We start from the raw sequence: 57,671 nt of genomic DNA, 5'->3' as shown, positions 1-57,671 counted from the left end.
GTATCAGTATTAAAAGACAAAGATAAAAAATTTCCGAAAAGTCCAGAAATAATATATAAAATCAACATTTTCATTGGGCCTATAATCGCTTCAACAATTTTACCAAATATAAAAAGCGATAGCATATTCATCAATATATGTTCAAAATTAAAGTGTAAGAACATCGAAGTAATAAGTCTATACCATTCTCCATGAACAACGTTAAAGTGGACTAAACCACCCATGTCTAAGAGCTTTATATTTGAAAAGCGATTTAATAGTAATATCATGCTAAGCCAAATTACAATATTTATAGTAATTAAACTATAGGTAGCAGGAGAAAATTTTGCCATATATTTGTCTAGAGGATTTTGATTTAGCACTCTTTTTTTGTAATAAGCTGTTGTTTTACTATCTTTTTTATTAAAAAGACGACGTAAAAATTTATTCGGTATACATTGTTGCGCATCAGCTTCAGACGCTATTATTTTAACACTTATTTTTAATGGCTGTAATTCTTGTAAATCTTCAATGGGGACAGGTTTGTCCGAAAAGTAGTAAAAATCACAGGTTTTTGGTTGGAAGTTAAATTTTAGCGCAATATCATTGATGTTTTCTTTAATCTTTGATTTATCAAATCTAATTTCTTGTGATGAGTTAACGGTATCTTTAATAATAATGAGAGACTGTTTTTTTCTATTGCATAACCATAGTTCATGCTGTTCGCTATTTTGATATATATAGTCATAGTTTAAATATCTAATCCAGTAATAACTTGATTTCCAATAAAGTTTTTCTAATTTCATGGCGTCCTCCATAGCGCTATGTTGTATAAATAATTAATTGATCCACAGCCTGATCATAATAATCAGTTGCAAAGTTCACGATTTGGAAATCATAAACTAGACTAATCGTATGAGAAGGATGTTCACTTAAAAAGCGGTCATAATATCCGCCCCCGTAGCCTATTCTATATCCGTCTTTATTAAAGGCTACACCAGGGACAATAATTAAATCTAACTCATTGGTTGTAGCCGTGTTTGAAGTAGAATAATTAATTCCTTTTGCATCTTTACTTATATCATTTAATGATAATAATTGCTTAAATGTCATATGATTTTCATTATAATCAGTGTGAGGGACATATATTTGTTTTCCCATTTTAATTGCCGTTTCTATAATGTCATATGTATTCACTTCATGGGGCATAGAAAGTACGATAGAAATTTTTTGAGCTTTTTGAAATACTTCTTGCTGGAATAATTGACCCTTTAGCCATAGGTCTGCAGTTTTTTTAGAAGAAGCATCAAAAGATTTCATCTTTGAAATCATATTTTGACGAATTTGTTTTTTAGTCAATCTATCACCCTCTTATCCACTTATTATAACGTTTATAAAATATATTGTCATTTATACAAAACGATAATTTGTAATAATTAAAACGGTTTGAACATAAATAAAACGGATTAAAATTGTAACACCTAAATCTTTTTATCTGTATGATTTCTATTCAAAGCCAATAAAAAAGCCAGTAAATGAATTTACAAAACTCACTTACTGGCTAATTTATCTAGGAATAATGTCCTAGCTTGTCAAACCATTACCAAATTATTTAGTTTCACGGTGTAAAGTATGTTTATTATCACGTGAACAATATTTTTTCATTTCAACACGTTCAGGATTATTTCTTTTGTTTTTAGTTGAGATGTAGTTTCTGTCACCACATTCTGTACAAGCTAATGTAACGTTTACGCGCATGATTATACCTCCTTACCTTATCTAAATACGACTTATTAATCATACCACTATCATACTTAATTGAAAAGTACTATTTTTAATTAGCTGTGTTAATAGCTGCTAAATGAACACCTATACTTCTGCAATGAATATTAAGTCTTAAGTGGATTGTTGATGTATTAGACGGCTATTATTGTTAGCTTAAACCTATATACATTTTGATGTTAATCTGTTTCATTATTACCATCGTTATCCTTTTTATCGGCATGATCTTTAAAATAGTAATTAATAATATCTCTTCCTAAATCGCCACCGTTTAACCATGGTGGTGGCACCGGTTGATTTGTATAAACGATAGAAAATGCTAATTGTGGATTATCTATCGGTGCATATCCAATATATGTTGAATTAACACGTGATTCGCCATTTTGGAAGACTTCAGCTGTACCTGTTTTTCCTGCAGAAGGCACAGTGGTTTTATGGAAACTTGCATATCCAGTACCGTCTTGTTTATTAAAGGCCATTTTAAAGCCTGCTTTAACTTCATCAAGTTGATCTTGTGTATTATTGACTCTATTTAATACGTTACCCTTAATTTTTTTCTTAAGTGGTCCTAACTCATCGGTATTTGTAGAATCATGTATTGCAAGACCGATATGAGGTTGTATGCGATATCCGTTATTAGCAATTGTAGACACGTATTGCGACAATTGTATTGGCGTATAGGTATCGTATTGTCCTATCGCTAAGTCTAAATAATTACCAGGATTATTTGTCAATGGTGCCGTTTGACCTGCAGTTTCGTTTGGTAAATCAATGCCAGTTTTTACTCCTAAGCCTACTTGATTAAGGCCTTTACGAAGTTTTTGCCCCGCTGCTGAGATATCGGTTGGTAATGTCATGCCAGATGAATATGGATCTCCAGCTAATTTTAATGCAGTTTTAAACATATATACGTTCGATGAATGCATTAAGGCTTCTTTGTCATTGATTGTAATACGATTATTTTTATTAAAATAAGAGCGTTTAGTGAGTCCGCCTCTGAAATGTAGTGGTTCGTCTACCATTTCTTCACCAACTTTTATGGCGTTATTTTGATATCCAGCAAGTAGTGTGCCACCCTTCACTGATGACCCAACTGCAAACTGTGCTGTGAAGTTACCAATGTCATAGTCAGTTAGCTTACCATTTTTATCAATTTGTTTACCAGCCATTGCTAAGATATCACCGTTTTTAGGGTTTTGAACAACAATCATAGCGTTATCCATATCTTTTGCACCCTGACTTCTTAATTTATTAATTTGCTTTTCTAATAATTCCTCAGCTTTTTTCTGTAAATCGATGTCTATAGTTAGTTGTAAATCATGACCACGTGCACCTGGATTGATTACTTCAGAATTAATAACACGTCCTGATTTATCGGTCGTATATTTCATTTCTTTTTTCTTACCACGTAACACATCTTCATATTGATATTCCAAATATGACTTGCCCACACGATCATTTCTAGAATAGCCTTTAGCAAGATATTGTTCCGTTAATTCTTTAGGTACACCTTCAGCAGGTGTAGAAACATTACCAAAAATACCTCTTAGGCTATCACCATAAGGATATTTACGATCCCAATCCATAGTAGTATTAATGCCAGGTAATTTATTTAACTGTTGAGATACGGCTGCATATTCTTTTTCTGAAACATCTTTATTTTTAATCATTTGTGGGTCTAAAGTTGAACCAGCTGACATTTCTCTATAGATTGCTAGTACTTGCAAATCATCTTTAGAGAATGAATTTAATTGCTTTTTACTTATTTTATTATGAAGTGCTTCATCGTATTGATCTTGAGTAATACTACCATCATCAATTAAGTTTTGTTCTTTTGTCATCATTTGCTGGGCTTGTTTCGGATGAAGTTGTATCCAAAAGTCTTGTTTGTCTCTAGTTGTTATTTTATCTGTATCCATATGAATTAATTTGGCTAACTTTTTAGCCGTGTCTAACATTTCTTGTTGGGATGTTTTCTTAGATCTCGTATATGTAATAGCCATTTTTGAAGCATTATCTACAAGCACTTTGCCGTTTCGATCTAATATACGTCCCCGTGGTACAGATTCATTTACAGTGATATTTTCGTTATCTTTGATTTCTTGTTTGTAATGTGAGCCTTGTGCGATTTGCAAGTATCCTAATCTGAGTACAATTATTACAAAAATAAAGACAATGAGTCCGAATATAAAATTAATGCGGTGATTCATTGTATTTCTTATTTTTTCATCGTTTGATTTTTCCTTTAACCTTTTAAGCAAAATAACCTACCTCTATTCAACTTCTCTACTATCAAATGATATATGAAATCGCGAGATATTTCTATTATTTTGTTAAAAAAATAACGGTCTCGATAGCGAGACCGTGATATGTGACTAATTATTTTTGAGCTTCATTATATAATTCGTCAACTTTTTCCCAATTTATCACATTCCAAAATGCACTAATATAATCAGGACGTTTATTTTGATATTTTAAGTAGTATGCGTGTTCCCATACATCTATACATAAGATAGGTGTTTTTCCTTCAGTTAATGGGTTGTCTTGGTTAGGCGTTGTAACAATTTCTAATTTACCGTTATTTACAACTAACCATGCCCAACCTGAACCAAAACGACCTGCAGCTTTGTCAGCGAATTCTTTCTTGAATTCATCTAAAGAACCCCATTGTTCTTTAATTTTATCAACTACAGTACCTTTTTCTTCAGAATTAGGAGTTAAAAATTCCCAGAATAGTGAATGGTTTAAGTGTCCACCACCATTATTACGTACAGCTGTTTGAATGTTTTCAGGAACGCTATCTAAATTGGCAATAATTTCCTCAATAGATTTAGACTCTAAGTCTGTACCTTCAACTGCAGAATTTAATTTAGTCACATACGTATTATGATGTTTATCATGATGGATTTCCATTGTTTCTTTATCAATATGTGGTTCTAATGCATCTGCTTCATATGGTAATTTTGGTAATTCAAAAGCCATTATTAATCATCCTCCTAAATATGTTCTAACTCATAATAACAAGTAATCTGGGATACAACAAAGTATTTGCTTATCCATATACTATATTATTATTCTTACTATATTACTATAGCGCATTTGAAATTATTTTAAACATAAAACTAATATAAATACTTAAATGGAAGGAAATTCAGACTATTGACCTATATTTAAACATTTATTGGTATAAATATGATTGATGAAAAGTTAATGTGATTTATGTTGACAAGACTCACATGTACCATATATTTCAAGTTTATGCATGTGGATATCAACGTTTGGTAAAAATTGTTTAACTTCATCAATTGGGCAATATTCAATGATTTTAGTATCACCACATTGTTCACAAATAAAATGGTGATGGTGGTGATTTGTACATGCAATTCTAAATTTCATTTCTCCGTCTAGTTCTGTACTTTCAATGATTCCTAAATCTTTAAATAAATGTAAGTTTCTATAGACAGTATCAAAAGAAATTCCAGGATAATGTTGATCTAATTGTTGTTGGATATGCTTTGCGTTAATATATTTATCTTTTTCAACAAAAATATCAAGCATGTGTTTTCTCTTATCTGTATATTTTAAACCATTATCTTTAAGGATTTTAATAGCATCATTTGTATTCATAATTAAACACCCTTTTTAAAATTTACTTTTTGTAGTAGCATAGTTAATCCTAGCATTATCACTAATAAAGCAACGATAACACCGCCAGGAGAAATGTTCATATAAAATGCTAATACTAAACCTAATACAACTGATAATTCCCCTAGTATAATACTACTGATGATAAGTTGTTTAAAGCCATTTGTAATTCTCATAGAAATTGCAATAGGCAAAGTGATTAATGCACTTACTAATAAAATACCAACTACGCGCATGGATGCTGAAATTACCATAGCCACAATAATAATAAATAAGAATTGTATCCATTTTGGAATGCCGATAACGGTAGCATATTCTTCATCAAATGATAGGATAAACATTTCTTTGTAAAATAGCATGACAAAGCTTAATACAATTATAGTAATAATAATAATTGTCACTAAATCACTTAAACTTACTGCGCTAATCGACCCAAAGAGTAATCCAACTATTTCTTGATTAAAACCATCTGCCAAAGATATAAATATGGCACTTAAAGCGATACCTGCACTCATAATTATTGGGATAGCTATTTCTTGATAATTTGTATAAGAAGTACGTAATTTTTCAATAAGTAAGGCACCTATGATTGCAAAAAGTATGCCAAACCACATAGGATTTATGATAATGAGCGCAGGAAAAACGGTTAGTATAAACATGCCAAAAGATATTCCGCCTAAAGTGACATGACTTAAAGCATCAGCAATAAGGGATAATCTACGAACCACAATAAATGAGCCGATCAATGGGGCAATAAAACCTATTAAAAGTCCGCTAATCAATGAGTATCTCATAAAATCAAAGTTTAATAATGCATCGATCAAAAGTAAACACCTCTAATCAAACTTGTGTGATAACGATATACATTTAATAACATAATCTGACTCCTAGTGATATTAGTATTATGATTTTTGACAACATTGTCGGTTATGTTGATGGTCAACAAATTGTATTGGGTGACCATAAATTTTAGAAATTTCGACTTCATCCAAAGATTTAAACGCTTCTGTTGTACCATGAAAATGAAGATGTTTATTTAAACAAGCCACTGTTGTTGCAGTATCTGCTACAACACCTATATCATGTGTAACTAAAATGATAGTGATGCCTTCTCTCTTTAATGTTTCTAATGTTTCATAAAATTCACTAACATGTTTAGCATCAATGCCATTAGTGGGCTCATCCAATACAAGTACACTAGGGTTAGATATTAGTGCACGTGCAATAAGGACGCGTTGTTGTTGACCACCAGAAAGTTTGGCAATATTTTTATGCATTAAATGACTAATATTCAATTTGTTTAAGACATGTTCTACTTGTTGATAATCGTTTTTATTAAAGTGTTGAAAAAGTCGCTTTGTTTTTGTTAAGCCACTCATAACGACTTCTCTTACACTTGCAGGAAATCCTGCATTAAAAGCAATTGCTTTTTGTGATACATAGCTTATTTTTAATGATGACTTTTTCTTTTTATATTGTTGTCCATCTACATAAATGTCGCCAGTTTGCAACGGCAATAATCCGAGGATAATCTTTAACAACGTTGACTTCCCGGCACCATTTGGACCGACAATTGCTAAAAAGTCACCTTTATTTATTTTAATATTAATATTTTCAAGAACTTGCTTATGATCAAAATAATAATTAATATTTCTCAATTCAAATACTGGTGTTGACATCTTTTCACCCCGCAATTTACTATACATATATTTATAAAATTTGTAAATAGTAACCTTTACGATAGAATTGCAAAAACTGAGACTTTATCAAAATCTCAGTTTTTAAATAGTTATTGCGTTAGCAATTTATCTTTGAGTTGTGGATCAAATTGTTGTGCTTTTAGCATCTCAATTTCAAGCTTGTAAGGTGCTTTTTTATTTTTCTTATCTTCACCTACAAAAGGTGTTTCAAGAATTTTAGGTATATCTTTAAAAGCATCATGATGGACAATATAATTTAATGCATCAAAGCCAATGTATCCAAATCCAATATTTTCATGACGATCCTTATGTGCACCACGTTCATTTTTACTATCATTGACGTGAACAACCTTGATGCGATCAACACCAATTATTTTGTCAAATTCATTTAAAACACCGTCAAAATCTTCTTTAACATTATATCCAGCATCATGAGTATGACATGTATCAAAACAAATAGATAAACGTTCATTGTTGTTTACACCATCAATAATGCGTGCAATCTCTTCAAAAGAGCGTCCAACTTCAGAGCCTTTTCCTGCCATTGTTTCAAGTGCGATACGAACGTCATTATCATTCGTTAGTACTTCATTCAAACCTTCAATAATACGTTTAATACCGGCATCTGCACCAGCACCAACATGTGAACCAGGGTGTAAGACGATATCTTTAGCTCCTATCGCTTGAGTACGTTCAATTTCATTTTGTAAAAAATTGACGCCTAATTCGAAAACTTCTGGTTTTGTAGTATTAGCGATATTAATAATGTAAGGCGCATGTACTACAATATTTGATAGGCCATAGGATTTCATTGCTTCATGACCTTTTGCGATATTTAAATCTTCTATCTTTTTTCTACGTGTATTTTGTGGCGCACCGGTATAAATCATGAATGTTGATTCTCCGTAACTATGCGCATCCTCAGCAGCACCTTGTAACATTTTTTTACCACTCATTGACACATGAGATCCTAATAGCATAACTATCACCTAACCTTTTTTGTTTTTTCTATTCTGTCTATTTTGTCGTTTGCTATATTGTTTTCTTTCTTGACGCTTCATTTGTTCAACCTGTTGTTTAAATTTCTTTTTATAGCCAGGCTTCACTTTATTTTTAGATTTAGTACGTACTTTTTGCTTTACTTCATTAGTTAAGTGGTCGTCTTTACGTTCGCGCTTTTTCCGTGTATTGAATGATTTCACTGGTTGTAATTCATTGTTTTTGATATCGACCGTTTCAAATTGATAACCTTTGTCCTCAATTAATGAAATATTATGTTCATCATCAGGACTATATAGTGTAATAGCTACGCCTCTATAATTACCTCGTCCTGTTCTTCCAACTCGATGTGTGAAGAAATCGATATCATTTGGTACATCAAAATTGATAACATGGCTCACACCTTCAATATCGATTCCACGAGAAGCTAAATCACTTGCAATAACAAATTGGAAGTCTAAATTGCGAATGCGTTTCATTTGCTGTTTACGTTCACGCGGTGTTAAACCTCCATGTATCATGCCGACTTTGATGCCAGATGCATTTAGAGAGTCTGCTAATTCATTAGCATTTTCACGACTATTGCAGAAAATAATACATAAATAAGGATTTAAAATATCAATTAATTGTAATGTTTTTTCAACTTTAGCTGTACCTTTTGTTGGAATAAGATAAAATTCGATATTTTTCTTATTTTGAGATTGATTATCGACAACTATGAACTCTGGTTGATTTAGATATTTGTTTAAAAATGGATGCAGTGATTTAGGTATAGTTGCGCTAAAGACTGCAATATTTGACGTATCATTTAGACGCGCTGCAATTTGATCTACTTGATCTATTAATCCTAAATCAATCATTAAATCTGCTTCATCGATAATTAAGTACGAAGCTAAATGACCACTCATTGCTAAATCATTAATCCGTGTAGGTGTACCAATGATGAATTGTGGTTGTATATGCGTACGTTGTTTGTCTTTTTCAATGTCAGTTCCCCCGATAAACAATGAAACCTTAACGTTTGATTTGAATTGTGCCAAATGCTGAGTAGCCTGATAAAGTTGTTGAGCTAGTTCTCTGGTTGGTGCAACCACTATCACTTGAGGCTCTTGAAGATCTATGTCAATTAAATGCATGAGTGGCAATAAAAAAGCGTGTGATTTACCTGTACCAGTTTGAGATTGTCCGATTAAATTTGTTCTTTTTAATATTTTAGGAATAATACGATTTTGTATTTCCGTAGGCTTTTCAAAATTTAAATCTTTAATCGCATCTAGCATGGTTGATTCTAAATTAAATGTTTCAAATGGATGCTTGGACATGAAAATGCCTCCTAATTTATGTTTATTTTACTATAATTAATAGTATTGAAATGGATCAGTATTGATAGAAGAAGATGCTATTGTTATATCAGCTTCATGATCAGTTAACCAATCAGATAATAGCTGTTTCAAACCATCTTTCATGACGTATTCACTATAATGGTTGATATCTAAAATATTCATGCCTTCTGTTTTTGCATCGAGCGCATCATGATGTTTAACATCTCCAGTTACAAAAATATCTGCTCCTCTTTGAAATGCTACGTGCTCAAAGCCGATACCTGAGCCGCCAATGATTGCAACTCGACTAATTGTTATATCAGGTTTTCCAGCATAACGCAAGCTTGGAATAGCTAGAGTGGATTTTGTTTCTTGAATAAAATCTTTAACATTTTGAGGTGTTGCTAAATTTCCAATCATTCCTAAACCGCTATCAGCTTCTTTTGATAGTTCAATAAAATCATAAACTGGTGTTTCATAAGGATGATACTGTTGAATTAAATGTTCTGCAAGTTTACGTTGTTGTGATTGAATCATAAATTCAAGCTTAACTTCATTCACATATTCAATGTGATCTATTTTACCGATAAAAGGATTAGCTTCACCTACTGGTTTAAACTGTCCAGTACCTTTACTTTCAAAAAAACAATATTCATAGTTGCCTTCTTGTGCTAATCCAGCTTTACTAATTTGGCGTTTAAATTGTTCCAAATGTTCTTCGGGAATAAATGTTTGAACTTTGTAATATGTTGTAGTTTGAGGCACTAATATTTCGGTATCTTGCAATTTTAATTTGGTAGCTAGCATAGCGTTGACACCTTTGTAATAGTGATCTAAATTAGTGTGTAACGCGATAACTTGGATATCGTGTTGAATTATTTTACGTATCAACCGTCCATAACCGTCATCTGTAATGGATGTCAGTCCTTTAAAGATTAAAGGATGATGACATATAATAGTGTTGATTTCTTTTGTTAATGCTTCTTCAACCACTTCATTTGTGCAATCTAACGCAGTTAAAATTCCAGTCATCTTTGTATGTTTGTCACCAATTAATAAGCCAACATTATCCCATGATTCGGCAGTTTTTAAAGGGACATGTTTTTCAATTATTTGCATTAATTCATCAATTTTCATTGGCTAACACCTCTTCAATCAACTCGACTTCAAGAGAGACCTCTTGAAGTCTCTCCTGATGTGTCGTTGGATTTAACTGTTTTTTTATATGTTTTAGTACAGTAAGTTCATGATGCCACTTCGAAAAGAAAATATCATTTTTATTGCGCAATAAGATGGGACCAAATTTAAGTTCGTATTTAGTATATTGTGGTTTCTCTTCGCTATACTTTGCGACAACAATTTCGTAAATATGACCTTTTTCTTTCAAAATTTCTTCCGCAATAATAGTAAAGTTTAAATTTACTAGCGTTTTACGCAACGTCTCAGTTTGAATATTACTTTGTAGGATAAGTCGTGTTTGTTTTGATAATTTAGCCTGACCTTCAGTTAATATTTTAGCAATGAGCGGTCCACCCATGCCACAAATTGATATTGAATCAATTACGTCATTATCATAAATAACTGCTAAGCCGTCGCCTAATCGAACATCTATTTGTTGTGTTAAGTGATGTGCATGGACATTTTGTTTAGCTGCCTTAAACGGTCCTTCGATAACTTCTCCTGCTATTGCGTTATTACATAAATGATGTTGAACTGCATAGATGGGTAAATAAGCATGATCTGAACCAATGTCAGCCAAAACGCCTGGTTGAATATATTTGCTAACAGTTTGCAATCTTTTATTTAGTGATATCATTGATTTCTCCTTTATGTAAAAGAGGCTGAGACATCTTATATTGTCTCAGCCGAATAAAGCGATATGATTTAGTCCATAAAGTCTTTTAAGCGTTTGCTTCGACTTGGATGTCTAAGTTTTCTCAAAGCTTTTGCCTCTATTTGACGAATACGTTCTCTTGTTACACCAAATACTTTACCAACTTCTTCTAAAGTGCGTGTTCGTCCATCGTCTAAACCGAATCTTAAGCGCAGTACATTTTCTTCTCTATCAGTTAATGTATCCAACACATCTTCGAGCTGTTCCTTAAGCAATTCATAAGCTGCATGGTCAGAAGGACTTTGAGCTTCTTGGTCTTCAATAAAATCACCAAGATGACTATCATCTTCTTCACCGATTGGCGTTTCTAAAGACACTGGTTCTTGAGCAATTTTTAGTATTTCTCGAACTTTTTCAGGAGGTAGGTCCATTTCTTCACCAATTTCTTCAGGTGCAGGATCTCGTCCTAAATCTTGAAGTAATTGACGTTGAACGCGGATTAATTTATTAATCGTTTCTACCATATGCACTGGGATACGAATTGTACGTGCTTGGTCAGCAATTGCACGAGTAATTGCTTGTCTAATCCACCACGTTGCATAAGTTGAGAATTTAAACCCTTTATTGAAGTCAAACTTCTCCACAGCTTTAATTAGTCCCATGTTGCCTTCTTGAATTAAGTCAAGGAATAACATGCCTCGTCCTACATATCTTTTAGCTATGCTTACCACAAGTCTTAAGTTTGCTTCAGCTAAACGTGATTTAGCAATTTCATCGCCTTGTTCAATACGTTTTGCTAATTCAATTTCTTCTTGTGCATTAAGAAGGTTAACACGTCCAATTTCTTTTAAGTACATGCGGACAGGATCATTTATTTTAACGCCTGGAGGTGCACTTAAATCATTTGGATTAAGTTTTTCATCGGTATCTGAACTATCTTTTTCGTTTACTAGTGAAATGTCATTATCATTCAATTGATCAAAAAATTCATCCATTTGATCGGTGTCCATATCGAAGTTTTGCATTTTTTCTGCAATTTCTTCATGGCTCAAATGGCCTTCTTTTTTACCTTTTTCAAGCAATTGTTTTTTTACATCTTCTAAAGTTAAAGTAGGATCAATTGTTTGCTTTTTAATTTTTACTTTGTTATCAGACATGAAAAGGCCTCCCGAAAATAATATAAGCTTTCAAAAGCGATATTTAATTATATAACAAACTTATATAATGTCGATAGTATAATTAAAAATTCATAACAATTACGCACAAGTATTGTCGTTATTTTTATTTACTACGTTATAATCATTTTGAATTAATAGACAAATATCAATCACAGACTATATTTACCCATTAAAAGCGCATAATAACCATTATACAATATAAACCTTAAAATAGAAACAGTCTGTGCACTAATATTATTATGTTTTGAAATACTTATCATTTGTTACATCATCTGTTACATCATCACATTCGTTGTTGATTTTTTTGAACAATCATTTGTAAATAGTATTTAACCATATCAATATCGCCTGTACGCTGCGCTTCGTTTAACTTGTGATTTAAGACTTCAATTGAATCTTCATCATTATTTTCCATTAAGGTCGCAATATAGTCTTCAATTTCATGGTCAAAAGGCTCTAAATTTAAATCATAATTATCTAGTGAAATCATCATTTCTCTCAAATCACTAGAATCTGTATATTGAATGAAATCGCTGATATGATAATTGTCATTTTCAGCATAAAAATCTTTTAATATCTCAAATATTTGTTTGAAAGAGGGATTAGAAAAAAGTTGACTATTGATATTTGCTGCATAATTTAAAAATGTATCTTTATCATTCATAAAATGTTTTAGTAAGCCACGTTCTGCTTTTTCACGTTTATTTAAATGATTAAAATTGTCTATTTGAGCCGCATGCATAGGCTGATTATCATGAAAATATGCACCAGAATAATAGTTATCGTAATCATATTCAGTAATTAAATGAGATTGTTGAGCTATTTCATTATTTAAACGATTTGCCTCAATATTAAACACACCAGCTACATCTTGAACAATTTTGTTTTTTAGAATATTTGATTGTACAAATGCGACATCTTGTATAGCTTCCTTCAAATATCGTTCGTAGGCTAAATCATTATGTTGTATTTCGTCTTGTTTCGTCTTGTATTTAAAGACAATAAAAGATTTCTTTTCAGTAGCTACAAAATTTAAAAATTCCTCTTTACCATATTTCACTATATATTCATCTGGATCCATATCATTTGGTAACTGTATAATATAAACATTAAGTCCTTGTTGTAATAATACTTGGCCTGTTTTAAGTGCAGCTTCTCTACCAGCAAAGTCGCCATCAAACATAAGGGTAACATTGCTGGTTAATTTTTTTAAAAATGTTATATGTTCTTGTGATAGAGCTGTTCCCATGCTGGCAACTACGTGTTTTAATCCTGCGGCGTCTGACTTAATGACATCCATAAATCCTTCTAAGAGAATAACTTCATCATTTTTACGTATACGTTTTCTAGCATAATCAAGATTATATAATAACCTTCTCTTTTGGAATATAGGTGTTTCAGGACTGTTTAAATATTTGGGCTCTTGATTACGATAGGTTCTGCCTGAATAGCCTACAATACGCCCTTGTGCATTGTTTAATGGAAACATGATGCGGTCTCTAAAGCGATCATAGTAGCTAAAGTTTTCTTCATTTCTGGACAGTAGCCCTGCTTCGTATGCAAGTTCAATATCATAGTCATTCTTTGTTAAAAAATCTAAACAGAAGTGTGCATTATCTGGGGCATATCCTATGCCGCGTTGTTGAATTAACTCGTCGGTAAAACCGCGTTGTTTTAAATAGTTTAATGCTTCTTCCCCTTCAACTGTTTTTAATAAAGCATATTGATAATATGTTTGCATCAATTCGTGCATCTCTATCATTTTTAAGTCATCAGATGCGATTTGTGGTGTTTCTGAAGGTGTACCAATATCAACGTTTATATTGACACGTGCACCTAATTCTTTCACTGCTTCAACAAAAGAGATATCTTTTATATCTTGTGTAAATTGAAAGACATTTCCACCCTTTTTACAACCAAAACAATGACAAATTTGCTTATCTTCAGAAACTGTAAATGAAGGTGTTTTTTCATCATGAAAAGGACACAAACCTATATAATTGCGCCCTCTTTTTTCTAATTTAACGTATTCACTTACCAAATCTAAGATATCAGTTTTTTCTTTTATTTCATTAATCACGGATTGTTCTATTCGCAATTTTGATCACCTATTACTTGTTAGTCGTCAAATTATAACGCTTTTTTGTTTCAAAAGATATTATTTTGATTGACGCTGTTCTATAAGTGCAATAACATCATTTGCAGTTTCCTCAATCGCCTTGTCAGAAACATCGATAACAGGACATCCTACCCGTGCAACAATGTCTTCGAAGTATTTAATTTCTTCTTTAATTCTAGCGTCGGTTGCATAACGTGCAGAATCTCCTAAGCCAAGTTGTTTTAAACGTTGCTTTCGAATACGATTTAATTTATCTTCACTAATTTTAAGTGCAATACATTTTGCAGGATCTATTTCAAATAGGGCATCAGGCGGTGTAACCTCTGGTACAATTGGCACATTCATTACTTTATAACTACGATGAGCAAGATATTGAGATAGCGGTGTTTTCGATGTTCTTGAAATACCTATGAGCACGATATCTGCTTTTGGCAAACCTTTTGGATCTTTACCATCATCATATTTTACAGCAAATTCAATCGCATCTATTTTTTTAAAATAAGCATCGTCCAATCGATGAACCATTCCAGGCTCATAATAAGGTGTTTGTTCAACTGACTCTGATAATATACTCATCAATGGACCCATAATATCAACAGACTGAATCTGTTTATCTTTAAGTTCTGCTTCCATATATTTGCGCATTTCAGGTTTAACTAATGTATAAACAATGATAGCTTTTGTGTCATGCGCAACTTGAATGACTTCATCAATATTTTCAAACGATTCGATATAAGGATATCTTAAAAATTCATTTTTGCATTGTTTAGGATTAAACTGAGACACACAAGCCCGTGCCACGAGTTCAGCTGTCTCTCCAATTGAATCTGAGGCAATAATAATCTTTATATTTTCCATTAATGTATACCACCTATTCTTTAAATAAAGATACAAAAAGTTTTGTTATTGTTGTTTTTGAAATACGACCCACAACTTCGTATTTATTATTGTCTTTTTTTCTAACTACAGGTAAAGCATCAATTTCTTTTTCTATCATTTGATTTGCAGCATATACGACTAATTCCGATTCCTCTAAATATGTGACGTTTGGCATTCTTGTCATATTGATACTAATCGGCATAGTATGTATATCCTCACCAATCATAGAAGCGCGTAATAAATCTTTGCGAGAACAAATGCCTATAAAATCATTATTGTTATTCACAATGAACAATGTGCTCGCATCTTCTAAGAAAATCGTGCAAATGGCATCGTAAACAGTCATATCTCCCTTTACTACAACTGGATGTGACATGTAATCTTTGACATTATATTGGCGCAATTGATCTTTAAATATTTTATTTTTAGATTTACCAGAATAAAAATAGCCAACGCGAGGTCGTGCTTCTAAAAAACCAGACATAGTTAAAATAGCTAAATCAGGTCTTAAAGTTGCTCGTGTAAGATTTAGGTGTTCAGCAATATGCTCACCAGTGATAGGTCCTTCATGCTTAACAATATCAATTATTTGCTCTTGCCTTTTACTAAGTTCTATAGGTCTTCACCCCTCTTAATTTCTATTATATTATAACTGTAAATGGTTGTTGCTACAAATACATATAAATACTTGCTTAAAAAAATACTTTCAATTAGAATGAACTTAAGCGAGTTAAGGACGGTGCAAGCTTAACGATGACATTGGCATAACAATTTGATAAGTAAAGAGAGTGGCTACACTAATTTGGGTGGAACCGCGGGTTAATATGTTAATAAACGAATATTTATTATTCGGTTAAAAATAATGACTCGTCCCAAAGATGGAGATATATTATATCAACGTCTTTGGGACGTTTTTGTGTACAAGGAGAGGATAAGCATATGGTAAAAGATATGGATACGATTGTTTCGTTAGCAAAGCACAGAGGGTTTGTATTCCCTGGAAGTGATATATACGGAGGGCTTTCAAATACATGGGATTATGGGCCTCTTGGTGTAGAATTAAAAAATAACGTTAAAAAAGCATGGTGGCAAAAATTTATTACACAATCACCTTATAACGTCGGGATTGATGCAGCGATTTTAATGAATCCTAAAACTTGGGAAGCTTCTGGACATTTAGGTAATTTTAATGACCCTATGATTGATAATAAAGATAGTAAAATTCGTTATCGTGCAGACAAACTAATTGAAGATTATATGCAACAACAAAAAGGAGACGAAAACTTTATTGCTGATGGCTTGAGTTTTGATGAAATGAAGCGCATTATCGATGAAGAAGGCATTGTTTGTCCTGTAAGTGGTACTGCAAATTGGACAGATATTCGTCAATTTAACCTTATGTTTAAAACTTTCCAAGGTGTAACAGAAGATTCAACAAATGAAATTTTCTTACGTCCAGAGACTGCGCAAGGTATTTTTGTTAATTACAAAAATGTGCAACGCTCTATGCGTAAAAAGTTGCCATTTGGTATTGGTCAAATAGGTAAATCATTCCGCAATGAAATTACACCAGGTAACTTTATTTTTAGAACAAGAGAATTTGAACAAATGGAATTAGAATTTTTCTGTAAGCCTGGCGAAGAAATCGAATGGCAGAACTATTGGAAAACTTTTGCTAGTCAGTGGTTAAAAGACTTAAATATTAGTGAAGAAAATATGCGTTTAAGAGACCATGATGAAGATGAGTTATCTCACTATTCTAACGCTACGACTGATATAGAATATAAATTCCCATTTGGTTGGGGTGAATTATGGGGTATTGCAAGCCGTACTGACTTCGACTTAAAACAACATAGTGAGCATTCAGGAGAAGATTTTAAATATCATGATCCTGAAACAAATGAGAAATATATTCCTTATTGTATCGAACCGTCTCTTGGTGCTGACCGTGTAACATTAGCGTTCTTGTGTGATGCCTATGATCAAGAAGGTGTTGAAGGCAGTAAAGACGCTCGTACGGTTCTTCATTTCCACCCTGCTTTAGCGCCGTATAAAGCAGCAGTGTTGCCATTGAGTAAAAAGCTTTCAGGAGAAGCGATTAAGATTTTTGAAGATTTAAGTTCAAAATTTGCTATTGATTTTGATGAATCCCAATCAATTGGTAAGCGATATCGTCGACAAGATGAAATTGGAACACCTTATTGTATTACATTTGACTTTGATTCATTAGAAGACAATCAAGTAACTGTTCGTGATCGTGATTCTATGGATCAAGTACGTATGCCGATTGCTGAATTAGAAGCATTTTTAACAGAAAAAGTTAAATTTTAAGATATACGTAAAGGTTAATACTTGCTAATTCTGTGCGCAATAGATTATCAATAGCTAAATAAAACCTCCCGTAAAAAGATTGTCTAGAAATGGACAACAGTTATGGGAGGTTTTAATAGTTATTTGGGTTCTAATCTATTGAGTTGATTAATTAATTTTTGACTTTTAAAAAATACACCAGCATATTCTCTATATAACATAATCATAAAGTCAGACATTTCGTTTATAATCTCTTGATGGATGCTAAGTTGATTCATTTTTTCAATGGGTAATTGTTGTAATATATTTAATAGGTACAAGGTTTTATTTGATATTAATAAGGCATGTGGATCTCGATAAGCTGCTTCTTGTGAAATAGCACCATGAAATTTAAAACTGTACCCTATTAAGTTAGACGGATTAGTTGAACCAGTTATGACACAATGGTTAAAGTTTGCGGAAAAGCCATATTTATGCATACATTTCAACATCGTAATTATCGACATTAGCTGTGCAGAAGTACCTGCAGTAATTTTTGTTAAAACAAAATGCAATAATTCATAATAATATTTTGAAATTTCTTGATCGTCCATGGCTTTGTCTATAATTTCAGCACTAAGTGATGCGTAGCTATGTGTGTATAAATCAAGCCTTAACTCGTAATGCTGATTTATAACATCAATAGAATTAAGGGTTCCCATTCCACGCCATTGGTTATAAATAAATAAGCCATACACAAATAATTGTGTATGAGCTTGAAAACCACTTTTGGCTTTTTTTGCACGACGTACCATTAAGGGTACTTTAGCGCCATGTTCATTAAGGATAGTAATTACTTTATCTGATTCACCATAATCCACAGACTTAATAATAATCCCTTTTTGTTTCATGAGCATAAATAACACCCACTCTCTGTTTAATCTTGGTCTTCAATATATCCAATTTGACGTATAAAATTCACTTTATTTCTCCAATCCTTTTGAACTTTTACCCACAATTCTAAATATACTTTGGAACCAAGTAACATTTCAATATCATGACGTGCACGTTTACCTACTTCTTTTAATTTTTTTCCACCTTTACCAATAACGATTCCTTTTTGAGAATCACGTTCAACATATATCGTTGCTTCAATGCGAACACGATCTTCATTTTCTTTAATCATTCTATCGACATTCACGCCAATAGCATGAGGGATTTCTTCGCTAGTTAAGTGTAATATTTTTTCACGAATGATTTCACTAACAACAAATTGTTCGGGATGGTCTGAAATTTGATCGTCAGGATAATACTTTGGTCCTTCTGGTAAATGGCTTTTAAGCACATCTATAAAATGGTCAACATTAAGTCCTTCTAATGCTGAAATAGGTACTATCTCAGTGAAGTTCATATATTTTTGATAAGCTTCGATACGTGGCATCAAAGAATCTGGATGTACTAAATCAATTTTATTTAATACTAAAAATACGGGTGTCTTCACATTACGTAGCATGTCCATGATATATTCATTACCACGTCCGATATCTTCGTTTACATTGACCATAAACATGATAGCATCAATTTCAGACAATGTATTTTTAGCCACGCGCATCATATAATCACCAAGCTTATGCTTTGGCTTATGAATACCTGGTGTATCGATAAAAATAATTTGCGCATCATCTCGCGTCATTACGCCTTGAATTTTATTACGCGTTGTTTGAGCTTTATCTGACATTATTGCTATTTTATGGCCAATCACTCTATTAACAAATGTTGATTTACCAACATTTGGTCGACCTATAATTGAAACAAAACCTGATTTATGTACTGTCATTAATTTTCTAAATCCTTTCCGGAAAATCCAAATGGTAACAATTCTGAAACTGAGGAAGCACGCATTTCACCTGTATTATTAGTCATATATATGGGCATATCATCATCACATAATTCTTTTAAAACTTGTCTACAAATACCACATGGCGATGTTGGTTTTATACTATTAACTGTCACAGTTATTGATTCAAAATCCCCAGGCTGATATCCAAGAGCGATTGCTGCGGCAAGACTGGATTGTTCTGCACAAATTGTTGCAGGATAAGATGCATTTTCAACATTGGCACCATAAAACCCTCTGCCATCCTTAGTTTTCAAATAAGCGCCTACTTTAAATTGACTATAAGGCGTGTAAGCGTTACTTTGAGCTTTTTGAGCTTCTTCAAAATAATGTTGTTGATAACTCATTGTAACAAACTCCTTTACGAAAATATATGAGGAATAAAAATAATTAGTCCAGTAATAATAGCAAAGATAGATACTAGCATGACACTAAAAGCCGCGATATCTTTGGCGTACTTTGCAAACTCATGATAATCCAAAGTTACTAAATCAACAACAAATTCTATAGCCGTATTCAGTGCTTCTAATGTTAAGACAAGAAATATGGATAATAGGATAAAAAGCCACTCATATCTGTTAAGTTGAAAGACAAATCCTAAAACAATAACAAGTATTGAAATGATAAGATGAAGTAAGAAATTATGGTCTTTAACAAGCAGTGCTTTAAAACCATTAAAGGCGTATCTAAAACGTTTAAACTCTTTAATCTCTCGTCAGTCCATATGCAGTTAATATTGTTTCTTGCCGACCAAACATTTTCTTTTCATCTTCTTCATTCATATGATCATAGCCTAATAAATGTAAAAATCCATGAAGAGCAAGAAAGCCTAACTCTCGTTCAAATGAATGACCATATGTCGTAGCTTGTTCTTGTGCTACATCTGTACATATAATAATATCACCTAGTACGCGAGGTATCTCCAAGCCTGTTATTTCAGGTTCATCCTCTTCCAAAGCAAAGGATATAACATCGGTTACTTTATCTTTATCTCGATATATTTTATTAATTTGTTGAATTTCTTCTTTATCTACAAATGTCACGGATAATTCTGCATCTTGTGTAATACCTTCTTGTTCTTTTGCAAAGTTAAGTAAATCGTCAATTTGTTGAAACCATGCTTCATCAACCATTTGCGTGTGGTCACTAAAATCTATGGTAAACATGTTTATTTTACCTCCCCATCATATCTTGCGATAATTTTACCTACTAAAGGATGTCTAACAACATCGGATTGATCCAAATTCATAATATGAATACCATTTACCCCTTGCAATTTGCTTATAGCTTCTTTCAAACCACTTTTAACGCCTTTAGGTAAATCAATTTGGGTTTGATCTCCAGTAACAACCATTTTTGAATCGAAGCCCAACCTTGTTAAAAACATTTTCATTTGAGCATGTGTTGTGTTTTGTGCTTCATCTAAAATCACAAAGGCATCATCTAATGTACGACCTCTCATATAAGCAAGTGGTGCAATTTCGATAATTCCTCTTTCAATAAAACGTGCTGTTTGTTCACGACCTAATACCGTATTTAAGCCATCATATAATGGTCTTAAGTAAGGATCTACTTTTTCTTTTAAATCACCTGGTAAAAATCCTAAAGATTCACCAGCTTCAACAGCAGGGCGTGTTAGCACAATGCGTTTGACTTTCCCTTTTCGTAATTGTTTAGCTGCATAAACAACAGCTAAAAATGTTTTTCCAGTGCCAGCAGGACCCACGCCAAAAACTAAATCATTTCGTTGCATTGCATTGACATACATACGTTGTCCCATAGTTTTTGCACGAATGGTTTTACCATATGCATCTTTTGTAATTTCATCCTCATATAAATCTAATAAAAATTGCAAAGTATTATTATCAGCCATTTTAATAGCAGCTTCTACGTCTTTAAGTGTAATAACATGGCCGAGTTCTATAACTTTTAATAAATTTTTAAGAATTTGTTCTGCCTTTTCAACATGCTCCAGACGTTCGCCTTTAACAGCAATTTCTTGACCTCTGGCATGTATGACAACATCATATGCATCCTCTAGCGCTTTTAAATGCTCATCATTATTTCCGATTAAAGCTTGAGATTGATTAATGTTGTCGATTTGAATTATTTCTGGCATAAACGGGCTCCTTTACAAGTAACATTATTTATCAAATTTTTACTGCATGATATAAATAGGTCAATTTATCATTATTATATCATGATAACTAGATAACCTTGGATGTGAAAATTATTAAAATTCACTTTCAATAAAAGTTTACTAAACAATCCATATTGATACAAATTAATGTGTTTGTAAATTTAAAAAAGATTGGCTAATGGGCTCAAAATATAAAAAATAACATATCCCACTACATACAATTTAATTAGTGGAATATGTTATATATTATAATTGCTTTGGTTTATTCAATATTTCTTGCCAAATTAAACCATTAACTACAGGATTGTTATCAAATTGTAGCGCTTGATGGGTCATATTTTGTTCGATTGATTTGGTGTTTAGCAATTGCTTTAAGCGATATTGTTTAGCTCTAGGTGATAAATATTTATCGCTAATAATTTCTTTTGCTTTTTGCTCAATCATTGCGAGTTGCTTTTCTTTTTCATTATCAATATCTAAACGAACACGTTTTAAATCATCCATAAGTGTATGTTCTAAATCTTGATTTGAAGGCTGCTTATTCACAACATCTCTTGATGATGGCTGTGTTTGTAAGGTATCATTATTGCTATTTTGAGATTGTGTTAGTTGCCTTGAAGATCTTTGAACTGTAGGACGTGCTTTATCTTGTGTTTCCACCTTAATCTCTCGTTCTAATTTACGATCTTTATACACAGGTTGAGAGGTATTTTTATCGTGTTGTACTTTTTTATGTTTCGTATGTTCACCTGAAATTTCTTCATTCATTTCATTTAGCTTATCTCCAACTTTATCTAAGAACGAACCTTTTTGTGGTTGACGTGATGTTGGTTTAGACTGAGCTTTCTTTTTAGGTGGTTTTTGATTCTGACGTTGTTTATGACTCTTATCCCCCATCGCACTGATAATTGAAATGATGACCGAAATAGCAAATATGAGAATACCAATGTTCATGACATCACCCCTTTAATTATTTTGGTGATTCTGGGTCTTCTTTGTCTGTATGTTTATTGATAGCATTTCTCATTCCTGTATCAGCTTCTATATTTTTTAAATTATAATAGTCTTTGACACCTAAATTACCGTTGCGTAGTGCTTCTGCCATAGCAAGAGGTACTTCAGATTCTGCCTCAACAACTTTTGCACGCATTTCTTGTACACTTGCTTTCATTTCTTGTTCTTTAGCTACTGCCATCGCGCGACGTTCTTCGGCTTTAGCTTGAGCAATGTTTTTATCTGCTAGTGCCTGCTCAGTTTGTAAATCAGCACCAATATTTTTACCGATATCTACGTCAGCAATGTCAATGGATAAAATTTCAAAGGCTGTACCTGAATCTAAACCTTTACTTAATACAGTTTTAGAAATATTATCTGGATTTTCAAGAACTTGTGTATGATGTTCACTTGAACCGATAGTTGAAACAATACCTTCACCTACACGAGCAATAATTGTTTCTTCACCAGCACCACCGACTAATCGAGAAATATTAGCTCGAACCGTAATACGTGCTTTAGCTCTAACTTCGATACCATTCATAGCCACACCAGTAATAAAAGGTGTTTCTATAACTTTAGGATTAACAGACATTTGAACAGCTTGTAATACATCACGACCGGCTAAGTCAATCGCAGCACCGCGTTCAAACGGTAGATTTATATCTGCACGTTGCGCAGCGATGTTTGCATCAACAACTCTATCAACGTTACCACCAGCTAAGTAGTGAGATTCTAACTGATTAGTTGTTAAGTTTAAACCAGCTTTATGTGCTTTTATTAATGGCGCAATTACTTTTCTAGGCGAAACGCGACGTAAACGCATACCAATGAGTGTTTCGATTCCAACCTTAACGCCTGCTGCAATTGCTGAAATCCACAGTCCAACTGGAACAAATGAAAATAAAATAAGAATTGCTACAAGAATTATAATAGCAATTACAATAAATCCAATACTAAACATTAAATCACTCCTATAAATTAATCTATCTCTCTTACTACAACTCGAGTGCCTTCTACTTCTAATATTTTGACATCTTTATTTCTTAAAATAAATGAACCATCTGACACAGCATCTATTCTTTCATCATTTATTAAAATAATGCCTGCTGGACGTAAGTCTGTAGAAGTACGAGCTATTTTGCCAACTAAGTGAGAACGGTCATCGTGAGATCTATAACCAGCTTCAGCATTTGTCGAATCTTTAAGTACAACTTTTTCAAAAAAAGGTATTTTTCGATTTAAAAGTTTTACTAAAATGACCCATTCAACAATACTAAGAATAACTGCAATAATGACATTGAATAACATAATAAACAAGTTATCACCAAGCATTATTAAGCTTAATGAGATTAGAACTATGCCAAAAAAGCCTATTACTGCACCTACAATAAAGAGCTCTATAATAACAAAAATTACCCCTATGCCAAATAAAATTACCGATATCAAATTGACGTCGCCATTGATGAGAAATCCTAAAAATAATAGTAATAAACATAATGCTGCAACTACACCTATTAAATTAATTTTAGGAGAGTATAATTGATATAAAAATCCTAAAAATATAGCGACTGTCAGAATAAGTGTCATCAATGGATGTGTAAGAATTTGAGCTACATCAAATATCCAAGAGACATCAGAAGAAAAGTTCAGCAAGAAAAAGGTATGTATTCCATTTATAACTGTCATAAATTCACCTCGCTCCCATTTTGATTATACATGAATCATGACTAAGATTATAGGGATATAAAAGAGAATCTATAAGATTTCCAACAACAATATATTAAATAAATGAATAATAGCTGGTATTTATTTTTAACGATATAATGAGTCTGATAAAATCAACAACCTAAATAATAAAGTTTAATGATTTTTGAAATGCATTTAGAATTTTTAATTATATTTTTTATATTGTAATATCACTTGTATAATATGTTGTTATCACTTAACCCCTGCTTGGTACTACTTTCTCTACAGTTCCATGAAACGATAATTCATATTCAAATATACTTTTGCAATACATCATTAAAATATATGAAAAGATAATAACTTTGCAAACTAAAAAACAAAAGTATAACAAAATGGCAATTTCTACGTTATTTCAATAGAAATTGCCATTTTTCGTTGGTTGGAACCTATTTATAGTCCTAACCTTATATATAATTAACATTCGTGTTGAGGGAGTCAACAGAGCTATTAATTATTTGAATTTACGTTTACGCGCAGCTTCAGATTTCTTTTTACGTTTAACACTAGGTTTTTCGTAAAATTCACGTTTACGTACTTCTTGAATTGTACCGCTTTTTGATACTGAACGTTTAAATCTACGTAACGCATCTTCAAGTGATTCGTTTTTACGTACTACTGTTTTAGACATCTGTATTTCCCTCCCTCCAAATATCAACGGAACTTTAATAATTATGTGCATAGTACAATAGACTATGCTTTATTTAGTATAATATATCTCCATTGTGCGGTCAATTAGTAAAGCGCGGAAAGTTTACACTAGTACTTCTTGCTCAGATAAATTAGAAGCATGTTCAACTACTCTTAATGCTTCACCTTTATTTAGCGGATAATCAGCATGTACAATCTTTACTTTGACAATTTGACCTATCAATGATTCATCACCATCAAATTGTACTTTCATGTAGTTATCTGCATAACCAACCAGTGAACCATGGAAACTACCTTTTTCTTCAGGAATAACTTCCAATACGTCATCTTCAAACTTAGAAGCATATTCTTTAGCTAATTGATCACTTAAAGCAATTAATTTGTGAACACGTTCATTTTTAACATCTTCATCAATCTGATTATCCATACGAGCAGCAGGTGTACCGATTCGTGAAGAATATGGAAATACATGTAATTCAGAAAACTTATGTTTTGCTATAAAATCAAAGGTTTCTTGAAACTCTTCATCAGTTTCTCCAGGAAAACCTACTATAACATCACTTGTCACTGCCAAATCTGGCAACGCTTTATGAAGTTTTGATAGACGTTCTGAAAAATGTTCCATCGTGTATTTACGTCGCATACGTTTAAGCACGCTATCTGAACCTGATTGTAACGGAATATGCAAATGACGGACAACTTTATTAGATTTTTCAATGACATCAATCACTTCATCTGTTAGTTGACTGGCTTCAATTGAAGAAATACGAATTCTTTCTAGACCATCAATCGTTTCTAAATCGCGTAACAGTTGTGCTAGATTATAGTTTTTCAAGTCTTGACCGTAACCACCAGTGTGAATACCAGTGAGCACAATCTCTTTATAACCTGCATTGACAAGCGTTGTGGCTTGTTCAACAACCTTTTTCGGATCTCTAGAACGCATTAAACCTCGAGCCCATGGTATGATGCAAAATGTACAGAAATTATTACAGCCTTCTTGTATTTTTAATGAAGCACGTGTACGATCTGTAAAATACGGTACATCTAATTCCTCATAGGTGCGATTTTTCATAATGTTTCCTACACCATTAATACGTTGGCGCTCTTTTTGAAACTCATCTATATATGATAGTAATTTATGACGGTCTTGCGTACCAACTACAACATCAACGCCTGGAATTTCCATAATTTCTGCTGATGATGTTTGTGCATAACAACCAGTGACGCATATAACTGCATCAGGATTTTTTCTAATAGCACGACGTATGACTTGTCGACTTTTTTTATCTCCAGTATTTGTAACCGTACATGTGTTAATAACATACACATCTGCATTGGTTTCAAAATCTACTCTTTCATAATTTGCTTCTTTAAATAATTGCCAAATTGCTTCTGTTTCATAATGGTTTACTTTACAACCTAATGTATGAAAAGCTACCGTTGACATGTCATTCACCCCAATAATTCATTTTCATAGCTCATTGCACTTAGTGCATACAATGGTGCTGTTTCTGCCCTTAAAATTCTAGGTCCTAAACCTACTGTGTGACTATTATCCTTAAACATCTCGATTTCTGACTCTGTTAACCCACCTTCGGGACCAAATATCATTAAAACGTGATCGTTTGGCTTAAAACATTGTAATAATTGTCTGAAATGGCTTCTTTCATTTTGCTTTGCTTGTTCTTCATATGCAATCAGAATATAGTCATAATGACTTATTTTATCATAAACGGCTTTCAAATTCGACATGTACTTTACTGAAGGTATAGTAAGTCGATAACTTTGCTCGGCAGCTTCTTTGACAATTTTTTGCCATCTATCAATTTTCTTCATAGCTTTTGTTTGATTTAGTTTCACAACCGAGCGCGCCATATCTACTGCCCAAAACTCATTGGCACCTAGCTCTGTAGCTTTTTGAAGCATCCACTCATACTTATCTGCCTTAATGAGCCCACTACAAATTGTTACATACAGAGGTAATTCAGTATGTATGTCTAATTTGACTTTCGGCATTATTTGAATATATTCATCATTAATATCTGTAATTTCACACTCGAATACGCTTTGATTTTGGAATGTAATAATGATATGATCTCCAACACAATTGCGCATAACATTAATAATATGATGACGGTCATTTTTATCTCGAATAAAAAAACGCTGACCGTCATCAGCGTTTTCGTTAATAAAGTATCGTTGCAACTTATTCACTCGCTTTCTGACCAACAAGGCATACCCATCCATTATTTTGTTCAATTGAAATGATATCAAAGCCAACCTGTTTCATGTGTGCTTCTATTTCTAAATGTTTTTCAGTGATAATACCAGACGTTATAAAATAACCATCTTCATTTAATGTATTATAAGCATCTTCTATCATTTCATCAATAATATGAGCTAAAATATTTGCAATGACTACATCGTATTTTTTAGTTTCATCTTTGAGTAAATTACCAGTGTTAGCTTCAATAACAGCATCACAGTGATTCTTTTTAAAGTTCTCTATTGCTACTTTAATTGCCATATCATCAATATCTATCGCTTTGATGTGCCGTACACCTAATAAATGGCATGCAATACTCAAGATTCCAGATCCAGTTCCGACATCAATGACATTTTTGTCAGAGGAAACGTATTTCTCTATAGCGTGTAAGCACATACTTGTCGTTGGGTGATCACCCGTACCAAAAGCCATACCAGGATCTAATTCAATACAGAGTTCCTCGTTACTATCTTTGGTATAGGTTTCCCAACTGGGTACAATTGTAAATCGTTTCGAAGCTCTAAAAGGATGGAAATAGTTTTTCCATTCATTCTCCCAATCTTCTTCAGCCACAGGTTGCGTATTATAAGTAAAAACTGTGGTATCTAATTCGGTTAAATTTAAAATTTCTTTTTTTATTTGTGTTGCTAAAGACTTTGTAAATTTAATTTCGTTAAAATAGGCCTTCAAACGGACGCCAAATTCAGGATAATCTTCAGATTTTAATTCATAAATTTCACCGTATTTATCTGCAGGTGGTTGTATCAAGTCATGAGAATCTTCAATAACAACACCATTTGAACCGAAATTTTCTAAAATGTTAGTGACTAAAGGTTCTACTTCATGGTTAACTACGATTGAGAGCTCTACCCAATTCATTGCTTATTCACCTCTGAAAAATTTACGTGCTTTATCTTTAAAATTAGAATGTTGTTCTTTAATTTCTTCTCCACTAACTTCAGCAAATTCTCGCATTAATTCTTTTTGTTTTTCATTTAATTTTGTTGGTGTTACAACTTTAATATTAACGAATAAGTCGCCATAACCGTAGCCATGAACATTTTTAATACCTTTATCTTTAAGTCTAAATTGTTTACCCGTTTGTGTACCTGAAGGAATAGTTAACATGACATTGCCTTTTAACGTTGGTACTTTTATTTCATCTCCAAGGGCAGCTTGTGGGAAACTAATGTTCAAGTTGTAATAAATGTCGTCGCCATCACGTTCAAATTTCTTAGAAGGACGAACACGGAAAACAACATATAAATCACCGTTAGGGCCACCGTTCTCACCTGGAGAACCTTCACCACCTAAGCGAATTTGTTGTTCGTTGTCAACGCCTTCAGGCACGTTAACTTCTAGTTTAACTACTTTGTTTTCAGTACCTTTACCATGACATGTTGGACATGGTTCTTCAAATTCTTGACCAGTACCTTGACATTTAGGGCAAGTTTGTTCAGTTCTTACACGACCAAGTATAGTATTTTGTTCAACAGAAGTACGGCCTGATCCCTTACAGTAACTACATGTTTTTTTGCTGGTTCCTGGTTTAGCACCTTCACCATTACATGTATGACATTTTACATCTTTTCTAATAGATATCTCTTTTGTTGCACCAAATACTGCTTCTTCAAAATCAATAGTCATTGTATATTGTAAATCATCGCCTTTACGTGGGGCGTTAGGATCTCGTTGTCTAGATCCTCCAAAGAAAGAACTGAAGATATCCTCGAAACCACCGCCGAAGCCACTGAAATCTTGACCACCAAATCCTTGGTTGCCGAAACCTCCTTGAGGACCACTATGGCCAAATTGATCATAATTAGCTCGTTTATTATCATCACTTAAAATTTCATAGGCCTCAGAAATTTCTTTGAATTTTTCATCTGCACCTTCTTCTTTGTTGATATCAGGATGATATTTTTTTGATAATTTTCGGTATGCTTTTTTTATTTCATCTTTTGAGGCATCTTTGCTGACACCTAATACTTCATAGTAATCTCTTTTATTGGCCAATTCATCTCGCTCCTTTTAATTGATAAATTTTTAAGCACTTACTACTGTTTAATGCTGTTTGAGAGGCGAATGTCATTTAAACTAACATGTTAAATAAAAAGTCAAAGCCAATGCTCAATTGACTTTGACTTTTTGGCTGTCAGTTTATATATAGTCTTACTATTTAAAATGGTATATGACTTATTTATAAACGATTAGCTATTATTTTTTATCTTCGTCATCTTTAACTTCTTTAAATTCAGCATCTTCAACAGTGCTATCGTTTTGTTGGTTACCTTCAGCACCTTGAGCTTGTTGCGCTTGTTGTTGTGCTTGTTGATAAACTTTAGCAGATAATTCTTGAACTACTTTTTCAAGTTCTTCTTTTTTAGCTTTAATGTCATCAATGTCTTGACCTTCTAATGCAGATTTAAGAGCATCTTTTTTCTCTTCTGCATTTTTCTTATCATCTTCGCTAATATTGTCGCCTAAGTCTTTAATTGTTTTTTCAACTTGGAATACTAAACTATCAGCTTCATTTCTTAAGTCAACTTCTTCACGACGTTTTTTATCTGCTTCAGCATTTTCTTCAGCATCTTTTACCATACGATCAATTTCTTCATCAGATAAAGAAGAGCTAGATTGGATTGTAATATTTTGTTCTTTATTAGTACCTAAGTCTTTAGCAGTTACGTTAACAATACCATTTTTATCGATATCAAATGTAACTTCGATTTGAGGTATGCCACGTGGAGCTGGTGGAATATCAGTTAATTGGAATCTGCCAAGTGTTTTGTTGTCAGAAGCCATAGGACGTTCACCTTGTAACACATGAATATCAACTGATGGTTGGTTATCAGCAGCAGTTGAATAAACTTGTGATTTAGATGTTGGGATTGTAGTATTACGTTCAATTAACGTATTCATACGACCGCCCATGATTTCGATACCTAATGATAATGGCGTTACATCTAATAATACAACGTCTTTAACATCACCAGTGATAACACCACCTTGAATAGCAGCACCCATCGCTACGACTTCGTCAGGATTTACACCTTTATGTGGTTCTTTACCGATTTCTTTTTTAACTGCTTCTTGTACAGCTGGAATACGTGTTGAGCCACCTACTAAGATAACTTCATCAATTTCTGATGTTGATAAGCCAGCATCTTTTAACGCTTGACGTGTTGGTTCCATAGTACGTTTAATTAATGAATCAGCTAATTCTTCAAATTTAGAACGAGTTAAGCTAATTTCTAAGTGTAATGGACCATTTGCTCCAGCAGAGATGAATGGTAATGAAATTTGGGTTTGTGATACACCTGATAAATCTTTTTTAGCTTTTTCAGCTGCATCTTTAAGACGTTGTAATGCCATTTTATCTTGAGACAAATCGACACCGTTTTCTTTTTTAAATTCAGATACTAAATAATCGATAATGACTTGGTCAAAGTCGTCACCACCAAGTTTATTGTCACCAGCAGTTGAAAGTACTTCGAATACACCGTCACCTAATTCAAGAATAGAAACGTCAAATGTACCGCCACCTAAGTCGAATACTAATACTTTTTGATCTTTTTCAGTTTTATCTAAGCCATAAGCTAATGCTGCAGCTGTAGGTTCATTGATGATACGTTCTACTTCTAAGCCAGCGATTTTACCAGCATCTTTAGTAGCTTGACGTTCACTATCATTGAAGTATGCTGGAACAGTAATTACTGCTTTATCAACTTTTTCTCCTAAATAACTTTCAGCCGTATTTTTTAAGTTTTGTAAAATCATAGCTGAAATTTCTTGAGGTGTGTATGATTTTCCTTCAATATCTACTTTATAATCTGAACCCATGTGACGTTTAATTGATTGAACAGTGTTTGGGTTAGTGATTGCTTGACGTTTTGCAACTTCACCAACTTGTGTTTCACCGTTTTTAAATGCAACAACAGATGGTGTTGTGCGGGCACCTTCAGGATTTTGAATTACTTTAGGCTCGTCACCTTCTAAAATAGCGACACATGAATTTGTTGTACCTAAGTCGATTCCAATTACTTTACTCATAATAAAATTCCTCCAATGTTCGTTTTGTAATATATTTGGTTATTTTCGTCAACGTTTTATTGATTTACTTTAACCATTGATGGTCTTAATACGCGGTCTTTCAATTTGTACCCCTTTTGCAGTTCTTGAGTAATTTCACCAGATTCATAATCTGGATTATCATCTTGAACTACAGCTTGGTGCACATTAGGATCAAATGTTTGACCTTCAGTTTCAATCACTTCAAGACCATTGTCTTTTAAAGCTCTTAATAAGCTTTCATGAACCATTTGAACACCTTTTTGCAGCGATTTAAATGATTCATCATTACCTTCAATTTGTAATGCACGTTCAATGTTGTCAATCGTAGGTAAAATATCGGTTAACACGCTTTGAGCTTTGTATGCACGATTTGTTTCATTTTCTTTTTGAATACGACGTTTATAATTTTCAAACTCTGCATATAATCTCAAATATTTTTCTTCATTATCATTAGCTAATTGTTCTAGCTCGTTAATTTTTTCTTCTTGTGGATCAATTTTTTCAGATTCATTGTTTGCTTCTTCTTGTTGATTCTGTTCTGAACTTTGATCAGCTTGACTTGCTTCATCGTCAGTTTCCGTAGCATTAACAGTGTGATCTGTTTGTTCTACTTCTTCAGCATTATTTTGTTTCACTGATTCTTTTTCTTCTGCCATTTTCTGCCCTCCGAAATAATCCAAATTACTACCAAATTCTACTGAGTAATTGAATTACATTTTGATAATGCATTGCTGTTGGTCCAATAACAGCAATCTGACCTTTGAGCGAATCATCGAAGTGATAGTCACTTGCAATAATTGAAATATCGCTCAGATTTGCGTCAATCTCCTTGCCAATTTTGACATCTACTTGAGAGTTTGCAAAATCATCTAAAAGTTCCATAATTCGATTTGATTCAATATATTGTAGAATAGGTTGAATTGATGAAACATTCGTTTCATTTAACGTATTGATTAGTTTAACCTTTCCACCCATGTAAATGCTATTACTTTGTTTATGAATATGTTGCCTCATCATTGTTATGACTTTAATAATAAAGTTCTTTTCGCTATCTGACTGCGAAAATCGGTTTAACTCGGCCATTAAATTAAAAGTGCGCTGGCGATTAAAATAATCACTAATAAAACTTGAAATTTGAACCAATCGAGCACTAGATAATTTATCTTTAGTTGCAATATGAACATTTTCTACATGACCTGATGAAAAAATCATAATAAGAATAACAAGTAATGGGTTAGCTTGAATCAAATGAACTTTATTTAGTACATCCAGTTTGTGATTTGGACGAATAACCAAAGTTGCGTATTGAGATTCAGTTGACAACTCATTTGCAAAATAACTCAATGCCGATGAAATATCGTAGTGATTTTCAATCAACAATTGATGAAAACGTTGTTCTTTTTTAAACGTTTGATGAGATGTATCTTCTAATAATTGATTAACATAAAATCTAAAACCTTCTTCAGATGGAATACGTCCAGATGAGGTATGTGTCTTCTCAATGAAGTTTAAATCCTCTAAAAATTTCATTTCATTTCTAATGGTTGCTGGACTAACATCAAGATGATGATTTTCAATTAAGGTTTTAGAACCAATTGGTTGTCCAAAATCAACATAATCTTCAACAATCGCATTTAAAATGCTTAATTGTCTATCAGTAATCATGTTTCCACCTCATTAGCACTCTTTTCTTCCAAGTGCTAATTATAATTTATCAAATTGGTCAAAGTAAGTCAATGTTAAAGGCTTGGATTTGTAAAAAAATTTTTAGCTTAATAAAAATGCTTCAAATACCTCATTACCAATGACTTTTCCGCGTTCAGTTAATGCGAGATAGTTACTATTTTGTTTAATTAATTCCTTTTGACTTAAATCATGAATTGTTTGACCAAATACTTGATAAATGGATTGGTCAAATTTTTGTTTGAAACGGATAATATTAACGCCCCTATTCATTCTTAAACCTAAAAACATTTCTTCTTCCATTTGTTCTTTGATTGTAGGTATTGTGGAAGATAATATTGGAGGTTTATCAGCTTGTACTGCTTTGATATAGTGATTTACTGGATTAACATTGGTATATCTTTTGCCATTTACATAGCCACTTGCACCGGCGCCAAAACCATAGTATTCCTCGTTTTTCCAATAGGTCATATTGTGCGTAGAAGCATGACCTTTTTCAGCAAAGTTCGATATTTCATATTGCTGAAACTTTGAGTGATTTAAACGATGCATTAAATACTGATACATATCAGCGCCTAAATCTTCATTTGGTAATTTTAGTTTTCCCTTACGATATAAGTTATAAAATTGAGTTTTTGGTTCTAAAATCAAACCATAACTCGAGATATGATTTATATCCATACTAAGCGCTCGTTCTATACTATCTTTAAAGTCGTCTAAAGTTTGTTGTGGCAGATGATACATTAAGTCTAAACTTATGGAAGAAATGTCCACCTTGTTTGCATAGTCAACAGCTTGATAGATGTCTTGTGTATTATGTGTACGTCCTAAAATTGTTAATAGTTCAGGTTTAAATGTTTGTACGCCCATTGAAATGCGATTTACACCGTAATCTTTTAGTAATTTAACTTTTTGAAAGGTTAATTCATCGGGATTAGCTTCGAACGTATATTCACCTGAAATTGTAAATAACTTATTAATCGCTTTTAATAACTTTTCTAACTGTTTAATATTTAAGGCAGTTGGAGTTCCGCCACCAACATACATTGTTTCAATATTTGGATTAAGTCTTGTATGCATTTCCTTTATTAAAGCATCTAAATAGTCATCAACTGGCTGTTTTGCTATAAAATATTTATTAAAATCACAGTAGGTGCAAATTCTTACGCAAAATGGGATATGGATATAAGCACTATTTATTGTCATTTTGCCACCTTCTCTACTTTATCATAGTAATCAAACGAAATAGAGGCTAAGACAAAAAACATCTATTGCTAAAGCTAATAACGTTATTACTTCAGTTCAATTGAAGACCACGTTAGCGTCGAATGTGGAAACGTTATTTAACTTTAAACGTATGTGTTCTTGTATCTTGACCTCTATTTTCATTATTCATCATCCATTTTTAAGACGGCTAGGAAAGCATCTTGTGGTATTTCAACATTACCCACTGCTTTCATTTTAGCTTTACCTGCTTTTTGTTTTTCTAATAATTTACGCTTACGGCTAATGTCCCCGCCATAACATTTGGATAACACATTTTTACCCATAGATTTAATGTTCGTACGCGCAATAATTTTTTGACCGATTGCAGCTTGTACAGGGACTTCAAATTGCTGTCTAGGGATTAATGTTTTCAACTTTTCAACTAGAGCTTTACCTCGCTCGTAAGCAAAGTCTCGATGGACAATAAAGCTTAATGCATCAACCTTATCACCGTTGAGTAAAATATCCATTTTAACAAGGTTGCTTTCTTTGTTTTCAATGAATTCATAATCGAAAGAAGCGTAGCCTTTTGTATTAGACTTTAATTGGTCAAAGAAATCGAATACTACTTCTGATAATGGTATTTCATACACGATATTAACGCGAATATCGTCTAAATAATCCATATTAATAAATTGTCCACGTTTCCGTTGACACAGCTCCATTACAGCACCTACATAGTCATTTGGTACCATCATCGTGGCTCTTACATAGGGTTCGTATATACTTTCAATACGATCACGTTCAGGCATTTGTGCTGGGTTATCTACAGTCACTTTAGAACCATCTTTCATCAAACATTGATAGATTACTGAAGGTGCAGTGGCAATTAATTCTATGCCAAATTCGCGTTCTATACGTTCTTGAATGATTTCCATATGCAACATACCTAAAAAGCCAGTACGATATCCAAATCCTAATGCTTGAGATGATTCTGGTTCAAACTCTAATGACGCATCATTTAACTGCAATTTTTCTAAAGCTTCACGTAAATCGTTGTAATCTCTATTATCTATTGGGAACAATCCACAATAAACCATAGGATTCATTTTTTTATACCCTTTTAATGGTTGTTCGGCTGGATTATTTGCAAGCGTAATGGTATCACCCACACGAGAATCATCTACGTTTTTAATCGACGCAATGATATAACCGACATCGCCAACTGTTAATTCTTCAATCGGTAATTGTTTAGGTGTGTTAATTCCAACTTCGGTAACTTCAAATTCCTTGCCAGTTGCCATCATTTTAATACGGTCTCCAGCTTTTACAACACCGTCAATCACACGAATAGACGAAATAACTCCGCGGTATGGATCATATTCAGAATCAAAAATAAGTGCTTTTAATGGTGCTTCTGGATCGCCATCTGGTGGTGGTATGACGTCTACAATTTTTTCTAATATATCTTCGATTCCAATGTTTGATTTTGCACTTGCTAAAACAACATCGTCCTTATCTAAACCAATAACATCTTCTAATTCTTGTTTCACACGTTCAGGTTCCGCGGCAGGTAAATCAATTTTATTTACTACTGGCAATAATTCTAAATCATTGTCTAAAGCAAGATAGACATTGGCCAAAGTTTGTGCTTCAATTCCTTGAGCTGCGTCTACAACTAAAATTGCACCTTCGCATGCTGCAAGTGAACGAGAAACTTCATATGTGAAATCGACATGTCCTGGTGTATCAATAAGATGGAAAGTATAAGTCTGTCCATCTTTAGCATCATATTTTAACCGTACAGCATTTAATTTAATTGTGATACCACGTTCTCTTTCTAAATCCATAGAATCTAATAATTGGTCTTGCATATCACGAGATTCAACAGATTTAGTATTTTCTAATATTCTGTCTGCTAACGTAGATTTGCCGTGATCTATATGTGCGATAATAGAGAAATTTCGGATGTTTTCCCTTCTATCATAGCGATTTTGCTTATCCATTATATTAATCCTTCTCACTTTCATAAATTTAACCCTTATATGTATACATCTTTGACATAATAACGTTTTTAACATTCATTTGCAAATATGTCTTTTCAGAAATTGAAATGCTTCAATTTTAAAGGTCATGCAATTGATCGATAAATATATGAGCTCAAGTAATTTTTATCATTTTTATTTATAGTATAATTATAAAGTGTTCTATTACGCATTCCAATATAAATAAGTAAAATATCTGTTTTAATTCCGCAAGGGTCAATTAATGATTGCACAAACATAGTAGTTTTGATAAAATATTTCTTGTTGCAATCAAATATAATTTGATAAGATAACTTCACTTTTAGGAGGTGACAGTAATGCCAAACATCAAATCTGCAGTTAAACGTGTGAAAACAACTCAAACAGCTGAAGAACGTAATATTTCTCAAAAAAATGCGATGCGTACAGCAGTAAAAAATGCTAAAGCAGCTATTGCTTCAAATGCTGACAACAAAGCAGAATTAGTTAATTTTGCAATTAAATTAGTTGATAAATCTGCTCAAAGTAATTTAATCCACTCAAACAAAGCTGATCGAATTAAATCTCAACTCATGAGTGCAAAGTAAATATTAAATTAACAGTCTGGATATCATTTCCAGACTGTTTTTTATTTTTAAATAGAAAGAATAAATAACTCTAGTATAAGTTGTTTATCCATATATGAAGATTTAAGCTTATAGTCAGTTTCAGCACAAGCATTAATAATATCCAAAATATCATTCAATTGATAGTGTCGTATTTGTCCTAATGCTAATTTAACGCGATATGGATGTGCATTCACCGTTTTGGCAATTTGCTGTGCGCTATATCCTTTTTGGCTTAATATTTTACATTGATAATAAAGACGGTAGTTACTAGTAATTAATGCGAGTAATTTAATTGGTTCTTCTTTCATAATAATTAAATCTTTAACTAAATTTATTGCTTTTTGTTTTTGATTCTTTTGAATGTATTCAGTGAGCAAAAAGACATTCTGTTCTAAACTACGATTGATAATTATGCTGACATCCTGTTTATTGATTGTTGGTCTATCCCCTATGAACAACATTAGCTTTTCCAACTCTTGTTGCACAATGTTAAAATTAATTCCTGTCAATTCAATAAATAGATTTAAAGCATCTTGTTTAATGTCTTTATAATTTTCGTGTAATTGTTGCTGAATCCAATTTTTTATATCTTCTTCTGACATTTGTTCAATTTTTTTAATTTGTCCATGCTTTTTAAGCGCTTTTGTTAACTTTTTTCGTTCATCTAATTTGTTTTGGTATACTTCAAAAATAATAAGATTGTCACCATCATATTTATCAATAAATTCTAATAATTTATCAGTGTTTGTTGATAAATCTTTTGGAACTTTTTCTCCTGTAAATACATAAGCATTTTTAACTAAGATAGCCTTTTTTTCTGAAAAGAAAGGTAATGTCAGTGTTTCTTCAATAATAGTCGATATATCATGTTCGTATAAATTAAATTTCACAAAATTAAAATCATCTCTTTCTTGTTGTAGATATGTTTGAATGATTTCTAAGCTTTGTTTTTCCACTAATTCTGGAACATCACCATAGACGGCAATTAAGTTTTGAGGCATGCTTATATCTCCTTATTCATTTATGTAAGGTATCTTATAATTATAGCATTGATATATCTTTTAGCTCTAGTGATTACCATGATTTAATTTTATCGTTAATTTGGAATCAAGTGACACACTGATTTCGCCTTTATCTTGAGTATTAAATAATTTACTGTGTATAGATAATAATTTATGAATAGTTTCTATAGATGGATGATGATATTTGTTATGTTTACCGCTAGAAATAATACTTATTTTAGGTTGAATTTGTTTTAAAAATATCATAGAGCTACTCGTTTTGCTGCCATGATGCCCTACTTTCAAAATATCTATGTGAGGTAAATGGTACTTTTTCATAAGTATTTTTTCATTACGTTGACTAGCGTCGCCCATTAGCAATATCGTTTTGTAATGGTATTTGATTAATAAAACAATAGACTGTTCGTTTTTATCTTGACTGTCATAAATATAACTTCTCAAAAATTGAATTGTTGAATCATCAAAGTGCATAGTGTTGATATGATCAGCATTAATCAGTATTATATTGTATTTTGAACACCATTTTTTTATCACATTTAATTGAGAAATAGGAAAGCTTTTACTATTTATTACTAGTTGTTTGATTCTAATATGCTGCATAAGATAAGTTAATTCACCCATATGATCAACGTGTGGATGTGTAATAATGACTTCATCTAATTTAGATACGCCACGTTTTTTTAATGATGGGATAATATGATATTTGGCAATATTATGTGTAATTGTAGAATGATTTTGTGCTGTTTTTCCCCCTGTATCGATAAGTATATTATGATTTCTTGATGTTTGATACAGCAAGCTATCACCTTGGCCAACGTCAAAGCTAGTTAATGTAGGTACGTGACTATGTGCAGTATAGCTTACAATGATTAAACTTAAAATTATAAGTGCTAAAGACTGAATATACTTTTTGTGAATGAAAATGATGAAACTTAAAATCACTAAGATACTTAAAAACATTATAGTCATATTACTTAATTGTGGAATGTTCCATTGGTAATTATTTAGTTTTAAAAAGAAATATACTAATTGGTCATGTAAAGCAAATAAATAATCGATGATGAAATTTAATAATTTAATATTTATGAAAATGTGAGAGATTAAAAAGAAAAATAGAGTTAAAGGAAAATAAATAAAGGAATATAGAGGTACGAAAATTAAGTTTGTCAAAATGCCAATCCATTGAACTTGGTTAAAATGGTAAATTTGTATAAGTAATGCGCCTAACTGTGCAATATATGTGATTACAAAAAAGGCCTTTAATCTTGACAGATGATGAATTGATGGCTGTGCTAATATAAGAAAAAGCGAAATTAAGAAAGAAAATTGGAATCCGATATCATATAAAAAATCAGGTTGTACGATAAGGAGTAATAAAAAGACGAAAGCTAATATATTTAGGCCTGATAGTGAGGTCCTTTTTGGCTTAAATAGTATAATTATCATAGCAATAATTGATCTTAGTGCACTTGGTGCAAACTGAGTTTCAACAGCAAAAATAACTAAAATGCAGACACAAAGTAATTTAATAGTAATAAGTGGTGTATTCCATCTTACTAGCGATTGGTAAATAATCAATGTGATTACAGCAACATGGGAGCCACTCACAGCTAAAAGATGATATATACCTATGTCCTTAACAGCGTCTTTTATAGTACTGTTTAATTGAGAAGTATCTCCAGTTATTAAGGCGATAATGCGGTATGGATATTTTGTACCTGAATGAACAATCTGATTATTAATAAAATCAATGTGACGTTGAATCAAATTAGGATTTGAATTTATTTTACAGCTTTTAAAATCTATGCTTTTTACTACAAGAAGGGCATTTTGAGATTCTGAATGAGTAAGATTGCCGTTTATTTTGCAAGTGTAATGTTTTAACTTGTGAATATACTTACCTTTATCTTGTTTTTTAATATAGTAAATATAATTATATTCTCGATTATAGACTATAAGATGTCCTTTAATAAAATCGTTATTTTGGACAATGGCTGATGTGACATGAGCAAATGCTGAGATTTGCTCATGATGTTTATTAAAAATCTCCTGCTCTTTGATTGAATTGTTAAGGTTGCTATAGATATTGTAGCTTAATATTGAAATGAAAATTGAAAGCACAAAACAAATAAGTGTTAACCTTTTAATAGCAACAAAATAAAGTAAGCATACAAAAATTAATAGTGAAATATAAAAATTAGAATACCAAAGTGCTCCGGCAAGAAATGCTAATGCAATATAAAACACTTAAATCACGACTGTGTTAAATATTTTGCTACATATTCAGCAGAAAATGGAATCTTTTTGTATGTAATACCAGATTGATCCAATAAACGTATTGCATATTCATGGTTATGATAATCTTGAGCATAATAAATTGTTGTAATACCTGCTTGAATAATTGACTTTGTACAATTTAAGCAAGGAAAATGAGTAACATAAATCGTTGCCCCTTCAGTTGATACCCCTTGTTTCGCACACTGTAATAACGCGTTCATTTCTGCATGAATTGTACGTATACAATGACCATCTTCAATTAAACAGCCTTCATCAATACAGTGAACCTCTCCAGCTACTGAGCCGTTATATCCACCAGCAATAATACGATTATCCTTCACAATCGTTGCTCCTACAGATAAACGTTGACAAGTTGAACGTAATGCTAACAAATGGCTTTGAGCCATAAAGTATTCTTCCCATTTTATCCTTTCCATTTTTTACCTCCGTGATGTACTTTGCTAAGTTCTATGGTTTTAGTATATATGTTGTTTATTATTTTTCAATCTTTTTTAGACTGTAGTCAAGCGTTATCACTCCACGCTTGCTAGTGTGTACCTTGCTCATTTACGCAAAGTAAACTCGCTACGTTACGCTCGTCGCGCACTCGATTGAAAAACGCTTTCTAACAGTCTAAACCTCGTAATTAAGGAAACAAATTGTCATACATAACAGGGGCTGTAGTCAAGCGTTATCACTCCACGTTTGCTAGTGTGTGCCCTAATTATTATAGAAAAATTTAAACAGTAAAGTATTGCTTTAATTTTTCAAATGTTTTTTCACCAATACCTTTTATTTTTTTTAATTCATCAACACTGGTAAATTGGCCGTGCTGTTCTTTGTAATTTAAAATTTCTTTTGCTTTTGAAGGACCGATACCAGGAACTTTTGTAAGTGATGCTTCATTAGCAGTATTTAAATTGATTTGACTTTGCCCTTGAATAGTTTCATTTGAGTTTGTTGGTTGTTGATTGTTATTAGTTGATACATATTGCTCATTTTTGGTCGGTATATAAATCATCTTTTGGTCAACAAGCTTTTCTGACAGATTTATATGTGAAATATCTGCGTTTGATTTTAACTTTGCTTTTTTGATTAAATCATTTACTCTTGCTGTTGACGGCATTTCATAAACATCTGGGTGTTCTACAGCTCCCTTCAAATCGACAAAAACTGTTCTCTTTTGTGAATCTGATGCTTTTCCTTTCTGATCTTTAGACTCTTTTACATTAGAATTTTGTTGTTGATCGTTATCTATCAATGCGGCACCGTCATTATCCATGTTTGCAGAAGGCTGATGCATCTGAAATACAAAATAACCTATCAATAGTATTATGCAAGCTAGCGCAATTAAAAAATAATATTTCCATCTAGTAAATATGTTTATCAACTGTTGCTTCCATTGAAACAAAAAACTCACCTCTCTAAAGATATAAACGATAGAAAGCGTGAGTTTACTTGAATTTGTTATTTAAATTCTTAATATTTACTACTTATGCTATAAAAATTACTTTTGAACGATAAAAAACAATCTGAGTCCGTTATCTGAATGCTCATTCATATTAAAATCAGTAAAAGTTTTGATATGATTGAAACCCGCTTGCTTCAACATTAGTCGATACTGTGTTTCATCGAAAGTTCTTTGATAATGTGATTCGTCAAAGCGTTGATAATTTTTATGATCATTAAGCTTAAAGAAAGTCATTTCATGATAAACACTTAATGGTACTTCTCCACGGAAGGCTTGCCATGCTAGAAAAGTATCATTTTGTTCTTCTATATAATTCTGATTATTAAATAATGTTTCCATTTTGTATGGTGTATGTACATCAAAAATAAATATACCATCATCGGAAAGATGATTGAAAATATTAGCAAAAGTTTGTGTAACATCATTCGTTTCAGGTAAATAATTTAATGAATCACAAAATATTGTTATTAAATCAAATGAAAGATTTAAGTTAAAATCAGTCATATCACCTTCAAGCCATTGAACTTGATTAGATTTTTGTGTTGCAATTGCTAACATGTCCACGCTTAAATCCATACCTGTAACTTCACCAATATTTGTTAGCATTGATGTTAAAGTCCCAGTACCACAACCGATATCAAGTATTTTGGGATTTGAAGGTAAACTTACAGATAGTTGTTGAACAATATCGAACCACAAGTCATATGGTTGGTCTTGAGTAAATAAATCATAAAAATTACTCATGTCTTGATATTGCATCATTTAATATACAGCCTGACCATATGATTCTATTGGCGCATCTTGATATAGTTTCTCAATATTATAATAACTTCTTTCGTCTTTATGGAATATATGAACAACGACATTGACTAAATCTATTAAAATCCAGCGTGCACTTTCATAACCTTCTATGCGTTTCAAGTTAAGACCTTGTTCTTGAGCCATTTCTTTAACAGCTCTTGCAATGGATTGAACTTGTCGTTCATTGTTACCGTGACACACAACAAAATAGTCAGTCATATCACTGATTCCCTTCATATCTAGAGAAACAATATCTTCAGCTTTCTTATTTTCTGTCGCTTTGACAGTCATTGTTAACAATTGTTCTGAGCTCATTTAATCATCCTTTATTCTTTGATCACTATAGTTATAATAGTTTAAACATGCTATCGTTGCACCATACACTGTAATATCTTTGTCAATTAAGAATAATACTGTTCGCTTAGAAATTTCATAAATTGTTTTATCTAAGCTACCTTGATTGTATGCCATATCTCGAATTTCTTCAACTCCTGGGATTTTTCTTCCAGGTTCAATGTAATCTGCAATAAATACTAATTTTTCTGTTTTAGTCATGTGTTGTCGACCTGTAGTATGATAATGAATCGCTGATAATACCTCTTCATCTTCAATACCATATTTGGCTTTCATCAACGCAGCACAAACAGGGCCATGTAGTATCTCACCACCATAACTAAGTAAATCATTATCCAAATCATATTGTCTTACAACTTGATACATGGAACTTAAATCATCATATTTACAGTAGTCATGTAATACACCTGCTAATTCAGCTTTAGCAACATCGCCATCATATATTTCTGCTAATTTCACTGCAGTTTCAGCAACACGTAAAGAATGATCGAAACGTTTTTTAGGTAACTTTTCTTTTGTTAGTTTGACAGCTTTTTTAATTTTCATATAATCCTTCCTCTCTGATATAGCTTTCTACATTTGGTGGAACGAGTACTTGGATGTTTTTATTGTTTTGAACTCGATTACGTATCATGGTAGAACTAATATCTATCCTAGGAATATCTATTGAAATCATTGACGGATTAACTATTTGATGTGACGTATCTCTATTTACGATAACAAATGTAATTATTTCTTTAAGCTGATTGATGTTATGCCATTGTTCAAGTTGATTGTATTGGTCTGTTCCAATGACAAAATAAAATTCTGCATCTTGATTTTTACTAATCAAAGATTGTATCGTATCGAAAGTGTAACTTGTTCCTTTGCGTTCCAGCTCTTCATAGCAAATCTCTCCAAAACCTAATATATCAATAACAAGTTGAATCATTTTTATTCTATGCTTTGTGTTAAGGTGTTGTTTATGATCTTTTAATGGTGACATATAACTAGGTAAAAAATAAAAATGATCTGGTTGGATAAAATGATAAACTTCAGTAGCAACCACCATATGCGCCGTGTGTATCGGGTTGAATTGTCCGCCATATAAAACAATTTTTTTAGTCATTTAAGGTAAATTGATGTGCTTATTTTCTTCTGATTCTTTATATAACACAATCATTGACCCGATTATTTGAACGACTTCGCTTTTAGTTGAGCTAGCTAATTGTATTGCTAAATCATTTTTATCATCAAAGTTATTTTGTAAAATATGAATTTTTACAAGTTCTCTTTTTTCTAATGTATCGCTAATTTGGTTACACATGTTTTCATTTATTCCAGATTTGCCAATTTGAAATGTTGGATCCGTATTATGTGCTAAACTTCTTAAATATCTTTTTTGTTTACCAGTTAACATGAGGATGCTCCTTTTAGTTTATTAATTACTGTTTGCTTCATTGTATTTATGTTTGCAGTTTGGCCAGTCCATATATTAAAACTTGCTGCTCCTTGTAATATAAACATATCTAAGCCATTATATATCGGATTACCATTTTGTTCAGCTTGGTCTAAAAATGGTGTTTTTGCAGGTATATATACAATGTCACTTACTAAAGTTTGTGGTGATAAATTTGAAAGTGATACAACTGATGCTTTACTTTGAGACATACCTACAGGCGTTGTATTAATTATAATATCAAATTGATTTAAATGTCGTTCAGCGGTTTCCAACGAAATTTTATTTACGTCTAAAGTCCATGAATCAAAACGTTTAGCTGTCCGATTGGCTACCGTTATTTTAGGTTCAACGTATTTTATAAGTTCATGGGCAATGCCTTTACTGGCACCTCCAGCACCTAGTATCAATATGTAGGCATGCTCAATATCAGGATAAATATGCTTTAATCCAGTTACATAACCTATACCATCTGTATTGTAGCCAATCCATTTACCTTGTTTTATTGCAATGGTATTCACTGCTCCTATGTTTTTAGCAGTATCATCTATAACATCTAAGTATGGAATGATGGCTTCTTTGTGAGGTATTGTCACGTTAAAACCATCAATTTCCTTTTCGGCTATAATGTCTTTAATATGATGAAAGTGTTCTCTTGGAACATGAATAGCTTCATACGTATGTCTCATATTAAGGGCTTTAAAGTTAGCATTATGCATTAATGGCGATAAAGAATGTGAAATCGGATCTCCGATAACTGCAAATTTCATAAATATCACACCTTATAAAATTGAATTTCTTAACACTACATCGACGTTTTTGGGTACTCTGACAATGACTTTGGCACCTGAATCAATCGTAATAAAACCTAACCCAGATATCATAATGTCTCGTTTTTCTTTTCCTGTTTCTAAGCGCACAGCCTTTATATCTTTCAGATTGAAATTTGAAACATTATTTGGGGGTGTAAGTAAATTACCTAATTGGTTTTTCCATAACTCATTGGCTTTTTCTGTTTTAGTGCGGTGTATATTTAAATCATTTGAAAAGAAGCAAATGAGTGGTCTTTTTCCACCTGAAACATAATCAATTCGAGCGAGTCCCCCTAAAAATAATGTTTGTGATTCATTTAATTGGTATACACGTTGTTTAATTTCTTTTTTGGGTATAATCGTTTTCAATTCTTTTTCAGTAACTAAATGTGTCATTTGATGTTCTTGAATAATGCCAGGTGTATCATACATAAATGATGTTTCATCTAATGGAATATCAATCATATCTAATGTTGTGCCTGGGAACCTAGAAGTTGTAACAACATCCTTTTCACCAACACTTAACTCAATTAATTTATTAATTAGTGTCGATTTACCCACATTTGTCGTACCTACAATATAAACATCATCATGGTCACGGTTTTGATTAATAGCTGTTAATAAGTCTTCAATTCCCCACCCTTTTTCAGCAGAAATTAGCACAACTTCTTCAGCTTCTAAACCATATTTTTTTGCTGAGCGTTTTAACCATTCTTTCACACGACGATGATTAATTTGTTTCGGCAATAAGTCTAATTTATTAGCAACGAGTATGATTTTTTTATTACCTACAATGCGTTTTAAGGCATTAATAAAAGATCCCTCAAAATCAAAAATATCTACAACATTAACAATGATACCCGAGCGATCAGATAGACCATTTAATAAATTTAAAAAATCTTCACTATCCATTCCTACATCTTGTACTTCATTATAGTTTTTCAATCTAAAGCATCGTCGACAAATTACATCTTCGCGAAATAAATTGTGTTCTGGTACATAACCAGGCGCGTTTTTATTTTCGGATTGCAATGGTGCACCGCAACCAATACATTTTAAAGTCTCAGTCAATCAATTTTCCTCCCATGAGATATAGCCCTTATTTTTGAAGTGGTTTAAGAGTCGTCTTTCGATAATTCTATTAAATTTAGTTATAAATCCATCTGTTCGTTTCACTGGAACTACCATGATTGTATACAAACCATTGCGATTGCCACCAAAGACATCAGTCAACATTTGATCGCCGACAACTACAGCTTCTTCGGCTTGTATATTCATATACTTTAATGCCTTTTTAAATGCTTTACCCATTGGTTTACGAGCTTTAAAAATAAAATCAACATCTAAATCTTTTGAAAAACTAGCAACACGTTGCTCATTGTTGTTTGAAACAATAGTGATTGTAATTCCAGCTTCACTTGCTTTTCTAAACCACTCTTTGATTTCTATAGTAGGTGTTTTTACATCCCAGCCTACTAGTGTATTATCTAAATCTGTAATAATACCTTTAACTCCGGATTTTGCAAGTTTATCTATATCAATTTCAAATACCGATTTCACGTATGAATTCGGCATAAAATATTTTTTTATAATACCCATAATTTTCACCTTTAAATTATATTTATATTTGTTTAATTAAACGTTCAACTGTTTTACTAGAAGACACGGCAGCTTGTTCAATAAATTGTTCAAATGTGATATCGGCGTTGCCGTTTGCCAAATCTGAGATTGCTCGTGTGATAATAAATGGTTGTTTAAACTGATGGCATGTTTGTGCTATGGCAGTGGCTTCCATTTCAACTGCTAACGCTTGCGGAAATCTTTCTTTAATCAAAAGGCGTTGGTCTGTGCTTCCGATAAAGCTATCACCACTAACAATAAGTCCAACTTTTGCATTTAAAGACTGTGCTTTTAAAACAACTAACACATTATCAAGTAAATGTTTATCAGCTTCAAAATGGAGTGGCATTTGTGGTACTTGACCATACTGATAGCCAAAAGCTGTTGCATCTACGTCATGATAAATAACGCTGTCACTTACTACGACATCACCTATTGATAAGTCTTCATCTAGAGCGCCTGCTGAACCGGTATTAATTATCATTTCAGGTTTAAATTGTTGAATGAGCAGCGTAGTAGAAATAGCTGCATTGACTTTACCAATGCCACTTCGTGTAAGTACAACATCGACGTCATTTAATTTTCCTTGATAAAATTCAACATGAGCAATCGTATGATATTGTGTATTTATTAATTTTTCTTTTAAAATTGTAATTTCTTCTTCCATAGCACCTATAATGCCAATCATAAATCCACCTCATTTATATTTCTTAGCAAATGTTATTCTATCATATTTTAGCCTTTACCACGATACACAAGAATAAAGTTTATTATAATACATAATAAAAAAGACTCTCTATTAAATAGAGAATCTTTTTTTATTAAGCTCATTGTTAACTATGCCATAGTGCAGCTAAGTCTTGAAGTGAAAAGATAGCTGTTACAATTGTCACAATAACTGCAACTATACCAAATAACAACATCCAAGTTGGGTGTTTATAGTCTCCTACAACCGATTTCTTTTTGCTTGCGATAAGTATGGCACCTAAAGTAATTGGCAAAATCCAACCGTTGATAGCCCCAGCAATAATAAGTAAGCTAACTGGTTTGCCGATAAATAAGAAAATCAGTGTAGATATTACTATAAATGTTATGACAATCAAATTATTTTTATTAAACAGTGATTTATGAAGTGTTTTTAAGAATGTTGCACTTGTATATGCAGAACCGATAACTGATGACATAGCAGCTGCAAAAATGACAACACCGAATATATTTTTACCAATAGGTCCTAGAGCATGTTCAAATACAGAAGCTGGTGGATTGTCTGCGCTTAAAGTCACACCTGTAATAACAACACCTAATACAGCTAGAAATAGCAATGTTCTCATGACGCCTGTTGTTAAAATACCAGCTATTGCAGAACGGTTAACAAATGGTAAATATTCTTTACCCTTCATGCCTGAATCTAAAATTCTATGTGCACCAGCAAAGGTAATATAGCCGCCTACTGTACCGCCAACTAAAGTTATAATTGGTAAAATCAATTTAAGTGGATGTTCAGGCGTAACCATATGTACTACTGCATCGCCATAAGGTGGATTAGATACTACCATAACCCAAGCAACTACAACAATCATAACGACACCAAGTATCATTGATACGACATCCATGATTTTTTGACCACTTCTGCTAACAAAAATTAAAATTGAGAAAACTGCAGTAATTGCGGCACCCCATTTGATATCTAAGCCAAACATTGCATTTAAACCAAGTCCAGCCCCAGCGATATTACCAATGTTGAAGGCTAAACCGCCAAAAGCTATTAATATTGACACGATTGTACCTAAACCAGGTAAAACTTTATTAGACACCTCTTGACCACGTAATCCAGTAACTACTAATACTCGCCAAATATTGATTTGTGCACCTATATCGATGAGAATAGAAATCAATATTGCAAAGGCAAAGCTTGCATAAAACTCTGCTGTGAATACTGCTGTTTGAGTTAAAAAGGCTGGACCTATGGCAGACGTAGCCATTAAGAAAACTGATCCATAAAGTAAGCGCCTGTGACCTTTAGTAAAAGTAAAATCTTTTTCCTTTTTATTTAGTTTTTCTCCCATATAATTTACCCCCTATAATGATTGAATATCAATGCCTTCTTTCGTTAATGTCTTTCTTATTTGAGATACAAAATCTAGTGCATGTGCACTATCGCCGTGCACACAAATCGTATCTGCCTGTAACGTAATATCTTTTCCATCTCTTGAGGTCACTTTATTTTCTTTAACCATTTTTATGACTTGTTGTAATGCTTCGTCAGTATCAGTTATCACCGCATCATTTTCACGACGATTGACCAATTGACCATTATTCTCGTATCGGCGATCAGCAAAAACTTCAGAAGCTGCGTGTAAACCAATTTTTTCTGCTTCAGAAATCAGTAATGTATTAGCTAAACCAACTAAAATGAGTTCTGAATCAAAATCATATACAGCTTGCGCTATAGCTTGAGCAACTGTACTATCAATAGCCCCCATATTGTAAAGGGCACCATGCGGTTTTACATGATGAATTTTAGTATTATATAATTTACAAAATCCATTCAAAGCACCGAGTTGATAGATAATTGCATTATAAATTTCTTGATAAGAGAGCGCCATTTTACGTCTTCCAAACCCTTTCAAATCTGGAAATCCAGGATGTGCACCTATCTTAATTTGGTGTTTAACTGCTAATTTAACGGTTTCATTAAGTACATTTTCATCTCCAGCATGAAAACCACAAGCGATATTAGCTGAGGTAATGAGCGGAATAATTGCTTCGTCATTACCAAATGAATAATTTCCATAGGCTTCACCTAGATCACAATTTAAATCGACGGTTACCATTACAAAGTCACCCCTTTTACGATTTGATGTTTTTCTAAGAATTTAATATCTACTTCACTTGCATCGCCATCAGCATATAATGGGTAGCTAAGGACAGCATATAAGAAATCAGCTGTCGTTGTAAATCCATCAATGACCATTTCATCCAAAGTTACTTTGAGTTTATTGATGGCGCTCGCTCTGTTTTCAGATTTAACGATGACCTTTGCTACTAGAGAATCATAGTAAGGTGAAACTTGATAACCCGAATAAAGTAGTGAATCTACTCTGACATTAAATCCTTGTGGTAGATGTAAACGTTTCACTACGCCAGGACATGGTTGAAATTTTTTCTCAGGATTTTCAGCATTGATGCGCGCTTCAATGACATGACCATTAAATGTGATGTCTTGTTGTGCAAATGGTAACTTATCATGCATTAACAAGTATAATTGTGCAGTTAATAAATCACGATCAGTTCTCATTTCTGTGACGGTATGTTCAACTTGAATTCGCGCATTCATTTCAATAAAATAATGCGCATCTTCAGTAACTAAGAATTCGATTGTACCTGCACTTCTATATTTTGAGGCTCTAGCTACTTTAACAGCATCATTACAAATTTTTTCTCGGCGTTCTTCAGTAAGTGCCGCACATGGTGACTCTTCTATTAGCTTTTGATTTTTTCGTTGAACTGAGCAGTCTCTTTCTCCTAAATGTACATAATTATCTTTGCCATCACCAATGACTTGAACTTCAACATGTTTTGCTACAGGTATAAAGGCCTCTACATATACACGGCTATCGTTGAAATACTTTTGTCCTTCACTTTGAGCTTCTTTTAAAGACTTTTCTAAATCAGCTGGATCTTTAACAATTCTAATTCCTTTACCACCACCGCCACTAGCAGCCTTTAAAACAACAGGATATCCGATATCTTCAGCTAACTTTTCAATTTCTGATACATTGTTAACTGCGTCTTTCGATCCCGGAATTACAGGTACGCCAGCAGCATCAACTGTTTGTCGAGCGGTTATCTTATCTCCCATTAACTCCATAGTTTTTTTATTTGGACCAATAAAATGAATGTCGTTTTCTTCAACTTTTTCAGCAAATGTTGTGCTTTCTGATAAGAAGCCATAACCTGGGTGAATTGCATTAGCCCCGGATAATTCTGCAGCACCGATAATACGTTCGATATTTAAATAACTATCAAGTGGATTTGCTTCACCAATACAAATTGCCTGGTCAGCTAAGCTTACATGAAGACTAGCTTCATCACCTTTAGCATATATCGCTACGGTTTCTATTCCTAATTCGCGACAAGCACGAATGATACGCACAGCGATTTCTCCTCTATTTGCAATTAAACAACGATACATAGCTAGCCCCCCTTATTTTATTTGTATCAATGCTTGGTCATATTCCACATTTGTACCGTGATCAACTAAAATTTCAACAATTTCTCCTGATACATCACTTGTAACCTCGTTCATCACTTTCATCGCTTCAATATAACCTACAATGTCTCCTTCTTGAATTTTATCACCCACTTGTACAACTGGTTGAGTTAATTCTTTACTATCTTGCAAAAAGAATGTACCTACCATTGAAGCTTTGATTTGTTGCGTTTCTTCTTTAGGATTTGCTTCGTCTTGTTTATTTGAATCGCTATGATTTGTAGAAGTTGTTTGTATATCATTTTTATTAGCACTTACGGGTGAAACATCTTCTGTAAAATCTAATTCTATTTCATGTTCAAAATCTTTATATTTAAATTTTTTAACTTCATTCTTTTTAACTAAATCTATTATTTGTTCTATCTTATCTAAATTCATTTTTACTGTTCCTCCCTAATTAATTGAGCTGTTTTTTTTGATGTCGGACGTAAATGCTTGAGTTCGAATTTTGGAGTTGATTCTATTTCATTTATTGTTGAACTAAAGACTTGCTCAAAATGTTTTAAATTTTTGATTGCTTGTTCAATCGTTATCCATTTGAATAGAATTTCTTCTCCTGGTTTAAATTGAGCCAGTTTATGTATATCGGCTTGGGAAACACTAGCAATCTTAGTGTAACCTCCTACGGTCTGTCTATCGTGTAATAATATGATGGGGTGACCATCATTAGGAACTTGAATACTGCCTAATGCAACGGGCTCTGAAATGATATCCGCACTTTCTATAGGCGGTATAGGCGTTCCTTTAAGTCGAATGCCCATTCTGTCAGAACTATCTGATATCTCATATACTTGTGCTGTTAGTTGTTCATGACATTCTGCAGAAAATGCATCATATTGAGGTCCTTTGATGATATGAACGATATTATCTTCTGGTACTGCATTGAATTCAATAGTTTTGCCCAATTGTTGTTTATAAGATTGATTTGTAACAACAGGAATGCTATCGTTTTTCTTCAATGTACGTCCATAAAAACCGCCCATTTGTGTTCTAGTATGAGTTGCATAGCTATTTGCTACGATTGGTATATCAAGTGGTTGACCAAAAAATATATACCCCCTAGCACCTTGTTGAACAGGACCAATTTCTAAAATATCTCCTTTATTTGCTTGTACAACCACATTTTGGTTTACAGCAGTGCCATTTAATTTGGCTGCAAAAATAGCCCCTGTTAAAACAAATGAATTTTCGCTGGAGAATTCAATTTTAGGGCCAATGATTGTAAATTCGATTGCAGGCCCATCTTGCTGGATTAATGTTTGTCCAATAAGATAGCTATATTGATCTATGGCACCAGCGCTTGAAATACCAAGATGTTGAAATCCTGTACGTCCTAAATCTTGTATAGTTGAAAATAAACCAGGTTGTATAATTTTAATTCCCATTACGAATTGTCACCCACTTTTCTTTATTAAAGCATCCCTTATCAATGTCATCTTGAATTTGTTGATAAGTATGTTGATCGATGGCATAAAATTTTATTTTATCACCAGCTTGATAAAGCGTCATAGGCTGATCATCTTTATTAAATACTCTAATAGGCGTACGACCAATAATTTGCCAACCTCCTGGTGAGTCTAGAGGATATAAGCCAGTTTGATTATTAGCAATTCCAACTGAGCCTGCAGCAATACGTACTCGAGGTTCAGAGCGTCTAGGCATATGTATGCGTGAATCTAAACCACCCAAGTATGGGAAGCCAGGCATAAAGCCAAGCATATAAATTAAATATTGTTTACTTGTATGTATCTCTATTACTTCTTCAGAGGTAAGTCCGTTATACTTTGCTACTTCAGATAAATCTGGACCTACATCTGAACCATATAAGACGGGAATATGTACAACTTTATTATTAGATGTTTTATCAATGTGCTTATAATTAATAGAATCAAGTTGAAGTTGTTGAATCAACTCATCGATATCAATTTTATGTTGGTCAAAAGTAACCATGATGGCTCTATAAGATGGAATAATTTCATTGATAGCTTGCAAGTTTTTATTTTTAATGTATTGAGTTGTATAAATAATTTGATTATATGTGTCTTCACTAATTTCGTTTTTGAAATAAATCATTAAGGTTTGTTCGTTAATGATAGTTGCTTCCATTTTCTACCCCCCTTTGTATAAAAAAATAGAAACATAGACAAATAAAATTATAAATGACTAATTCAATAAGAGTTATATCATTTATCTTATCTGTCTGTTTAATAATCATTTGTAATTAAAAGCGATAAGTAATAAATATTACGCTTTGTAGATCGGTTGATTCTACTTTAAAAAGTTGTACATATTCAATTAAATCATACTTGTAATTAATTGTCATGGAGAAAACAAGTTTAACAAAAGTATGTGGCACAATATAAAAATACTATAAATAAAAAACCAGTAAGCAGAATGCTAAACTGGTTTTTACTATATAGCTTATTAATGAGGATATTGTCTTATTTAATATCTACAATCTTAACTCTGATTTCACCACCGTTAGGTAGCTGTACTCGAACTTCATCGTTTAATCCTTTGCCAATAAGAGATTTCGCCATTGGAGATTCGTTTGAAATTTTCCCTTTAAATGCGTCGGCTTCTGCAGAACCAACGATTTGGTAGCTTTCTTCTTCATCACCAGGTAATTCTACAAATGTGACAGTTTTCCCGATTTGTACGACGTTATTATCGCCTGTGTCTTCGATAATAAGTGCGTATCTTAGCATATGTTCTATACGTTGAATATCTTGTTCAATAAACCCTTGTTCGTCTTTTGCAGCGTCATACTCAGAGTTCTCAGATAGATCTCCAAAAGAACGTGCTACTTTGATTTTTTCTACAACTTCAGGTCTTTTAACTGTCTTAAGTTCTTCTAACTCTTGTTCTAAATTGTCATATCCTTCTTGTGTCATAGGATATTGTTTTTGATTTTCCATTACGTCATCTTCCTTTTCTTGATATTACTCTTGTTTACTTACAAGTGTTTGTATTTTGGTTGTCATAATATCGATAGCAACTTTGTTACTACCACCTTCAGGAATAATAATATCTGCATACTTTTTAGTAGGTTCGATAAATTGATTATGCATCGGCTTAACTACATTCAAGTATTGATTAATTACAGATTCCATTGACCGTCCGCGCTCTTTAGTATCTCTTATCAATCTTCTTAAGATTCTAATGTCTGCATCCGTATCAACATATATTTTAACATCCATCATATCACGTAGTGTTTTGTTTTCTAAAGCAAAGATACCTTCTACGATAATAACATCTTTTGGTTCAAATGCAATGGTTTCATCACTTCTAGTATGATTTGCATAGTCATAAGTAGGCACTTCTACTGATTGACCATTTTTTAAATCCTTTAAATTTTTTATTAATAAATCGTTATCAAAGGCAAAAGGATGGTCATAATTTGTTTCTAACCGTTCTTCAAACGTGAGGTGGGATTGGTCTTTATAATAATAGTCTTGGGCCAATAAAGCAACACTATGACCTGCTAAATTTTTCATAATTTCATTAGTTACGGTGGTTTTACCTGAGCCTGAGCCACCAGCAATACCGATAATCGTTGTTTGAGACATTAGCTAATTTCCTTTCTCATCATATTATTTGGGTAGATTGGGTGGTCAACTTTAATTTGTACAATTTGTAGTGGATGTCTTGCAGCATCCAAAGAATTCCCTTCTTCATCATAAATTGCATGAATAACTTGTTTAAAGCTATTAATTTCAGGTCCGAAAAATTCAATTTCTTGTCCAGGTTTAAAATTATTACGTTGTTGTATCGTGGCGATGTGTGTATTTGCATCATATTCAAGAACTAAACCGCAAAAATCATATGGTGATTTTTTGGATTGTTGCATACCAAACATTTGCTCTTCATAACCTGGTGTCCCCTCGAAGAAAGCAGGAGCTGTATCACGATTGGCACATTTATCTAATTCTATTAGCCATTCAGGGTCAATTTTGAAATTTGCTGGATCTTCAGCATAAGCATCGATGACTTTACGGTAAACTGATACAACTGTAGCTATATAGTGAATAGATTTCATACGGCCTTCTATTTTTAATGAATCAACGCCGATATCCATCATTTTAGGAATGGCTTCTATTAATTTTAAATCTTTGGGACTCATAGCAAAAGGTATGATATCACCTTGTTGATAATACATATCTAAATCGCCATCTTGATCAATGGATAATAAATCGTAATCCCATCGACAACTTTGGCAACAGCCACCACGATTTGAGTCTCGAGCTGTCATATGATTGCTAAGTGTGCAACGACCAGAGTATGCAATACACATGGCACCATGAATAAATGCTTCTATTTCTATGTCAACCTTTTCTTTCATTTCCTTCATTTCCATGGCACCAGTTTCTCTAGCTAACACAACACGGTTTAATCCTTCTTCTTTCCAGTATTCTACCGCCTTATAATTTGTTAGAGACTGCTGAGTAGATAGATGTATCTCTAAGTTAGGTGCAACACGTTTGCATGTTTCAATGATTAGAGGATCTGCTACAATAATTCCCGTAGCTCCTGTAGCTTGTAATTGTATTAAATATGCTTCTAAGCCTGGGATATTCTCATCATGTGCAATGATATTGGTAGTAACATAGATTTTTGCGCCGTAAGTATTAGCAAATTGGACACCCTCAGCAATTTCTTCCATAGTAAAATTATCGGCATTTGAACGTAATCCATATTCTTGACCGCCTAAAAATACTGCATCTGCGCCGTAATGTACAGCTATTTTTAACTTTTCTAAATTTCCAGCAGGAGCAAGTAGTTCAGGCTTTTTCATTTTAGTTTGTTGTGATGGTGATGCTTTTTCTAAAATTTGCATGATTAAGCCTCCTAATATACGGTTTGTTTAAATAAGAAACCTTCATCAAAAGGACGATGTGCTGGCTGTATATCTTCAATTGGATCAACAAGCATGAATTTTTCATCCTCATAGGTTTCAGGATCATCATTATATAAATCAATAGCCTCGCGATATTGACGTGTTGTTACATTAATATATTCTTCAGTTTGCAAGATACCATCTATCTTAAACGAATCAATTCCTGCACTAAATAATGGTTCTAATTCTTCAATTAAACAAATATCATTTGGAGACATTATATGTGTACCATTGTAATCTTCAAAAACAGGATATTTATTATCTCTTTCTTCATCATATAATAATAAGTACTGTTCATCCTGTTGACGCTCTATTTTCATTTGTCTATCTTGGAATGTGTAATAATTACCTAGCAACATTCTTTTCGATTGAAACATGCAAGTCATGCCATGAACTTGCACTTCAATTTCAACATCTGATTGCTCTTTAATATTGATTATTTCTTCTAAGCTTAATTCACGAGCAAGAACGGCACGTTTCGCACCTCTTTGTCCCCAGTAGTTACATTGAAAATGATTTGTTACTAATGCTTCAGCATCCCAATTTAATGCAATTGGATGTGGTTGAGCTTTGACGTACATAACAACGGCAGGATCTCCAAATATAATACGATCTACATTGATTTCATGTAAAAATGTTATATAGTCTTCAAGTGCCTCCAAATGATAATTATGAAATATACCGTTAACAGCAGCATAAACTTTTTTATTATGTTTGTGGGCTATTTCCACAGCTTTTTTCATATCGGTACGTTTAAATTCACCGGCTAAGCGTAATCCGAATTTTTGTTCGCCAATGACAAACGCATCTGCACCAAAATCAATAAGTGTTTTTAAATGCGCAACTGATTTTGGTGTTACAAGTAATTCAGTCATTCTGATTCTCCTTTGATAGAAATTGCTAGTCCATCATCTATATTGACAAAATTAGTAGAATAATTTGATTGTGACATGAGCCATTCATTATATTGTTGTACTTTTTTAACCATCTGTTTGACATTTCGTGAACGTACAATTGATATGTCTGCAACAAAACCATGGTAAAGGACATTATCTGTAATTACTATACCCCCATCATTTAATAATGGTGTATAAAGTTCAAAAAATTTACGTGATTGTGCTTTCGCTGCATCAATGAATATCATATCGAAATTTTTATTTTTCAGCTGAGTAAATTGTTCCAGTGCGTCGCCTTTTATAATGTCAATCTGTGATTCGTAGCCAAATGTTTTAACATTGTGTTGGGCTTGTTGAAACATATCATCATTACGTTCAATCGTTGTGATATGTATGTTTGAATCAACTGATGCAAATTGCATTGAACTATATCCTATCGCTGTTCCAATTTCTAGAATTGACTGTGGTTTGTGGATTCTAATTAACTGTTTTATCAAATCAAGTGTTAAGCGGTCGACGATTGGCACAGCATGCTCAATTGCATATGGTCTGAGCCGTTCAATAGGATTATCTAAATGCTTATGTAAATCTACTAAATAGCGTTCATTGTCCTCCATAGACGTTACTTCCTTCTTAAAAAGTTATAAATAATCAAAATAAAAATCAATCAGTCGTGGTTATTGATTAATTACGTGTAGGATCAAATAAACTGACTGATTGGATTATTTTGATTGCTGTGTACTTAGCAAATACGAAATTAACTTTACATATTTTATCATAAATTATGCATTAA

61 protein-coding genes (1 of these 61 cut by a window edge) are annotated in these 57,671 nt (G+C 32.8%); 2 read left to right on the top strand and 59 right to left on the bottom strand.

Going from position 1 to position 57,671, the window contains the following annotated elements:
- The 16 genes from HMPREF2864_RS01315 to HMPREF2864_RS01240 all read right to left on the bottom strand — a co-directional run.
- Nucleotides 1-785 carry the 5' portion of a rhomboid family protein gene (locus HMPREF2864_RS01315; protein WP_002478127.1) on the bottom strand. Its footprint begins 673 nt before the window's first position, so 785 of the gene's 1,458 nt are visible here — the first part of the coding sequence; it begins with the start codon at nucleotides 783-785; its stop codon lies beyond the left edge, outside the window.
- Nucleotides 786-801: 16 nt separating this feature from the next.
- Nucleotides 802-1,338 (bottom strand): 5-formyltetrahydrofolate cyclo-ligase, encoded by a 537-nt coding sequence (locus tag HMPREF2864_RS01310; protein ID WP_002459008.1) that lies wholly within the window; start codon nucleotides 1,336-1,338, stop codon nucleotides 802-804.
- Between the two features lie 249 nt (nucleotides 1,339-1,587).
- Nucleotides 1,588-1,737, bottom strand: a complete 150-nt coding sequence (gene rpmG, locus HMPREF2864_RS01305; RefSeq protein ID WP_001830957.1) for a 50S ribosomal protein L33 — start codon at nucleotides 1,735-1,737, stop codon at nucleotides 1,588-1,590.
- Nucleotides 1,738-1,940: 203 nt separating this feature from the next.
- Nucleotides 1,941-4,022 carry a peptidoglycan D,D-transpeptidase FtsI family protein gene (locus HMPREF2864_RS01300; protein ID WP_002459007.1) on the bottom strand — a complete coding sequence of 694 codons (2,082 nt, stop codon included), beginning with the start codon at nucleotides 4,020-4,022 and terminating at the stop codon, nucleotides 1,941-1,943.
- Between the two features lie 118 nt (nucleotides 4,023-4,140).
- Nucleotides 4,141-4,743, bottom strand: coding sequence for a superoxide dismutase (locus HMPREF2864_RS01295; RefSeq protein ID WP_002459006.1), 603 nt, complete (start codon nucleotides 4,741-4,743; stop codon nucleotides 4,141-4,143).
- Nucleotides 4,744-4,968: 225 nt separating this feature from the next.
- Nucleotides 4,969-5,388: a Fur family transcriptional regulator gene (locus HMPREF2864_RS01290; protein WP_070544808.1), complete on the bottom strand. Its 420-nt coding sequence runs from the start codon at nucleotides 5,386-5,388 to the stop codon at nucleotides 4,969-4,971.
- Between the two features lie 2 nt (nucleotides 5,389-5,390).
- Nucleotides 5,391-6,230, bottom strand: coding sequence for a metal ABC transporter permease (locus HMPREF2864_RS01285; protein WP_070572092.1), 840 nt, complete (start codon nucleotides 6,228-6,230; stop codon nucleotides 5,391-5,393).
- Nucleotides 6,231-6,308: 78 nt separating this feature from the next.
- Nucleotides 6,309-7,100, bottom strand: a complete 792-nt coding sequence (locus tag HMPREF2864_RS01280; protein ID WP_172412353.1) for a metal ABC transporter ATP-binding protein — start codon at nucleotides 7,098-7,100, stop codon at nucleotides 6,309-6,311.
- A gap of 95 nt (nucleotides 7,101-7,195) precedes the next feature.
- Nucleotides 7,196-8,086 (bottom strand): deoxyribonuclease IV, encoded by an 891-nt coding sequence (locus HMPREF2864_RS01275; RefSeq protein WP_002478123.1) that lies wholly within the window; start codon nucleotides 8,084-8,086, stop codon nucleotides 7,196-7,198.
- A gap of 9 nt (nucleotides 8,087-8,095) precedes the next feature.
- Nucleotides 8,096-9,427, bottom strand: coding sequence for a DEAD/DEAH box helicase (locus tag HMPREF2864_RS01270; protein ID WP_070544807.1), 1,332 nt, complete (start codon nucleotides 9,425-9,427; stop codon nucleotides 8,096-8,098).
- Nucleotides 9,428-9,463: 36 nt separating this feature from the next.
- Nucleotides 9,464-10,564: a Nif3-like dinuclear metal center hexameric protein gene (locus tag HMPREF2864_RS01265; RefSeq protein WP_062077678.1), complete on the bottom strand. Its 1,101-nt coding sequence runs from the start codon at nucleotides 10,562-10,564 to the stop codon at nucleotides 9,464-9,466.
- Nucleotides 10,554-11,243, bottom strand: a complete 690-nt coding sequence (locus tag HMPREF2864_RS01260; protein WP_070544806.1) for a tRNA (adenine(22)-N(1))-methyltransferase — start codon at nucleotides 11,241-11,243, stop codon at nucleotides 10,554-10,556. The genes HMPREF2864_RS01265 and HMPREF2864_RS01260 overlap by 11 nt, the downstream gene beginning before the upstream one ends.
- Before the next feature lie 68 nt (nucleotides 11,244-11,311).
- Nucleotides 11,312-12,418: an RNA polymerase sigma factor RpoD gene (gene rpoD / locus HMPREF2864_RS01255; RefSeq protein WP_002458998.1), complete on the bottom strand. Its 1,107-nt coding sequence runs from the start codon at nucleotides 12,416-12,418 to the stop codon at nucleotides 11,312-11,314.
- A 304-nt stretch (nucleotides 12,419-12,722) separates the two neighbouring features.
- The gene (gene dnaG / locus HMPREF2864_RS01250; RefSeq protein WP_070544805.1) at nucleotides 12,723-14,537 is read right to left on the bottom strand and encodes a DNA primase; all 1,815 of its coding nucleotides are present in this window, start codon (nucleotides 14,535-14,537) and stop codon (nucleotides 12,723-12,725) included.
- A 60-nt stretch (nucleotides 14,538-14,597) separates the two neighbouring features.
- Complete coding sequence (locus tag HMPREF2864_RS01245) at nucleotides 14,598-15,416, bottom strand: pyruvate, water dikinase regulatory protein (RefSeq protein ID WP_002458996.1); 819 nt, start codon at nucleotides 15,414-15,416, stop codon at nucleotides 14,598-14,600.
- A gap of 13 nt (nucleotides 15,417-15,429) precedes the next feature.
- Nucleotides 15,430-16,053: a transcriptional regulator CcpN gene (locus tag HMPREF2864_RS01240; RefSeq protein WP_014533295.1), complete on the bottom strand. Its 624-nt coding sequence runs from the start codon at nucleotides 16,051-16,053 to the stop codon at nucleotides 15,430-15,432.
- Between the two features lie 323 nt (nucleotides 16,054-16,376).
- Between HMPREF2864_RS01240 and HMPREF2864_RS01235 the strand changes: the two genes are divergently transcribed.
- Complete coding sequence (locus tag HMPREF2864_RS01235) at nucleotides 16,377-17,768, top strand: glycine--tRNA ligase (RefSeq protein WP_002478117.1); 1,392 nt, start codon at nucleotides 16,377-16,379, stop codon at nucleotides 17,766-17,768.
- A 119-nt stretch (nucleotides 17,769-17,887) separates the two neighbouring features.
- Here the strand turns inward: HMPREF2864_RS01235 and recO are convergent, their stop codons facing one another.
- The 19 genes from recO to lepA all read right to left on the bottom strand — a co-directional run bounded on the left by recO (nucleotide 17,888) and on the right by lepA (nucleotide 36,391).
- Complete coding sequence (gene recO / locus HMPREF2864_RS01230) at nucleotides 17,888-18,643, bottom strand: DNA repair protein RecO (RefSeq protein ID WP_002458993.1); 756 nt, start codon at nucleotides 18,641-18,643, stop codon at nucleotides 17,888-17,890.
- Nucleotides 18,644-18,663: 20 nt separating this feature from the next.
- A complete protein-coding gene (gene era, locus HMPREF2864_RS01225; RefSeq protein ID WP_070544803.1) occupies nucleotides 18,664-19,563 on the bottom strand; it encodes a GTPase Era in 900 nt (299 codons plus the stop codon).
- Nucleotides 19,563-19,970, bottom strand: a complete 408-nt coding sequence (cdd, locus tag HMPREF2864_RS01220; protein ID WP_002458991.1) for a cytidine deaminase — start codon at nucleotides 19,968-19,970, stop codon at nucleotides 19,563-19,565. The genes era and cdd overlap by 1 nt, the downstream gene beginning before the upstream one ends.
- Nucleotides 19,971-19,984: 14 nt before the next feature.
- On the bottom strand, nucleotides 19,985-20,332 hold the full coding sequence (locus HMPREF2864_RS11815) for a diacylglycerol kinase family protein (protein WP_080513643.1): 348 nt from the start codon (nucleotides 20,330-20,332) through the stop codon (nucleotides 19,985-19,987).
- Entirely contained in the window at nucleotides 20,328-20,789 is a 462-nt protein-coding gene (gene ybeY / locus HMPREF2864_RS01215; protein ID WP_002458989.1) for an rRNA maturation RNase YbeY, read from the bottom strand. The genes HMPREF2864_RS11815 and ybeY overlap by 5 nt, the downstream gene beginning before the upstream one ends.
- Before the next feature lie 2 nt (nucleotides 20,790-20,791).
- A complete protein-coding gene (locus tag HMPREF2864_RS01210) occupies nucleotides 20,792-21,742 on the bottom strand; it encodes a PhoH family protein (RefSeq protein WP_002458988.1) in 951 nt (316 codons plus the stop codon).
- Between the two features lie 267 nt (nucleotides 21,743-22,009).
- Entirely contained in the window at nucleotides 22,010-22,717 is a 708-nt protein-coding gene (locus HMPREF2864_RS01205; RefSeq protein WP_002458987.1) for a hypothetical protein, read from the bottom strand.
- 16 nt (nucleotides 22,718-22,733) lie between these two features.
- Entirely contained in the window at nucleotides 22,734-23,720 is a 987-nt protein-coding gene (gene floA / locus HMPREF2864_RS01200; RefSeq protein WP_070544802.1) for a flotillin-like protein FloA, read from the bottom strand.
- A gap of 17 nt (nucleotides 23,721-23,737) precedes the next feature.
- Nucleotides 23,738-24,445 carry an NfeD family protein gene (locus HMPREF2864_RS01195; protein WP_002492691.1) on the bottom strand — a complete coding sequence of 236 codons (708 nt, stop codon included), beginning with the start codon at nucleotides 24,443-24,445 and terminating at the stop codon, nucleotides 23,738-23,740.
- A gap of 511 nt (nucleotides 24,446-24,956) precedes the next feature.
- The gene (gene rpsU, locus HMPREF2864_RS01190) at nucleotides 24,957-25,133 is read right to left on the bottom strand and encodes a 30S ribosomal protein S21 (protein WP_000048060.1); all 177 of its coding nucleotides are present in this window, start codon (nucleotides 25,131-25,133) and stop codon (nucleotides 24,957-24,959) included.
- Nucleotides 25,134-25,256: 123 nt separating this feature from the next.
- Complete coding sequence (gene mtaB, locus HMPREF2864_RS01185; protein WP_070544801.1) at nucleotides 25,257-26,603, bottom strand: tRNA (N(6)-L-threonylcarbamoyladenosine(37)-C(2))-methylthiotransferase MtaB; 1,347 nt, start codon at nucleotides 26,601-26,603, stop codon at nucleotides 25,257-25,259.
- 5 nt (nucleotides 26,604-26,608) lie between these two features.
- A complete protein-coding gene (locus HMPREF2864_RS01180; protein ID WP_037542905.1) occupies nucleotides 26,609-27,361 on the bottom strand; it encodes a 16S rRNA (uracil(1498)-N(3))-methyltransferase in 753 nt (250 codons plus the stop codon).
- Between the two features lies 1 nt (nucleotide 27,362).
- Entirely contained in the window at nucleotides 27,363-28,301 is a 939-nt protein-coding gene (gene prmA / locus HMPREF2864_RS01175) for a 50S ribosomal protein L11 methyltransferase (protein ID WP_002458981.1), read from the bottom strand.
- A gap of 3 nt (nucleotides 28,302-28,304) precedes the next feature.
- Nucleotides 28,305-29,438, bottom strand: coding sequence for a molecular chaperone DnaJ (gene dnaJ / locus HMPREF2864_RS01170; protein WP_002478111.1), 1,134 nt, complete (start codon nucleotides 29,436-29,438; stop codon nucleotides 28,305-28,307).
- Nucleotides 29,439-29,639: 201 nt separating this feature from the next.
- Complete coding sequence (gene dnaK / locus HMPREF2864_RS01165; RefSeq protein WP_002478110.1) at nucleotides 29,640-31,475, bottom strand: molecular chaperone DnaK; 1,836 nt, start codon at nucleotides 31,473-31,475, stop codon at nucleotides 29,640-29,642.
- A gap of 56 nt (nucleotides 31,476-31,531) precedes the next feature.
- Nucleotides 31,532-32,152 carry a nucleotide exchange factor GrpE gene (gene grpE / locus HMPREF2864_RS01160; RefSeq protein WP_002478109.1) on the bottom strand — a complete coding sequence of 207 codons (621 nt, stop codon included), beginning with the start codon at nucleotides 32,150-32,152 and terminating at the stop codon, nucleotides 31,532-31,534.
- Between the two features lie 28 nt (nucleotides 32,153-32,180).
- Entirely contained in the window at nucleotides 32,181-33,161 is a 981-nt protein-coding gene (gene hrcA, locus HMPREF2864_RS01155; protein WP_070544800.1) for a heat-inducible transcriptional repressor HrcA, read from the bottom strand.
- A 102-nt stretch (nucleotides 33,162-33,263) separates the two neighbouring features.
- On the bottom strand, nucleotides 33,264-34,385 hold the full coding sequence (gene hemW, locus HMPREF2864_RS01150; protein WP_070544799.1) for a radical SAM family heme chaperone HemW: 1,122 nt from the start codon (nucleotides 34,383-34,385) through the stop codon (nucleotides 33,264-33,266).
- A 182-nt stretch (nucleotides 34,386-34,567) separates the two neighbouring features.
- Complete coding sequence (gene lepA, locus HMPREF2864_RS01145; RefSeq protein ID WP_002478107.1) at nucleotides 34,568-36,391, bottom strand: translation elongation factor 4; 1,824 nt, start codon at nucleotides 36,389-36,391, stop codon at nucleotides 34,568-34,570.
- A 356-nt stretch (nucleotides 36,392-36,747) separates the two neighbouring features.
- On the opposite strand from lepA, the gene rpsT reads away from it, so the two are divergent.
- Nucleotides 36,748-36,996 (top strand): 30S ribosomal protein S20, encoded by a 249-nt coding sequence (gene rpsT / locus HMPREF2864_RS01140; protein WP_002458974.1) that lies wholly within the window; start codon nucleotides 36,748-36,750, stop codon nucleotides 36,994-36,996.
- A gap of 47 nt (nucleotides 36,997-37,043) precedes the next feature.
- Here the strand turns inward: rpsT and holA are convergent, their stop codons facing one another.
- The 24 genes from holA to HMPREF2864_RS01020 form a co-directional block, all read right to left on the bottom strand.
- A complete protein-coding gene (gene holA / locus HMPREF2864_RS01135; RefSeq protein ID WP_002458973.1) occupies nucleotides 37,044-38,018 on the bottom strand; it encodes a DNA polymerase III subunit delta in 975 nt (324 codons plus the stop codon).
- 66 nt (nucleotides 38,019-38,084) lie between these two features.
- Nucleotides 38,085-40,286, bottom strand: coding sequence for a DNA internalization-related competence protein ComEC/Rec2 (locus HMPREF2864_RS01130; RefSeq protein ID WP_002492921.1), 2,202 nt, complete (start codon nucleotides 40,284-40,286; stop codon nucleotides 38,085-38,087).
- Nucleotides 40,287-40,291: 5 nt separating this feature from the next.
- Nucleotides 40,292-40,753 carry a ComE operon protein 2 gene (locus tag HMPREF2864_RS01125; RefSeq protein WP_002458970.1) on the bottom strand — a complete coding sequence of 154 codons (462 nt, stop codon included), beginning with the start codon at nucleotides 40,751-40,753 and terminating at the stop codon, nucleotides 40,292-40,294.
- A gap of 302 nt (nucleotides 40,754-41,055) precedes the next feature.
- Nucleotides 41,056-41,736, bottom strand: coding sequence for a helix-hairpin-helix domain-containing protein (locus HMPREF2864_RS01120; protein ID WP_002458969.1), 681 nt, complete (start codon nucleotides 41,734-41,736; stop codon nucleotides 41,056-41,058).
- An 87-nt stretch (nucleotides 41,737-41,823) separates the two neighbouring features.
- On the bottom strand, nucleotides 41,824-42,549 hold the full coding sequence (locus HMPREF2864_RS01115; RefSeq protein ID WP_002458968.1) for a class I SAM-dependent DNA methyltransferase: 726 nt from the start codon (nucleotides 42,547-42,549) through the stop codon (nucleotides 41,824-41,826).
- Complete coding sequence (gene rsfS, locus HMPREF2864_RS01110) at nucleotides 42,550-42,903, bottom strand: ribosome silencing factor (RefSeq protein WP_002458967.1); 354 nt, start codon at nucleotides 42,901-42,903, stop codon at nucleotides 42,550-42,552.
- Complete coding sequence (gene yqeK, locus HMPREF2864_RS01105; protein ID WP_070544771.1) at nucleotides 42,904-43,488, bottom strand: bis(5'-nucleosyl)-tetraphosphatase (symmetrical) YqeK; 585 nt, start codon at nucleotides 43,486-43,488, stop codon at nucleotides 42,904-42,906.
- On the bottom strand, nucleotides 43,478-44,050 hold the full coding sequence (locus HMPREF2864_RS01100) for a nicotinate-nucleotide adenylyltransferase (RefSeq protein WP_070544770.1): 573 nt from the start codon (nucleotides 44,048-44,050) through the stop codon (nucleotides 43,478-43,480). The genes yqeK and HMPREF2864_RS01100 overlap by 11 nt, the downstream gene beginning before the upstream one ends.
- Nucleotides 44,051-44,341 carry a ribosome assembly RNA-binding protein YhbY gene (gene yhbY, locus HMPREF2864_RS01095; protein WP_002478102.1) on the bottom strand — a complete coding sequence of 97 codons (291 nt, stop codon included), beginning with the start codon at nucleotides 44,339-44,341 and terminating at the stop codon, nucleotides 44,051-44,053.
- Nucleotides 44,335-45,150 carry a shikimate dehydrogenase gene (gene aroE / locus HMPREF2864_RS01090; protein ID WP_002458963.1) on the bottom strand — a complete coding sequence of 272 codons (816 nt, stop codon included), beginning with the start codon at nucleotides 45,148-45,150 and terminating at the stop codon, nucleotides 44,335-44,337. The genes yhbY and aroE overlap by 7 nt, the downstream gene beginning before the upstream one ends.
- A 12-nt stretch (nucleotides 45,151-45,162) precedes the next feature.
- Nucleotides 45,163-46,263, bottom strand: coding sequence for a ribosome biogenesis GTPase YqeH (yqeH, locus tag HMPREF2864_RS01085; RefSeq protein ID WP_070544769.1), 1,101 nt, complete (start codon nucleotides 46,261-46,263; stop codon nucleotides 45,163-45,165).
- Nucleotides 46,264-46,791, bottom strand: coding sequence for a YqeG family HAD IIIA-type phosphatase (locus HMPREF2864_RS01080; protein ID WP_002458961.1), 528 nt, complete (start codon nucleotides 46,789-46,791; stop codon nucleotides 46,264-46,266).
- Nucleotides 46,792-46,813: 22 nt separating this feature from the next.
- Nucleotides 46,814-47,500: a 5'-methylthioadenosine/adenosylhomocysteine nucleosidase gene (locus HMPREF2864_RS01075; RefSeq protein WP_002458960.1), complete on the bottom strand. Its 687-nt coding sequence runs from the start codon at nucleotides 47,498-47,500 to the stop codon at nucleotides 46,814-46,816.
- 145 nt (nucleotides 47,501-47,645) lie between these two features.
- On the bottom strand, nucleotides 47,646-48,878 hold the full coding sequence (locus HMPREF2864_RS01070; protein ID WP_002458959.1) for an NRAMP family divalent metal transporter: 1,233 nt from the start codon (nucleotides 48,876-48,878) through the stop codon (nucleotides 47,646-47,648).
- A gap of 12 nt (nucleotides 48,879-48,890) precedes the next feature.
- Nucleotides 48,891-49,646: a 5-oxoprolinase subunit PxpA gene (gene pxpA / locus HMPREF2864_RS01065; protein ID WP_002458958.1), complete on the bottom strand. Its 756-nt coding sequence runs from the start codon at nucleotides 49,644-49,646 to the stop codon at nucleotides 48,891-48,893.
- Nucleotides 49,646-51,007: an acetyl-CoA carboxylase biotin carboxylase subunit gene (locus tag HMPREF2864_RS01060; protein ID WP_002458957.1), complete on the bottom strand. Its 1,362-nt coding sequence runs from the start codon at nucleotides 51,005-51,007 to the stop codon at nucleotides 49,646-49,648. The genes pxpA and HMPREF2864_RS01060 overlap by 1 nt, the downstream gene beginning before the upstream one ends.
- Nucleotides 51,008-51,019: 12 nt before the next feature.
- On the bottom strand, nucleotides 51,020-51,463 hold the full coding sequence (locus HMPREF2864_RS01055; RefSeq protein ID WP_002458956.1) for an acetyl-CoA carboxylase biotin carboxyl carrier protein: 444 nt from the start codon (nucleotides 51,461-51,463) through the stop codon (nucleotides 51,020-51,022).
- A gap of 2 nt (nucleotides 51,464-51,465) precedes the next feature.
- Nucleotides 51,466-52,470, bottom strand: a complete 1,005-nt coding sequence (locus tag HMPREF2864_RS01050; RefSeq protein WP_070544768.1) for a 5-oxoprolinase subunit C family protein — start codon at nucleotides 52,468-52,470, stop codon at nucleotides 51,466-51,468.
- A complete protein-coding gene (pxpB, locus tag HMPREF2864_RS01045) occupies nucleotides 52,460-53,191 on the bottom strand; it encodes a 5-oxoprolinase subunit PxpB (RefSeq protein WP_002458954.1) in 732 nt (243 codons plus the stop codon). The genes HMPREF2864_RS01050 and pxpB overlap by 11 nt, the downstream gene beginning before the upstream one ends.
- 335 nt (nucleotides 53,192-53,526) lie before the next feature.
- Complete coding sequence (greA, locus tag HMPREF2864_RS01040) at nucleotides 53,527-54,003, bottom strand: transcription elongation factor GreA (RefSeq protein ID WP_002458953.1); 477 nt, start codon at nucleotides 54,001-54,003, stop codon at nucleotides 53,527-53,529.
- Nucleotides 54,004-54,027: 24 nt separating this feature from the next.
- Nucleotides 54,028-54,654, bottom strand: coding sequence for a uridine kinase (udk, locus tag HMPREF2864_RS01035; protein WP_002458952.1), 627 nt, complete (start codon nucleotides 54,652-54,654; stop codon nucleotides 54,028-54,030).
- Nucleotides 54,654-55,922: a peptidase U32 family protein gene (locus tag HMPREF2864_RS01030; RefSeq protein WP_070544767.1), complete on the bottom strand. Its 1,269-nt coding sequence runs from the start codon at nucleotides 55,920-55,922 to the stop codon at nucleotides 54,654-54,656. The genes udk and HMPREF2864_RS01030 overlap by 1 nt, the downstream gene beginning before the upstream one ends.
- An 11-nt stretch (nucleotides 55,923-55,933) precedes the next feature.
- On the bottom strand, nucleotides 55,934-56,857 hold the full coding sequence (locus HMPREF2864_RS01025) for a peptidase U32 family protein (protein ID WP_002458950.1): 924 nt from the start codon (nucleotides 56,855-56,857) through the stop codon (nucleotides 55,934-55,936).
- Nucleotides 56,854-57,495, bottom strand: coding sequence for an O-methyltransferase (locus HMPREF2864_RS01020; protein WP_070544766.1), 642 nt, complete (start codon nucleotides 57,493-57,495; stop codon nucleotides 56,854-56,856). Before HMPREF2864_RS01020 ends, HMPREF2864_RS01025 begins: the two co-directional genes overlap by 4 nt.
- Nucleotides 57,496-57,671 lie beyond the last annotated feature (176 nt).

Source organism: Staphylococcus sp. HMSC059F04 (genome assembly GCF_001812565.1).
Taxonomy (GTDB): Bacteria; Bacillota; Bacilli; order Staphylococcales; family Staphylococcaceae; genus Staphylococcus; species Staphylococcus lugdunensis.
Note: the sequence above shows the minus strand (reverse complement) of the source record. Positions and strands in the feature narration are given on the sequence as shown.

What these genes read in the sequence shown, in the direction of transcription:
- HMPREF2864_RS01295 (WP_002459006.1), bottom strand. Translation starts at nt 4,743, where the DNA reads ATGGCTTTTGAATTACCAAAATTACCATATGAAGCAGATGCATTAGAA.
- HMPREF2864_RS01060 (WP_002458957.1), bottom strand. Translation starts at nt 51,007, where the DNA reads ATGTATCGTTGTTTAATTGCAAATAGAGGAGAAATCGCTGTGCGTATC.
- yqeK (WP_070544771.1), bottom strand. Translation starts at nt 43,488, where the DNA reads ATGAAAATTAAAAAAGCTGTCAAACTAACAAAAGAAAAGTTACCTAAA.
- hemW (WP_070544799.1), bottom strand. Translation starts at nt 34,385, where the DNA reads ATGACAATAAATAGTGCTTATATCCATATCCCATTTTGCGTAAGAATT.
- dnaK (WP_002478110.1), bottom strand. Translation starts at nt 31,475, where the DNA reads ATGAGTAAAGTAATTGGAATCGACTTAGGTACAACAAATTCATGTGTC.
- aroE (WP_002458963.1), bottom strand. Translation starts at nt 45,150, where the DNA reads ATGAAATTTGCAGTTATCGGAGATCCGATTTCACATTCTTTATCGCCA.
- HMPREF2864_RS01030 (WP_070544767.1), bottom strand. Translation starts at nt 55,922, where the DNA reads ATGCAAATTTTAGAAAAAGCATCACCATCACAACAAACTAAAATGAAA.
- HMPREF2864_RS01070 (WP_002458959.1), bottom strand. Translation starts at nt 48,878, where the DNA reads ATGGGAGAAAAACTAAATAAAAAGGAAAAAGATTTTACTTTTACTAAA.
- lepA (WP_002478107.1), bottom strand. Translation starts at nt 36,391, where the DNA reads ATGGATAAGCAAAATCGCTATGATAGAAGGGAAAACATCCGAAATTTC.
- pxpB (WP_002458954.1), bottom strand. Translation starts at nt 53,191, where the DNA reads ATGGAAGCAACTATCATTAACGAACAAACCTTAATGATTTATTTCAAA.
- pxpA (WP_002458958.1), bottom strand. Translation starts at nt 49,646, where the DNA reads ATGGTAACCGTCGATTTAAATTGTGATCTAGGTGAAGCCTATGGAAAT.
- holA (WP_002458973.1), bottom strand. Translation starts at nt 38,018, where the DNA reads ATGCCTCAAAACTTAATTGCCGTCTATGGTGATGTTCCAGAATTAGTG.
- rsfS (WP_002458967.1), bottom strand. Translation starts at nt 42,903, where the DNA reads ATGAGCTCAGAACAATTGTTAACAATGACTGTCAAAGCGACAGAAAAT.
- HMPREF2864_RS01210 (WP_002458988.1), bottom strand. Translation starts at nt 21,742, where the DNA reads ATGCCAGAAATAATTCAAATCGACAACATTAATCAATCTCAAGCTTTA.
- HMPREF2864_RS01270 (WP_070544807.1), bottom strand. Translation starts at nt 9,427, where the DNA reads ATGTCCAAGCATCCATTTGAAACATTTAATTTAGAATCAACCATGCTA.
- greA (WP_002458953.1), bottom strand. Translation starts at nt 54,003, where the DNA reads ATGGAAAATCAAAAACAATATCCTATGACACAAGAAGGATATGACAAT.
- rpsT (WP_002458974.1), top strand. Translation starts at nt 36,748, where the DNA reads ATGCCAAACATCAAATCTGCAGTTAAACGTGTGAAAACAACTCAAACA.
- HMPREF2864_RS01025 (WP_002458950.1), bottom strand. Translation starts at nt 56,857, where the DNA reads ATGACTGAATTACTTGTAACACCAAAATCAGTTGCGCATTTAAAAACA.
- cdd (WP_002458991.1), bottom strand. Translation starts at nt 19,970, where the DNA reads ATGAGTTATCAACAACATTATTTTGAAGAAGCTCAAAAAGCTCAAAGT.
- HMPREF2864_RS01275 (WP_002478123.1), bottom strand. Translation starts at nt 8,086, where the DNA reads ATGCTATTAGGATCTCATGTGTCAATGAGTGGTAAAAAAATGTTACAA.
- HMPREF2864_RS01235 (WP_002478117.1), top strand. Translation starts at nt 16,377, where the DNA reads ATGGTAAAAGATATGGATACGATTGTTTCGTTAGCAAAGCACAGAGGG.
- rpmG (WP_001830957.1), bottom strand. Translation starts at nt 1,737, where the DNA reads ATGCGCGTAAACGTTACATTAGCTTGTACAGAATGTGGTGACAGAAAC.
- HMPREF2864_RS01265 (WP_062077678.1), bottom strand. Translation starts at nt 10,564, where the DNA reads ATGAAAATTGATGAATTAATGCAAATAATTGAAAAACATGTCCCTTTA.
- HMPREF2864_RS01260 (WP_070544806.1), bottom strand. Translation starts at nt 11,243, where the DNA reads ATGATATCACTAAATAAAAGATTGCAAACTGTTAGCAAATATATTCAA.
- ybeY (WP_002458989.1), bottom strand. Translation starts at nt 20,789, where the DNA reads ATGTTTACCATAGATTTTAGTGACCACACGCAAATGGTTGATGAAGCA.
- mtaB (WP_070544801.1), bottom strand. Translation starts at nt 26,603, where the DNA reads ATGTCAACGGTAGCTTTTCATACATTAGGTTGTAAAGTAAACCATTAT.
- HMPREF2864_RS01205 (WP_002458987.1), bottom strand. Translation starts at nt 22,717, where the DNA reads ATGAACATTGGTATTCTCATATTTGCTATTTCGGTCATCATTTCAATT.
- rpsU (WP_000048060.1), bottom strand. Translation starts at nt 25,133, where the DNA reads ATGTCTAAAACAGTAGTACGTAAAAACGAATCACTTGAAGATGCGTTA.
- HMPREF2864_RS01245 (WP_002458996.1), bottom strand. Translation starts at nt 15,416, where the DNA reads ATGGAAAATATAAAGATTATTATTGCCTCAGATTCAATTGGAGAGACA.
- udk (WP_002458952.1), bottom strand. Translation starts at nt 54,654, where the DNA reads ATGTCTCAAACAACGATTATCGGTATTGCTGGTGGCTCAGGCTCAGGT.
- hrcA (WP_070544800.1), bottom strand. Translation starts at nt 33,161, where the DNA reads ATGATTACTGATAGACAATTAAGCATTTTAAATGCGATTGTTGAAGAT.
- HMPREF2864_RS01050 (WP_070544768.1), bottom strand. Translation starts at nt 52,470, where the DNA reads ATGGGAATTAAAATTATACAACCTGGTTTATTTTCAACTATACAAGAT.
- HMPREF2864_RS01125 (WP_002458970.1), bottom strand. Translation starts at nt 40,753, where the DNA reads ATGGAAAGGATAAAATGGGAAGAATACTTTATGGCTCAAAGCCATTTG.
- floA (WP_070544802.1), bottom strand. Translation starts at nt 23,720, where the DNA reads ATGTTTAGTATTGGATTTATTGTAATTGCTATTATAATTCTTGTAGCA.
- grpE (WP_002478109.1), bottom strand. Translation starts at nt 32,152, where the DNA reads ATGGCAGAAGAAAAAGAATCAGTGAAACAAAATAATGCTGAAGAAGTA.
- yhbY (WP_002478102.1), bottom strand. Translation starts at nt 44,341, where the DNA reads ATGTTAACTGGTAAACAAAAAAGATATTTAAGAAGTTTAGCACATAAT.
- HMPREF2864_RS01075 (WP_002458960.1), bottom strand. Translation starts at nt 47,500, where the DNA reads ATGATTGGCATTATAGGTGCTATGGAAGAAGAAATTACAATTTTAAAA.
- HMPREF2864_RS01290 (WP_070544808.1), bottom strand. Translation starts at nt 5,388, where the DNA reads ATGAATACAAATGATGCTATTAAAATCCTTAAAGATAATGGTTTAAAA.
- HMPREF2864_RS01115 (WP_002458968.1), bottom strand. Translation starts at nt 42,549, where the DNA reads ATGATGCAATATCAAGACATGAGTAATTTTTATGATTTATTTACTCAA.
- recO (WP_002458993.1), bottom strand. Translation starts at nt 18,643, where the DNA reads ATGCTCATGAAACAAAAAGGGATTATTATTAAGTCTGTGGATTATGGT.
- prmA (WP_002458981.1), bottom strand. Translation starts at nt 28,301, where the DNA reads ATGAATTGGGTAGAGCTCTCAATCGTAGTTAACCATGAAGTAGAACCT.
- rpoD (WP_002458998.1), bottom strand. Translation starts at nt 12,418, where the DNA reads ATGTCTGATAACAAAGTAAAAATTAAAAAGCAAACAATTGATCCTACT.
- HMPREF2864_RS01020 (WP_070544766.1), bottom strand. Translation starts at nt 57,495, where the DNA reads ATGGAGGACAATGAACGCTATTTAGTAGATTTACATAAGCATTTAGAT.
- HMPREF2864_RS01080 (WP_002458961.1), bottom strand. Translation starts at nt 46,791, where the DNA reads ATGGGTATTATAAAAAAATATTTTATGCCGAATTCATACGTGAAATCG.
- era (WP_070544803.1), bottom strand. Translation starts at nt 19,563, where the DNA reads ATGACAGTACATAAATCAGGTTTTGTTTCAATTATAGGTCGACCAAAT.
- HMPREF2864_RS01195 (WP_002492691.1), bottom strand. Translation starts at nt 24,445, where the DNA reads ATGACAGTTATAAATGGAATACATACCTTTTTCTTGCTGAACTTTTCT.
- HMPREF2864_RS01100 (WP_070544770.1), bottom strand. Translation starts at nt 44,050, where the DNA reads ATGACTAAAAAAATTGTTTTATATGGCGGACAATTCAACCCGATACAC.
- HMPREF2864_RS01055 (WP_002458956.1), bottom strand. Translation starts at nt 51,463, where the DNA reads ATGAATTTAGATAAGATAGAACAAATAATAGATTTAGTTAAAAAGAAT.